This is a genomic window from Psychrobacter sp. AOP7-B1-24 (genome assembly GCF_052376215.1).
Classification (GTDB): Bacteria; Pseudomonadota; Gammaproteobacteria; order Pseudomonadales; family Moraxellaceae; genus Psychrobacter.
In genome coordinates this window covers 1-47,472 of sequence record NZ_JBQSVL010000019.1, presented here as the reverse complement: position 1 = coordinate 47,472, position 47,472 = coordinate 1, and the positions used below count along the sequence as shown (strand labels likewise).

Genomic DNA, 47,472 nt, shown 5'->3' with positions numbered 1-47,472 from the left:
TTGAGCCTGAACCAGTTGTTGAGCCTGAACCAGTTGTTGAGCCTGAACCAGTTGTTGAGCCTGATGCAAATAATTCTCAGTTAACTTCTCAATATGATGACCCTCGTGTTTTACTGCGTTGTCCAGCTCAGGTGTTAACAGGCGAGTGGACACCAGAAAAATGGGACTATTGGTTACAAACGGCCCGCGAAGCAGATATCTTGGCTCCAGATGAGTTAGCGCTTGCTCGACAAGGTATGATGACAGGATTGTGTGACGGTAAAGCCGTCTTTGTGACGAGTGTGGATAGTCGTCATTTGCAGACCACATTTCAACAATTAGCAGCGAAGCTACAACAGCAATTTACTCAAGCAGATATTGACCTGAAAATCGATGGTAGTGTCATGATGGCTGAGGATAAAACACCTGAACGCCGCCAACAAAAACGACTAGTACAAGCCAAAGCGCTAGCAGAATCAAAACTGTTGAGTACGCCTGTGATGCAATATTTGACTGAGCGTGGTGAAGGAACAATGGGTAAAGTACATTTGTATTAAGCAGTCAGAAAAAGTATTGTTAAATTTATTTGAAATTCTATATAGTTGCCTAGTGCAATTTCCTTATAAATATCAAGGTGAGGCTATACTATCATCTTGATATTTTTGGTTTTAGGACTTGTAAAACACAACCAATCCAGTACCTTTGGTTACTATAAGGTAAATTAAAAGTTCGTTATAATGGTTAAGTTATATTAAAAACTGAAATACAGCTTAGGTGAAAGTATGTTAGATAATTTACGCGGTATGGCCGTGTTCGCCAGTGTGGTCGGACACGGTTCTTTTAGTGGCTCAGCTCGTGAGCTAGGTATTACTACCAGTGCAGTCAGTCAGCAAATCCGTTCCTTAGAAAATGATTTGGGTGTGGTATTGCTTCATCGTTCAACCCGAAAACTTAGCCTAACAGAAGCTGGTGAAAGCTTCTATGAAGCAGCCAAGGATGTAGTGAGTGCTGCTGAACAAGGTAGAATTAAAGTGAATCAGTTGCGTGATGAATTAGCGGGTAGTTTGCGTGTGGCGACAACTCCTGAGCTGGGTGTTAATCATATCTTGCCTGCTCTCTCTACGTGGATGGCAGCACATGATGATCTCAGTCTCACTTATCTGGCAGACAACCATTATATTGATATGATTGATGAGCGTATCGATATTGCAATCCGTATGAGTCCTTCTATGAATGACTCTAGCCTGAGTAATCATCCATTGACTGATGTGCGTCAGATGCTCGTCGCCTCACCACAATATCTACGCCAACATGCTAAGCTACAAACACCTAAAGACCTAGCAAATCATCAGCTGATTTGTATTGAAATCATGAAAGATGCTAACCAGATTGATATGGTTCAAACAGAAAGTGGAAAAAAAACGCGCATAAAAATGAACTCGCACATTTATACCAATAATGTCTTTATGGCGACTACTTTGGCCAAAGAAGGTCATGGTTTGGTTAGAATGATGGAAATGGATATCAAAAAAGAGTTGGAAAGTGGTGAGCTAGTTGAGGTTTTGACAGGGTATCAATTACCAAGCTTTGTATTATATGCAGTTACCTTGAATGCTGAACAGCAGCCAGCTAAGATTATTCGTTGCTTAGAAGTCTTAAAAAAGTACTTTCACGCTCATTAGGGCGTGTCTAAAATGAAGATACGCCCTAAGAGGTATATGATAAATAGTCTCTTTATTCAGTTTAACTGACTATCTATCGTTTCTTTAATTTACTCCTCAGCAGTTTCTGCAGCTTGACTGACCACTGTTGTCGCAAAAAAACCTGCTAGTTCATCTATTGGCAGTAATCCTAAGTCCGTACCTTTACTGGTACGGACCCTAACGCTGGATTGTTCCAACTCTTTTTCTCCAATTAGTAAAAGAAATGGTACTTTCTGTAAGGTATGCTTGCGAATTTTGTAGCCAAGTTTGTCCTTACCAAAGTCACATTCTACCCGTAATGATAAATCCTGTAGTCGCTTTAAAACTTGGTTGGCATAAGCTTGTTGATTTTCAGAAATAGTGATTATCATAATTTGGACAGGTGCAAGCCAAAAGGGTAGGTGACCTGCGTAGTGCTCAATCAAAATACCGATAAACCGCTCAAGCGAACCGAATATAGCGCGGTGTAGCATGACTGGTCTCTGTTTCTGATTGTCTTCATTAATATAGCTAAGATCAAAACGCTCTGGTAGGTTCAAATCTACTTGAATGGTGCCACATTGCCACTCTCTGCCGATCGCATCTTTTAGCGTAAATTCAATTTTAGGGCCATAAAACGCGCCTTCTCCTTCACTGACTTCATAAGCGATATCAATGTCTTGCAAAGACTGAATGAGGGTTTGTTCTAAAAAGTCCCATATTTGCTCTGATCCTATTCTATTTTTTGGACGGGTAGACACTTTGATAGCAATATTATCAAACCCAAAATGTTGGTAGATTTTATAAATCAAGCGGATGGTACTGACACACTCTGATAGCAACTGATCCTTGGTACAAAATATATGCGCATCATCTTGAGTAAAATGCCGAACTCGCATCAAGCCGTGCAGCGAGCCTGAGGGCTCATAACGGTGAACCTTACCAAACTCTGCCATTTTGAGAGGCAGTTCTCTATAGCTTTTTAGATCATGACCATAGAGGCAGACAGCACCTGGACAGCTCATGGGTTTTAACGCGTAGGTTTTTTCATCAGGGGTTTCTACCGAAAACATTTGCTGCTTATAGTTTTGCCAATGCCCTGAGATCTCCCATAGTTCGCGATCCATGACATCCGGTGTATTGACTTCAATATATCCTGCTTTTTCCTGCTCGTGGCGTAAATATCCCGTCAGTAATTGAAAGATTTTCCAACCTTTCGCATGCCAAAAAACAGCCCCTGGTGCTCGTTCGTCAAAATGCAATAAATCCAGTTGCTGTGATAGCTTTCTGTGATCTCTTTTTGCCGCCTCTTCTTGCTGTTTCAAATAATCGGTCAGTTGTTTTCGACCAGCCCAGCAGGTGACATAGATTCGTTGCAGCATAGGTTGACTCGCGTCACCTTGCCAATAAGCACCTGATACATGAGTGATTTTGAAGTGTGGCAAAAACGAAGTATTAGCAACCAAAGGAGACAGATAGACATCTTTCACGCTATCACTGTCACGGTCATTATGTGGCTGAAACAAAGTCACTGTCGATTCACTCTGTTCTATACACTGTTGTAGATATTCTGATTTGAGCGGATTTTCTGAGCTGAATAAATCGATAGCATCAGCTAGAGAGACTTCATTACCTACTATTGTCTGCTTTTTTTGAACCATACTTTGCATGGCATTCGATATCTCATTGAGATGTTCTTCGTTGAAATTAGGCGTTTCGGCAAAATCATAATAAAAACCAGTATCTGTGGTTTGATACTGTATGGGCTTGGCATCTGGATATAAATCTACTACCGACTTTACAAGCAAATACGCAAATGAATCGCGTTGCAGTGTTGAAGCTTCATCATCTTGAGCCGTGATAAGCTGGATGTGGCAGTCTTCAGTAATAAGATGTTGTAAATCAACATATCGGCTACCAACTTTAGCCAAAAATACCTTTTTGTAAGCAGGCGGTTTATAGGTTGCTAGTAAAGTTGCAATCGATATAGGGTCGTCAATTGAAAGTTGTTGAGCGTTTTGGTGACTGGTTATTTGGATATTCATAAGTAATCTGTCAATTATTAAATATAATGGTTAACGGTTGATTTCAAGAGATTGACCACGGCAATTTGGGAACAGCTGGTTTTGATGCCATGCAAGCTGTCCTGAGATGATGGTAGTATCTACAGAGTATCGAAACGCTTTATGTGCAAAAGGCGTCCAGTTACAGTGCATATGGTTATGAGTGTCGCTGACCATGACTTTTTCTTTGTTTTCTTTGAGCAATACCAGATCGGCCCAATAGCCTTCACGTATATAGCCTCGGTCTTTGATACGAAATAAATCTGCTACTTGATGCGATGTCTTGCGTACCATGGTTTCGATACTCATCTGTTTGTCTGCAACCAACTCCATCAACGCAGGTAAAGCATGTTGTACAAGAGGCAATCCAGCTGGCGCATTGAAGTAACTTTGCTGCTTTTCCTGCCAAGTATGCGGTGCGTGGTCGGTGCCAATAATATCCAAACGGTTAGACTCTGAGACTGCTTGAATCAGAGCTTGACGATCTTGTGCTGTTTTGATGGCTGGATTACATTTGATTAAATGCCCTAGCATTTCATAATCCGTATCATCAAAACTTAGATGATGCACACAAACCTCAGCGGTAATATGCTTTTTATCAAGTGGTAAGTTTTTAAACAGATACAGCTCTTTTGCTGTGGTGATATGCAATACGTGCAGCTGTGTACCGTATTTTTCAGCCAACGCAACCGCCATGCTTGAGCTGTCAAAGCAGGCTTGTTTGTCACGAATACGCGCATGCATCACGGCAGGAATATCGTCACCATATTTTTCTTTATAGTGCTGCTCACGTTTTTTGATACGAGGCGTTGATTCACAATGCGTCAGTAAGATAGTGGGCACATTCGAAAATAAGCGTTCAAGGGTTTGTGGGTCATCGACCAGCATGTTACCGGTCGACGCTCCCATAAACACTTTAACGCCACTCACGAGCTTAGGGTCTAGGTTTTCAACGATATCGATATTATCGGCACTGACACCGAAGTGAAAAGCGTAATTTGCCATGCTATGTGCTGCGGCATTTAGCTTCTTTTGATGAAGTGCATTCAAATCCAGTGTCGCAGGCTGTGTATTGGGCATGTCCATGTAGCTTGTGATACCACCAACCGCCGCTGCCATCGACTCTGACTTTACAGTACCTTTGTGCGCTGCCCCTGGATCTCTAAAATGCACTTGATCATCAATCATACCCGGGATCAGCCAGCCACCTTCTGCATCGATATTTTTTGCATCAGACACGCCTGTAATACTGGGCTGTATTTTTTCGATACGACCGTTTTCTATCAGTACATCATTCGTTTTTTGAACGCCTTCATTCACGATGACGGCATTACGAATGATGATTTTTGGTAGATTATTAAATGGTAGGTTGCTAAAACTCATTATGTAAGGCCTTATATCCTTGCACCAGCTCGATATTGGTACTCACCACACTTTCAGAAAAATCACTAATAGATATGTCCATAGGCGGAAAGTCACTCAAGTCAGTCGTGGCATGAATATGGCTGATAGCGGGAACATAAAAGCTATCCGGCAAGTCTTGTCCGTCGACAACGGCATTGTGTCTCACGGCACTTCTATTACCGACTTTGCAATTGAACAAAACGCTATTGAAGCCAATAAAGACATGATGTCCAATTTCGCAAGGTCCATGAATGATAGAGCGATGAGCAATAGAAGAGTTCTCTCCTATGGTGACGGCAGCTCCAGCTTTAGAGTGAATAACCACTCCGTCTTGAATGTTTGAATTGGCACCGATGATGATAGGCTCCATTTCACCTTGTGCGTTCACTTCATCAGCACGGATAACGGCATAGGGCCCAATGAACACATTGGCGTGAATAATAACTTTGCCACAAATAATAGCAGTTTGATCGACATAGGCCGTTTGATCGATGATAGGAAGGTCGCCGGATGGGTTTTTACGAATCATAAGAGGTCTTATTGGTATTGGATAAAGGGTTGCTTAAGATTGATACTTGTGTCAATTCTAAGCCTAGATAAAAACAACTGGGTCGAAAGGTGTGACAGGCAGGACCATGCTGCTGAACGGAAAACAAGACCGCGTCTCCATCACAATCTAACTTGGCGTCGATGAGCTGTTGGTGGTGACCGGAGCTTTCTCCTTTGCGCCATAAGGTTTGTCTGGAACGCGACCAGTAGCAGACTCTTTTAGTGGTTAAGGTCTCTATCAGCGCTTCAGCATTGACCCAAGCCATCATTAATACCTCTTTGGTTTGGACATCTTGTGCGATCGCTGCTATCAGTCCTTGATCATTCCAAGGAATATGATCCATAACCGTATCAAAACAATATTGCTGGCCTTTTTTGCCGTGTTCCATGGTCAAAAAAATAGACGTGTTTGTGTTTACCATTGCCATGAGCCTTCTGCGACAGCGTCATGCGCATGCAGGCTTTCTGCATGAATGACTTTGAATTTAAATCCTAAAATATTGGCATAGTCTAAGAATGTGTGATGTAGCCGCCGTACGGCATCTTCGCAAAACATCAAGTTTTGTCCGTTTGCCAGTGCAAAAGCCTGCTCATCGACACGCTTCACGGCTGTTTGTACAGGCGTAGCAAGAGCGTGTTCTGCTTGGTCAATAAGTGCAATGAGTGACAGTTCAGATACATCAGCTGAGAGCTTGAAGCGCAATTGGGCAATGCTGCGCTGGCTATGCGGCGTTGCAACAATGGCCTCGGTAGTTCCCAACCAATCGATAACCTCTGCTGCATTGGTCAGATCAAATCGCTCCTCTGACAAGGCTTTTTGAAACTGCTGTTGAATCAAGCTACGCGATAAGGCTGCTGAACAAGGACAAGTAGATGAGTAAGGGATTTCAACCTGAATCTCAACGAAAAATTGATGGTCAATAAGCTGGCAGGATAACTCAAAAGGGTAGCTTTTCCAGCCAGTTAGCGGACTGACTAACGCTGGACGTTCAACATAGAGCTGACTTTTTATGTGTAATTTTGCGTTGTTAGATAAGCCTTCGTGACTCTTGAGAAAATCCTGCAATGTCTCTTTGAGGTGAGAGATATTAAGGTTTTTTAATTTAGTTAATTCCAGTAATCGAATGTATAGCCGAGACATATGAATTCCCTTGACAGCTGGGTCGTCTAGGCTAACAAAGGCACTCATATGGCTTGGACAAAGTGTATTCTCAATATAAATGGGTAAGGCAATATTTTCCATACCGACCCAGTCTAAACGAGCAGAATAGGGTGGGGCCTTTAGATTAGCAGAAACATCAGGTAGATCATTAATCATTAATATGCAAAACCCAGTTGAATTGTTAAATGTTATGTTATAACATTACTAAATATTTGGCAAGTATAGCGATGCTTGCTGTTTCACCTATGCATTTTTAATGTAGATGGCTTCAAATGAAAAGTAGTGTCTTTATTTTTTGCTCCGTTTTTTACCCTATATGCTTTCTAACAGCTTGTACCCATCAGTCTGTTAAAAGTCAGCACGTACCGACAGTCATACCAAACGATCATTCAAACTATAATCATTCAAATCATAAGCATGCAGAAAAAAATCTGGCCAACCATCCAAACAAGCAATTGTCTTATAGACAATCAAACAATGATTTAGTGCACTCGCACTCAGTACAAAATCCAGTCCTAATGAATCAAAAACAAATTCCAGATACTTACCGTATATGGTTAAACAACAGCGCCAATCAGCAACAAGCTATTGAATACACTTCTTTTCTAGAAAGTAAGGGTTTGGCTGGCTACATACCAGATCATGAGTTTTTTCAAAGTGCTAGAGATTGGAAGAAGTGCGGTGCTGCAGAGTTTGAAATACCACCTACAGAGATATGGTCAAATATTATACCCACACTGCAAATAATGAAAGTACTCGTCGATGATAAAGTGATTAGTGATTTCACGGTTACGTCCGTGTATCGAAACTTCAGTTTAAACCGCTGTGCTAAAGGTGCTGATACCTCACGTCATGTGTTTAATACGGCGATAGACTTTCGGATAGGAAGTGAAAGGCCAGATACACTAGAGACAATACAAATTGTAGACACTAAAAAAAGACTTTGTACCTTCTGGCAGGACAAAGGAGCGGCGTTAAACATGGGGCTTGGGGTTTATAGTTCTGGACAAATTCATATCGATAGTGCTGGTTACCGAACATGGGGCCCTGATCATCGTAGTAAATCTTCCCCTTGTTTGTCTGGCAGTATCTGAGTCAAAAATGCAACCAGCTGATAAGTCAAAAAAATAACCAACAGACATGATGTTCATGATTTTACGTAACAGTATTTTTATGCATTCATATTTTTTAAGTACTTTTTATAACCGCTATAGTCGATTCAATTTAAAAGTAGTACCAGGCAACCGAGCGTCGGTGTCTATGTGATATTTCAAGCAAGGTTAACGCTGTAATACTTTTATAGTGGAATGGCTATATATAAATTGATAGAGAAGAGAAAGCCAATGAGTAATTCTTTAGCCATCGAAAAAAAACTGCCTGTGACAGTGTTGTCCGGGTTTTTGGGCGCAGGTAAAACCACGCTACTCAATCATATTTTAAATAATCGTGAGGGTAGACGAATTGCCGTTATCGTGAATGATATGTCTGAGGTAAATATTGACGCAGCATTGGTCAGAGAAGGTGGTGCTGAGCTATCTCGAACCGACGAAAAGCTAGTGGAAATGAGCAATGGCTGTATTTGTTGTACGTTACGAGAAGATTTATTGATAGAAGTGCGACGTCTGGCAGAAGACAATCGCTTTGATCAATTAGTCATTGAATCAACCGGCATCTCCGAACCGTTACCTGTTGCAGAAACCTTTACTTTCGAAGATGACGATGGTTTCTCTCTTAATGAGTTTGCCCGTTTAGATACCATGGTGACCGTTGTTGATGCCTTTAATTTTTTAAAGGACTACAGCTCTTACGACAGCATACAATCTCGAGGTGAATCGTTAGGTGAGGACGACCAACGTACTGTGGTCGACTTATTGATTGATCAAATTGAATTTTGTGATGTGATTGTGTTAAATAAAGTTGATTTGATTTCGGATGAGGAGAAAGAACGGTTACTAGCAATCATTCATTCGTTAAACCCACGGGCTAAAATTGAAATTTCTCAATTTGGCCAAGTAAATCTAGATAAGTTATTGAATACCAATTTATTTGATTTTGAAGCAGCCTCTGAAGCACCAGGTTGGCTGAAAGAGCTTAGGGGAGAGCATACGCCAGAAACGCAAGAGTATGGCATCAGTAGTTTTGTTTATCGAGCCAGACGTCCCTTTCATCCACAGCGTTTTTATGATTTTATTAACACAGAGTGGAAGGGTGTGGTGCGCTCGAAAGGCTTTTTTTGGCTAGCATCCCATCCTAAATTGGCAGGTTCTTGGTCTCAAGCGGGTGCAATGGCCAGACATGGTTTGGCTGGATATTGGTGGGCAACGATTCCTGAAGAGGAGTGGCCACAAGATCAGCAAAACCGTGAAATTATAGAAAGTAATTGGGACGAGCGCACAGGTGATGCGCGTCAGGAAATTGTGCTGATTGGTATGGAAATGGATGAATCAAATCTTATTGATAAGTTCAATAGTTGTTTGCTTAATGATGAGGAAATGGCTCAAGGTCCTGCAAAGTGGCAGTTGATGGATAATCCATTTAAAGAATGGACTGACTTGATTGCTTAACGTATCATATTTTTGTATTATTCTACTGAGGAATAAGCTTAATAACACTTATGTAAATAAACGTTACATAAAAGAAAAAAGTTTTTCTCAAAGAAAACCTAAATAAATCAGTTTGTTAAATAGCTATCTTATATATAGTGGGCGCTTTGTTTTCAAAAAAAGCGCTCATGATAATATAATTTAACAAACAAATCTTTGTTTTTTTTTAAGTTATGATATGATGAATTTGGTGGTCTAAAGGAGTCGATCATTACTATTCTATTTAGCTAAACGCCAAGTTTTTAATTAGATTAACTTAATAAGGATATTACCATGGCTTTATCACAATTTTTCATACCTTCCAATAACTTAGTCGGTGAAGGTGCTTTAGAAAAAGGTATTGAGCAGCTAGAAAAGCTCAATTGTAAAAAAATATTCATCGTTACCGACAGTATTCTCGAAAAGATCGGTGTCGTAGATCAAGTCACAAAGCCACTTGAATCAAAAGGCATAAAAGTCAAAATTTTCACCGAAGTTCAGCCTAACCCGACAGTAGGTAATGTCAATGCAGGTCTTGCCGATCTCAAATCGTTTGATGCAGATCTGATGATATCGCTTGGTGGTGGATCCGTTCATGACTGTGCTAAGGCAATCGCGTTGGTTGCAACCAATGGTGGCAAGATTGAAGACTATGAAGGCCTGGATCAGTCGAAAAAACCTCAACTTCCATTAGTATCTATCAATACCACCGCAGGCACTGCATCTGAAATGACCCGCTTCTGTATTATTACAGATGAAAACACCCATGTTAAAATGGCGATAGTCGACACCAATGTTACGCCTATTTTGTCGATCAACGATTCTGGTATCATGTCTAATATGCCTGCTGGTCTAACAGCAGCTACTGGTATGGATGCATTAACCCATGCAGTAGAAGCTTATGTTTCTACAGGTGCTAGTCCAATCACCGATGCTTGTGCTGTTAAAGCTATTGAGCTTATAGCAATCTCTTTACCGACCGCAGTCAAAGAACCTAAAAACATGGCTGCTCGAGAAAACATGGCCTATGCTCAATTCTTAGCAGGGATGGCATTTAATAATGCATCATTGGGTTATGTTCACGCAATGGCTCATCAATTAGGTGGCATGTATGACTTGCCGCACGGTGTATGTAACGCATTACTATTACCACATGTTGAAGCATTCAATGAATCAGCAGCGACAGAAAGATTGAATACTGTGGGTGAAATTCTGAGTGATAACAACAGCGACTTAGCAGGTTTAAATACGATTGACGCGATTAAAAAACTGGCAGATATCGTAAATATTCCTAAGTCATTAAAAGAACTTGGCGTTAAGCGTGAAGATTTTGACGAGTTAGCGACAAATGCACTAAAAGACGTCTGTGGTCTAACCAATCCTGTTCAAGCAAGCCACGAACAAATCGTTGGTATCTTTGAGGATGCGTTTGAAGCCCGCTCGTAACTATTTCTCAATAGTTCATATTCTTATTAACCCATAAAAAAAAGACATAAGCCAATAAGCTTATGTCTTTTTTATATTTAACCATTGATAAAGTATGATTGGCATATTTTATCAACTGGCTTTAAATAACGTTCCTTAAAAATCTTCTTTTAAACAGAAAGTTCTAAAAAGAAGGTTTTAATAAGTCAATCAAGCGTTCAGCTACTTGTGTGCTGTCCTCACGATCCATATTAAGCGGCGGTAATAAGCGTATTACATGACCACCTGTGACATTGATTATTAGATTTTGTTCATCACGAGCACGATTTACGAGCTGGCTACAATCCATGTCTTCAGGTAATACAATACCAATCATCATACCGGCACCGCGACTGCTGATGCCATACTGTCCTAGTGTATCAATTATTGTTTCACGTATGAATAGGCCTTCTGTGACTGCATTATTCATAATATCGCTGTTGGCCAATACGTCATACACACTATGTACCACGCGACTGGCTAGTGGCGTGCCACCATAAGTTGAGCCATGGCTACCAGCACCAAATAAGCCATTAGCACGGCCACTTACCATACAAGCGCCAACTGGGAAACCGTTCCCCAATCCTTTAGCCGTCGTTAGTACATCAGGACGTGCATTGCTGTGTTGATAAGCGAAATATTTACCAGTACGACCATTGCCCGTCTGTACCTCATCTATCATAAACAACCAGTTATGAGCGTCACATTCTGCTTGTAAGTCTTCAAGATAAGCAAAGCCATTGGCTGCTGTATTGAGGCCACCTTCACCTTGTATAGGCTCTACAAAAATGGCGCAAATCTCATTGTGATCTTGTGCCGCTTGATGAATGGCCGCAATGTCACCAAATGGCACACGAATAAAGTCTTCATCTAATGTGTAAAAGCCTTCACGTGCCTTTGGATTGGCCGTGGCTGACAATGAGAGTAAGGTGCGACCATGGAATGAATGCTCCATAACGATGACTTTCGGACGTTTGAATCCTTGTTTATGTGCATATAATCGTGCCATTTTTAAAGCTGCTTCATTGGCTTCAGCACCACTATTGGCAAAAAACACACTGTCCATCTGAGCGGCAGTGCATAGGATTTCTCCTGCACGTTCTTGCCAGTCGATACCGAATAAGTTACTGGTATGCACCAAGATGGATGCTTGCTGTTGAATAGCATCAGTCACATGCGGGTGGCAATGTCCCAGCCCACAAACCGCAATACCAGTTAACGCATCTAAATAAGGCGTATCATCTTTTGTGTATAACCAACTGCCTGAACCGCGTGTAAAGCTAATCGGTTGACGGTTGTAAGTGGGCATCAAGTAAGTAGCAGACATGTAAAACATCCTTAGGATGATAAGTGAATAAAAGTTTAAGGGTTATAGCTCGTCAGAGAAAGGCGTGGTTTCCGCAGGCAAAGTGTAATCTTCATTTGCCCAGGCACCTAGATCAATCAGTTTGCATTGCTTACTGCAAAACGGTTTGTATTTATTGTCCTGCCATGCAGTTTGAGTGTTGCAACGTGGGCAAGGATAGGTCTTTGGAGATAGGTTGGGAGTAGATTCGGTCATAATAAGTGTGAGAGTATCCTCGAGGATTTTTATATAATAAACATCGTGAGTAAATATAGCCAGTTCAATGTCATTGGGAAATGATGAAAACCGCTCATATAAGAACTAGGAATAGCCTAAGCAAAAATAAAATCATATCAAATAATAGTGAACCACAGATCCTACTATTAAAATCAATTAACTATATAATAGCATGTGGTCAAATAATGACAAAAGACAAATACTTTAAGGATAGTCGATGACTGAAAATATTGAGCTTACGCATCAGAAATTGCGTGCATTTCAACCGCAGAAACTCTCAGCACCTCGTGGTTTTATTATTCCAAAAATCATTAACGAAAACAAAGATGATATTCCATTGGTATTAGAAATTGGAGCAGGGAAGGGCAAGCATGCGCTTAGTTTTGTAGCACAGAGCCCTGATAAGCATTTAATAGCGATTGAGCGTACACGTAACAAATTTGAGGCATTTGCTAAACTGGCAGCGCTACAAGGTTCAACGAACTTAGATGCTATTCATGCTGATGCCATTGCATGGACAGTACATGCTATCCAACCAAACAGCTTGGCGAAAATTTTTATTCTCTATCCCAATCCTGAACAGCATAACCCCAATCAGCAGTGGCTAAACATGCCGTTCTTTGAGTTCCTATTGTCACGCTTGCAGGTAGGTGGCGAAGTCGTACTAGTCACCAATATTGAAGCTTATATGGATAATGCAGAACAACAGGCAACCAAGGTATGGTGCTTACCAAACACTCGATATAAAGTAGCGGCAGACAGTCAGCGTACACATTTTGAAGTGAAGTATCTAGCACGTGGAGAGACATGCTGGGAGTTGAGCATGTTTAAGCCAAAAGGGTATAAGACAAGGTTTGATGGTTGGAGTATAGAAAATACTGGTGAAGAAAAATAGCCTAAGCAAATAAAAACATAAATAAAAAAACTGCCACTAAAGGGCAGTCCAAAAATCGTTCGTCGTTTAATCTATAAAAAAGGCTTTACCAACTTATCAGAGTAGGTATGTGCGTCCAAAACTGTCAAAAAAGTATACGCGCCAATAAATTTTCGGCTAATGAACATAAATTCTTTTGGTGGGAGATTAAATTCAAAAGACTGCATGGCTTTTGATGCTTGAGTTGATAAACGTGAATGCAGTTTACTGTTGGCCCAAATATAACGACTATCCTGATCTAAGCTGTCGATTGGGATATCTGGGTTTATGCTAGGATCACTAAAGGGTTCTGTCGCCAGCAAAAACAGCGAAGCTACATCCGATCTAACTTTATCGCTCATGCTATCAAAGAAATCATAACCAGTCATCGCTAGTACCATTGCCTGATGGTCATGACGATAACCTGCTTTTAATAGACCATGGGCAATGGTCAATAGATGTTTATCGAACTGACGAATTGCACCAAAGTCTAGTAATATTAGTTTATCAATGTCATCTTGATCATCACTAACACGCACCAAATAATTTCCAAAATTTGGATCGGTTTGCATCTCACCCCAAACAAAAATCTCTTGCATCATGATTTCAATAGCGGCTTGACCAATCGCATTACGGCGTTCATGAGATAATAGCTGTAATTCCTCAGAAACCACGGTAATACCAGGCTCATAAGACATACACAATAGGCGTTTTTTTGAGTAGTTTCGATTGATTTTAGGCACTATATAACGTGAATCATGACTGAGACGATCATAAAAACGCTCTGTGGTCGCCGCTTCCGCTTCGTAATCAACTTCATGATGGAGTAGGTCGCGTATCTCTTCAAACCACGCATCAAGTGAACGGGTTTGCGGCACAATATTACTGACTTTTAATAGCTGTTTAAACAAGGACAGATCTGAGTTAATGGCTTCTGCCACACCAGGGTATTGTATTTTTAGTACCACTTGCTCACCAGTTTCTAATACGGTTGCACGGTGAACTTGAGCAAGTGATGCGGTACCAATAGGAACTGGATCTACTTTTAGGTCATTTAGTTTATCGCCCAACAATTTATGTAATGTTTGTTCAATCGTTGGCCATGATAGTGTGGCGGTATTGTCATTGAGTGTTTGCAGTGCACGTGTGATCTCGGGGGGCAAAATATGCTCGCCATAAATCGCTAACATTTGACCAATTTTTACAACAGACCCTTTTAGTTTACCAAGTTCTGTCGCAAGATAATTGGCTTGTTCTTCCATAAAGGCTTGATTGCGCGCTGTACGTGCTTCTTTATTTAAGAACATACCAGACACGCTATTACCTGCCCAACGACGACCAATATTTAAGGATGTTTTGGCGATCGACATTCGACGCTCAAAGCCTGAAGTTTTTAGAGTGTCGATTGATTGCTTATTGTTAGACGATTTAGACGTATCATTTGCCATAAATATAATCATTCAGTCAGTTGGTACTGATTTGTGGGTAAGGGAACTACAAATCAAGGGAGATACGATATACAGGTACAAAATTGTATCATATAAAGCGTACTTGGTTGATGCCTCTATGATACTAATAGCAGTTACTCTGTACGACGTTGTCTTACAATATATAATTTTGTAGAAACAAGTATTTTCAGAAACAGTTCTTTTTAGAAATCTAAATTTTAGAAATCTAGCACGGTCGTGAATATTATATTTTTAATCTTACAAAATAAGACCTAGCATCATGCTAGGTCAAATAATAGAGTGCAGAATTTTTTATTAATTTAAGACAAACCACTCAATTATTGAGCGTTTTCACGAGTAACAGCATGGTGACCGATATCACGGCGATATTGCGCACCATCAAAACTAATCGCACCTGTTACAACTAGTGCTGCTTGTTGAGCATCAGCAATATTGTCTGCTAATGCCGTTACGCATAGCACACGACCACCGTTGGTAATGACTTCTTTCTCAGAATCTCCAGCATTACTGTCAGAAAATGCAGTGCCCGCATGGAATACTTTCACAGCATTGTCATCATTGCTGCCTAACGCTGGTAAGCCAGTAATAACATCGCCTTTTGAAGACGTTTCTGGATAGCCTTTAGACGCCAAAACAATGCCCAGAGCAGGGCGTTTATCCCATTTAGCCTCACTAGGCAATTGACCAGCCAGTCCTTGTTCGACCAAATCTACCATTGAAGACTGTAGACGCATCAAAATGGGCTGTGTCTCTGGATCACCAAATCGGCAGTTGAATTCGATAACATAAGGATCACCTGCGTCATCAATCATCAGTCCCGCATATAAAAAACCAGTATAAGGATGTCCAGCATTTTTCATGGCATCAACCACCGGCTGAATGACTTGGCTCATGACCTTGTCATGTACATCCTGAGTCACAACTGGTGCAGGAGAGTAGGCACCCATGCCACCAGTGTTCGGTCCTGTATCACCTTCAAAGGCTCGCTTATGATCTTGACTGGTTGCCATCGGTAAGATGTTGTCACCATCAATCATGCAGATAAAGCTGGCTTCTTCGCCTTGTAAAAACTGCTCGATAACCACACGACTGCCCGCATCCCCAAATTTATTGTCTGCTAGCATGTCGTCGATTGCTTCATGTGCTTGCTCGATAGTTTCGGCAACGATGACGCCTTTACCAGCCGCTAAACCATCAGCCTTGATAACAATTGGCGCGCCTTGTTTACTAACATAGGCTTTGGCAGCCGTTGCTTCTGTAAAACCTTGATAAGCAGCCGTTGGAATGTTGTTCTGTGCCATAAACTCTTTGGCGAAAGTTTTTGAGCCTTCTAGTTGTGCACAGTAAGCAGTCGGGCCCCATACTTTGATATTAGCATCACGGCAGGCATCAACGATTCCTGTGACTAAAGGTGCTTCTGGTCCAATGATAACCATGTCGATAGCATTATCTTGGCAAAAACTTATTACAGCACTGTGTTCATCAGCACCAGCGACTGGTTCTAAAGTAATATTCTGACATTTAGGCTCAAGTGCAGTACCAGCGTTACCAGGAGCGACGTAAACATTATCGACTTTATCGTCTTTTGCGCACTGCCATGCTAGCGCATGTTCGCGACCACCTGAGCCAATCACCAAAATATTCATCATACGTCTCGCCCTTAGCGTTAAAATTAATAATGAGTGAGTCACACACTCGTAAATACATCGGCATATTCTAACAAAAAAGTCGTACTGATTGCCATGAGTATCCACCTACTAGTGCGCAGTCACCTATAAATTCGAAAGCTGTTTCATTAGAAAAGGTTATTGATGTCTTGCTAATTCATGAAATGAAGTTGCAAACGTCTGCTAGCGCCTTAGTTACGTTACACTTCAATAAATTAAGGGGGTGAGGGTCACTTGAATATCACTTAGCCCTATGACATTAAAATAGAAACAGGGGAGAAACGTAAAAAAGTAATAAAAAACAGAATAATTTTTATAAATGGATATACTGCATCGCGGCATAAACAACATTCAATATATGCAGGCAGTATTAGTAAGTAAACGCATGACTTAATTTACATAAATAATGGATCAACCAAACCTATAAAAAAGGAAAAAATAAAATGCCAAACTCTCTCAGTATCGCAACAGAGCGCATCAGCCAAATAAGCGATATTGCTACCAGTTACGTACAAAAAGACAAATCGCTATTTGATCACTTTATTCATAGCTACTACCAACCTTTGCATCAAGAAGTGGCAAAAAATATCAATAATGCTGATCTAGCAGGTATGGCGCTGCATCATTTTACCCTGCTTAAAGCTTATGAAGGCAATTACCCGCAATTGACAGTGTTGAACCCCAAAGCGGAAGAGCAGCACTTTCACAGCTCGCACACAGTTATTCAAATTGTGGCTTATGATCGACCTTTCCTAGTCGATACAATTTTGATGAGCTTAGAAGCGGAAGGTATCGATATTCATCGTACTTATAATATTATTATCAATGTTGAACGTGATGATAATGATCAAATTACGCATATTGAAAGTGCCAATGAAAGTGCGACGTCTCATCTGTCTTTGATTCATTGTGAGATTGCTTATCAAGATAACAAAGACTTAGAATCTTTACAGCAGATGCTACGAGCAAAAATTGATACGCTAGATACAGTCGTTGGTGATTGGGCACAGATGCGAGCACAGTTGACTCATATTAAAGATGAGCTGTCTCATAAACAGTTACCAGAAGCATTTTATTCTCATCAAGAAATACAGGCGTTTTTAGATTGGGTATTAGACGATCATTTTATATTTCTCGGATATCGAGAGTATCGCTTAGAAGGTGGACAAGCAGTAGAGGTGGATAAGAATCCTACTGCCTTAGATTTATTTGCTATTGGTAATAGCGGTTTGGGTCTCTTACGTGGTTCTGAAGAAGATAAATTATCACAAAGTTTTAGCCAACTACCTAAAGTATTAAAGCAACTATTGACTGAGCCAAGAGTATTGATGCTGTCTAAATCAAGCCGTGTATCACCTGTGCATCGTCCTGTATATATGGATTTTTTGGGTATTCATAAATTTGATGACAACGGTAAGCTGGTTGGTGAGTATCGATTCATTGGCTTGCTAACCTCACAAGCGTATCAACTGACCGTACAACAAATACCATTATTGCGTGAAAAAGCCAATAAAATAATGGCGATGGCAGAGTTGCCACGTGATGGTCATGCACATCACAAAATGATGCATGTTATTAATACTTTACCGCGTGATGATTTGTTTCAAGCCAGCGTTGAAGAGTTATATCCAATTGTTTCAGGCATTAGTCAATTACAAGATAAAAAAAGCCTGCGTCTATTCAGCCGTATTGATCATTATCAGCGTTTTGTGTCCTGTTTGGTCTATATTCCACGTGACAAGTTCAACACTGAACTGCGTATCAAGGTACAAAACGTACTAAAAGACGCTTATGGTGGAACTTCGTCTGGCTTTACCACTGAATTCAATGAGTCTGAACATGCTCGTGTACATGTTCATGTGCGCACAGTACCAGGTCAAGTAAATGAGGTTGACACACCTGCGCTTGAGGCTAAATTATCTGAGTTGATGCAATCATGGACTGATAACTATCAGAAAGTACTGCTCGATAATGTCGGTGAGCAACAAGCCAATGCTTTAAATCGTCGATTCTTAAATTATATTCCCGCCGCATATCAAGAGCGTTTTGATGCTCGTACTGCCGTTGAAGACACCAAGCGTTTGGCTGTATTAACGACAGAGCAACCAATGATTTGGCACTTGTACCAATCAACGGGTGATGCAAGCAACCAGCTGCACCTAAAGCTTTATGGTCGTGAGCAACCTGTTATTTTGTCCAAAGTACTGCCGATTCTCGAAAACTTCGGTGTATCAGTCATCTCAGCACAAACCTATGAGTTTGACTTACCAGAGCAGCCTATTTGGATGCAAGAGTATGAGCTGACGCTTGAGCATGTTGATGCTGTCAATATGCAAGTGGTACGTGGTCAGTTTGAAGACAGCCTCAAACAAATTTGGGCTGGAAAAGTTGAGAGCGACTCCTTTAATGAGTTGGTATTGACGACCAACTTGGACACCTATGGCGTGGTCTTACTACGAGCATTATCGCGTTATATGTTACAAGCTCGAGCACCATTCTCTAGCAATTACATTCAACAAACTGTGGTCAAGAATAGCGATATCAGTGTGGCACTAGCCAGCCTGTTCAATGCCCGCATGAATCCAAAACACAACGAAGATGAGAGAATACAGAAAGCTGCGCAAATACAAGAAAAAATTATCGCAGCGCTAGCAGATGTGGACAGTCTAGATGAAGACCGTATCTTACGTTGGTATTTAGATTTGATTAACGCCATGGTTCGTACCAACTTTTATCAAACAGATGAAAATGGTCAACGCAAAGACCGTTTGTCATTTAAGTTCTTGGCAGCAGATATACCGAACTTGCCAAAACCAAAACCGATGTTTGAAATATTTGTTTACTCACCGCGCGTAGAAGCCGTGCATTTACGTGGTGGCAAAGTTGCCCGTGGTGGTTTGCGCTGGTCAGATCGTATGGAAGATTTCCGTACGGAAGTGCTTGGCTTAGTCAAAGCACAGATGGTGAAAAACGCAGTCATTGTACCCGTTGGTTCAAAAGGTGGATTTATCGTCAAAACCAAATCCATGGCTGATGGTCGTGAAGCATTTCAAGCAGAAGGTATCGCCTGTTATCAGACGTTCTTGCGCGGCATGCTCGACGTCACGGATAATATTGTCGATGGAAAAATCGTCCCGCCAGCCAATACTGTCAGACATGATGAAGATGATCCGTACTTAGTTGTTGCCGCCGATAAAGGGACAGCGACTTTCTCTGATATCGCCAATGCCTTAGCAGCAGAATATAATTTCTGGCTTGACGATGCCTTCGCTTCAGGTGGTTCAGTAGGTTACGATCACAAAGCAATGGGCATTACGGCACGTGGTGGTTGGGAGTCGGTTAAGCGTCACTTCCGTATGCGCGGTATGGATATCCAAAACCGTGATGACTTTACCGTGGTCGGTATCGGCGATATGAGTGGTGATGTATTCGGTAACGGCATGCTGCTCTCAACACATACCAAGCTGGTCGCTGCCTTTAACCATCTACATATATTTATTGATCCAAATCCAGACACTGCGGCTTCTTATGCCGAGCGCGCACGTTTATTTGAGTTGCCACGCTCATCATGGGCAGATTATGAAGCATCACTAATCAGCCAAGGTGGTGGTATATTCTCACGCCAAGACAAAAAAATTGCCATCAGTGCAGAGATGAAAGCTGTTTTTGATATTAATGAAGACAGTCTTGCACCTAATGATTTAATCAGTGCCTTATTGAAATCACCTGTTGATCTCATTTGGAACGGTGGTATTGGTACGTATGTTAAAAGTGCTAATGAAACCCATGCTGATGTCGGTGACCGTGCCAATGACTCGCTACGGATTGACGGCAATGAGCTGCGCTGTGCGGTGATCGGTGAGGGCGGTAACTTAGGATTCACCCAGCAAGGCCGTATCGAATATGCACAAACGGGCGGCCGTGTCTATACCGATGCTATCGATAACTCAGGCGGGGTTAATTGTTCGGATCATGAAGTCAATATCAAAATATTATTGGGTAAAGTGGTTGCACAAGGTGACATGACCTTAAAGCAGCGTAACGAGCTGTTAGAGAGCATGACCGATAACGTGTCAGAGTTGGTATTACGCCAAAACTACCTGCAACCTCAAGCAATTGAACTAAGCCGTATTCGAGCTTCAGAAAATCTAAGCGATCATCAACGCTTTATTCAGATGCTAGAAGGTGAGGGACGTCTGGATCGTGCGATTGAATACCTACCATCTGATGAAGAAATTGCAAAACGTCAAAAATCCAATACAGGTCTAACCAATCCTGAATTGGCAGTCGTGATGGCTTATGGCAAAATGTGGGTCTATGACAACTTGTTGTCTTCTGACTTACCAGATGATCCGTACTTCATTAATGAATTGCGTAAGTACTTCCCTGATGAGTTGGCCTCACGCTTCTTTGATGAGATGACTCAACATCGCTTGCATCGTGAAATCATCAGTACGTATTTGACCAATAGTGTGGTTAATCGCCTGGGTATCGAAGCATTATTCCGTCTCTATGAGGAAACAGATCAGTCACTCGCAACCATCGTACGTGGTTATGCGATTAGTCGTGATGTTTTTGATGTCTCAAAAGCTTGGAAAACGCTCGAATCATTAGACAATAAAGTCGATGCGACCGTACTGCTAAACCTTGAGCTACGTCTGCGTGATGCACTTGAGAGTGGTGTTGTTTGGTTTATCAATGCCTTTGGCCAAGATTTGCAAGTCTCTGATATGATCAGCCGATTTAATGATAGTGTCGAAAAGCTTACCAAGCCAGATGGTTTCATCGAGCAGAAATTTGCAGAATATTTGCAAAAAGACACCTCCAAATTGATGCAAGACGACCTGTCTAACAGTGATGCGGCATTATTTGCTATGATGCCTTATCATGTGGACGCGCTTGATACAGCCCTCTTAGCAGAATTATATGAGCGTCCTGTTGATGAAATTGCTACGCTATACTTTGAAGCCTATCATGTTTTGCAATTAGATTGGATGGCGGATAACATCGCTACTTTACCGCAGCAAGGTTATTGGGATCGTCGTGCCCGCCATGCATTGATGAATGAGTTGTCACGCAGTTTACGTCTACTGATGGATGCTATGTTATCCAAACCAGATGCGAAACAAGCGTTTGACGAGTGGCGCTCACGTCATTTAGATCATTTGGAGTCTGTCATAGCAGAGATGAGAAAGTTAGATCAACTGCATGCCAATGATGCAGATCGTCAGATCACGCTGTCAACATTGTCAGTGTTGATGAGCGAGCTGAGCGGCTTGGTCACGAAATAGGCAGTAGGTAAATAGGTAGCCAGTTATCTAAACAATAATAATTTACCTGCACAAAAAAACCACTGCTATTAAATAGCGGTGGTTTTTTATGGTCATACACATGGTTATATAGGCGTAATAGACAAAATTTCTCATCAGTCGTTATAGTCCGAAAACTACTTAGACTTCTTTGAATATAGAGGTTATAACCATCGTTATCTACTTAACAGATTTTTCATCTTCAGCAATTACTTTACGACAGCCTTGGCCACTGATTTGGCTAAATCCGCCAGAGATTTTTTCGACCTTAATTTGCGTCAATATACGTTCTTTTAATGCTTGAACGTGAGAGATAATACCAATTATTTTCCCCTCCTGCTGTAAGCTGGTTAACGTATCGAGGGCGATATCAAGCGACTCTTCGTCGAGTGTACCAAACCCTTCATCCAAAAATAACGAGTCTACTCGTATATTTTGACTGGCCATTTGTGACAATCCCAATGCTAAGGCAAGGCTGATAATAAAGCCTTCACCGCCAGAGAGATTTTTGGTACTGCGGATGTCACCGCCTTGATAATCATCGATGACATTGAGCTCTAATGCATTGTCTGCATCATGAATAAGTAAGTAGCGATTGCTCATTTTTGCTAGCTGTTTATTGGCATGGTCAATCATCACCTGAAACGTTAAACCTTGCGCAAAGGTACGGTATTTTTTGCCATCTGCGGAACCAATCAGCTCATATAACTGTTGCCATACTTGCATGGTCTCTTTTTGTGCAGCGATAGCAGTGTGCTGCTCGCTCTGTACGGTCTTTTGCTGTTCATTGGTTGTGAGCTGTTGTTCGATAGCACCCAATGCGCCAAAACGAGTGTCTATCTCTGTCTGTAGCTGATGCTGCTTACCAGCAAGCACGTCTCTTGGCTCATCAGTTAAAGGGTTGGCAAGCTGTTCATCCAATGATTGCTGTGTGGCTTGCAATTGCGCTTTGGTCTGATTTAATGTTTGCTCAATGATAAACTGGCGATTTTTTAAATCATCACGCGTCTCTTTGGGCAATCGTGCCTGCTCAAAATCAGCCTCGCTCGTAAACTGAGATTGTGCTAATAACGCGGTAAAATTCGTTTGCTGCTCATTAAGTGTGGTCATAGCAATATCAAGCTCGTTTGCCAATTGCTGCGCGCGCGATTGTGATTGCTTAAGCAACTGTGCGGCGTTATCTGCCTGCCGTTGTACGATAGCCGTCTTGTTTTTTGCCTCATCTAGCGCTGTGTGTAATCGATTGCTCTCGTGATCAGGATTTTTATCTGAAAATAGCGTCTCTCTCTCTGCCTGTAACTGCTGATGCGTTTTAGTATGAGCAGTAATTAAAGTATCTAATTGCTGAAGTGCGGCTTCTTCACTTGCTAGTTGCTGTTGCTTGGTATCAATTTGTGCGGTGATACTGCTCAAGCTATTATTCAGCTGATGCTGCTGGTCGACTTGCTCATTAAAGATTTGTTTTAGTTCCTTCAGTGCGCTGCTTTTTTGGCGTAGTTGATTGATATGAGTATCACATTCAGTCTTACTTAATACTACCTGCGTTTGAATACTATGATGCAGGTGCGAAAGTGCTGCTTGAATGTCTGCGCTGTTGAGTGCTGTATCCAAATATGCTTTGTATTTATCAATGGGATATTTATCTACTTGCGCGCAGACCGCCGTCATAATAGGCACCAATTCAGCAAAATTAACATTAATATGGTGCTCTATACCTTTAATTTTTTGTGATATCAATTTTATATCAGTCGTTATACTGTTTACCTCATCAATCAGCGCCTGTTGCTGTTTTTCATCGGCCTCAATCGTTCTGTTAAGCGCTATGATCTGTTCTGCTCGAGTATCATATTCAGCTAGTATGGTATGAGTAGACTGTTTTTGTTGATTGAGTTGCTGCTTGGTGTGATTTAATATCGTGGTAAAATGCTTAATATTAGCTGTGTCAAAGGCATTGGCGCTTTTATAAAAGTCACTCATCTTAGTCAGTGGCTGGGTAATCTCAGCAAGCGCTTGGGTATATGTATTTTGAGTGTGCAGAATTGAGACTAAAACAGACTGAGCATCACTGGCTAGAGTGGTTGATCGTTGCTGCAGGTTCGCCAACTGCTGCTGTTCGCTATTGATGGCTGATTGTTTTGTCGCATGCTTGATATTATCGTTAGATAGAGCCTGCTCAATACTTTCGATGAACGTGCCTAGCTCATCTATTTGTTGCTGGGTTTGTTGCGTTTGCGACTGAGGTTTATCACAGTCTACATGCTTATCTAATAATGGATGATCGTTACCATAAGGATGTTCATGCGCGCCGCAAAGCGGGCAGGGCGTACCGTCTTCTAGCTCTATGATGTAATCTTCAAGCTTGGCGACTTTCTGGAGTAATCTTAGATGCTCCTGTTTTTCTTGCTGTTTGGATTTAGCCTCTTGTAAGTCTGACCGGCGTTGGACAATCGAGTCTGCTAACGTAGCCAGCTCTTTATTTAGTGCTGGCAGTGTCAGGTCAATCTGATTGATTTGGTCAGATATTTCAGATAAATGCTGTAGCTTAAAACCTACTTGCTCAATATGAGCGCTTATTTTACCAATCTGTTCTTGCTCGCTGCGCATACTAGCAACAGATTGATTTTTCACAATAGCATCCTGCTGCTGTTGTAAGCTGGCAAGTTGCGTGCGTTGCTGCGAGATTGATGATTTATCTGTCTCTAGTTTTTTCGATAATGTATCCGCCTTGTCTTGTCGCTCACGCATTTTCTGATGCTGTGTGGCTTTGTCTGCTGTTAGGCTGATATTACTTGTTAACAGCGTTTTTAATCGAATACAGCTGTCATTAAAAGTGGGTATGTCGCTATCTAGATTGTTAAGCTCTGGATAGTCGCTGAAGTATTTTTCTATATGGCTAAGCTGATTTTTAATATCACTTTCGGTTTGTTGATGTGTGTCTATTTGTTGACGTAAGTTTTGCATGCTAGTAGCAAGTATATTTTTACGTTGAGTGTCATCTGCTAATAATCGAGTTTGCTGATTAATGTCGTTATCTAGATCCCGCACTTTTGCAATAATGGGTAGGGTGTCATTTAACGCTGTTGTCGCTTTCGTCTCTACGGTGGTTGCAGTGCGTAATTCGCTGTTGGCTTGCTCAAGATGCTGCTGTTGCGTTGGTAGTTCCTGAGTGATAGAGGTGTTTTCTGCCTGTAGGTCTTGCACTTTTTTACGGCTATAAGTCAGTTCTCTAAATGGACTGTCAATCTCTAATGCTTTATTGGCAGCATCCAAACGCATGGATTCTGGCACAAAGGCTTTTTGGGCTTGTACGGCATCTGCCATGCGCCCCTGATACTGGGTCAGGCTTTGCTGTAATTCTGCGACTTTATCTAGCCACTGTAGTTGGTCACTCACTGTTTTAAAGGTTATGCGCTGTGCGGCTTGCTCCTGTTTGAGAGTGGTTAATTCCACGCGTAACTGCGCCTCATCTTCATCACTTAATAGCGGCAAGCTGTCGATACCTGCTTGTAATTTAGCCAACTGGGTTTCTTCGTGTCGTTTTTTCTCAAACACGTTTTTCGATATCTCTGCATAAATAGCCGTACCAGTAATTTTTTCTAGAATGGCGGCTCTGTCAGCAACATCTGACTTTAAAAATGCGGCAAAGCTGCCCTGTGCCAGCATAATGGAGCGGGTAAACTGGTTAAAATCCATACCAATTAAGTCTTGGATACGTGCCTTAGTTTTTTTTATGCCACTTTCCAGCATTTCATCAGTATTAGCATTGGCGATTTCATGAGTAGCATCTTGTAAATTGCCGTTCGCCTTATTACGTGCACGGCGTTGACCCCAATGACAGCGATAACGGTTTTTGCCAATTTCTATTACTACTTCTGAAAAACAATCAGCAGTCTGACGAGTCATGACTTCATTACTACTTTTGCTTATGGAATCAATACGTGGTGTCTGAGCATATAGCGCCAGACAAATCGCATCTAAAATGGTGGTCTTGCCAGCGCCCGTCTGCCCTGTGATGGCAAATATACCCTCATTGATAAAAGCGGCATTCGTAAAGTCGATGTGCCATTCACCTTTTAGCGAGTTTAGGTTTTTTAGTCGTAGTTCAATTAGGCGCATGGTTGGGTCTTATCGTTATTGGAACAGTTGTTATTTTAAAATAGGGTTAATGCTTCAAAGAAGGATACTTAAGGCTTAGTTATTCAGCCTGTGTATCTTTATGATGAATGTCATGAACTATCTGTGCGTAAGCATCACGTAAGGTCAGCTTTTGGGCATCTGTTACCTCATTAGCACTCAAACAACGCTCAAATACTTGCATCTCATTTAAGTCTTGTAAGGTCTCAGAAGCCGCTTCTTGATTCAACACCTTGTTGTAAGTACGAGGGTTTTTGATTTTCAACACCTCACAAGGCAAGCCATCGACCATAACTTGAATCTGCTCACGCAGGTCACTGATGATATCGTCGCCAGTATAAATAATCTCTAGCCAAACTGATTCGGTCGGTGCTAAAGACTTAATGGTGCTGTCGATTGTCTGTTGAATGAGCTGTAAATCACCAGATATTTGTGCCAATTTTTGGAATTTTGGAATAGGTAAGGATAACACTTGCATCTGACGTTCAGCATCATGGTGGAGTAGTTGAGCAGTTAACGCAGAAGTTAAAGGCGTTGACTCTGAAATGCCGATGATACTCTGAGCTATATCTGTTTGGGCGGCCTTTTCTTCAGTATTGTTGTCTTCACTACTATTCTCTGCTTCAATACCGATGTCTTCTTGAGCGCTGTTGTTAGTCTTTCCGCTTAATACCGACTCGTCTGTTATTGCGTCATCAAAACCAAATAAATCATCCATAAAGTCGGTTTGACTGGCTGCCTTTTTGGTCTTGGTTTTTTCTACTGGTGTAGATGTCTCAGTCTTGGCAGCTGTATTGGTCAGTTGAGCCATATCAGAATTCAGGTTCGATGCTGGAGCTTCATTTATACCTTCATGATGGCTTTTATTATCAATATTCTCTTTAATATCGTCTAATGCTGCACCAAATTGTATCAGTAAGACCTGTTTTTGCTGCTTGGCTTCACCAAACCCCATCGCAATGGGTGAGCCGGAATAGCGAATATGTTCGCGTCCACCCACACGCTGTGGTACATGCAAATGACCCAGTGCCACGTAATCAAAGCACTCATCGAACATTTCGGCAGAGATTTTCCCTAAGTTACCAATATATAAGTCACGCACGCCATCATCGGCAGTGGTGCTACCACCTGAGGCAAATAAATGACCAGTAGCAATAATAGGAATATGGCGATTGTGTGTTTCGGCAATGGTCTGTTGATGCGATTTGGCAATGGCTGCCACAGCATCATAATGCGCGCAAATCCCACTAATCACGCTAGCGTCTTTACTATCCATAGACTCGCCAGCACCGCTACTACGAACATCGCGGTCGCGCAGATAAGGTACCGCTGCGACAATACAACTGGGCACGCCTTGAGCACTATTTAATAACAGCACTTCATCGTTGACATCATCACAAGCCGTACCGACCACATGCACGTTCAAAAACTTTAGGACCTGACTGGGTGCGTCTAAAAATGTCGGGGAGTCATGATTGCCTGCCACGATGATGATATGTTGGCAGCAAGAGTTTGATATCTTACCCAAAAATTCATAATACAGTGCTTGGGCTCTATTACTTGGTGTCATGGTGTCGAATATATCACCAGCGACGATTAACACATCGACTTTTTGCGTACTGATGGTCTCTTCAAGCCAGCTTAAAAAAGCTTCAAACTCGTTATAGCGCATATGTCCATAAAGCCGTCGCCCTAGGTGCCAGTCGGATGTATGCAAAATGGTTAGTGGTGAGGCAGCGAGTACGGGCATAGTGGCACTTAATATAATTGGCTGAATGAGGAAGAGTAATGCAGCGATTATTTTAGCAAGAAAATCTCGATTTTTCTGTCTTTGGAGGGGTATTTAACGTCATTTCCTACTGGAGGAATAGTAATAGCTAAACAAAAAAGTATAATCTTTTGTCTACTATAGGCGCTATATAGATTAAAATCGATACGTTAATACGAAGTGAATCAAATATACAGCGTCTATAGACAGTCATTAAAAGATAAATCACAGTGTAAAATAATAATGAAAAAATACATCATCATAATCTTCACTACCATTTACCTGTTAGGTTATATCGAAATCAGACGTAATCACTTACTGGTACATAGCTCAGGTTTTATTTCAAACCATGACGGAGTCAAACTTACTTACGGTCATAAAATTTCACCGGGTAGCGTTGTAGGACTGCTACAGCCGCGTTTACTCTATGTCAGTTTTTTTGCTCATTTAATTTATAGGCCTTTAACTATAATAGAAGAGAGATATTGGTATAGAGTTGAACCACGAGATGACGTTTGGCCCTATACACTTCACACTACTTTATAAACTTCATACTATTTTATGAGTGGTTTTTAACAAAAACCAAAAAAATGAGCTAAAAGCCATGCATCAAAAAGCCACGCTAATGATGATTAGCGTGGCTTTTTAATTGCTCAGATAACCTAAATTAATCAACAATCAGTTGCTCTGGACCATCTTCTGTGGCAAGGCTTGCCACCATCGACAAGGCGTGCGCTTGTTGAGCATGAGGTTGGTTTAGTGCGGTTTCGGATTTTGGCGTGGAAGCTGTACCACCACGTAACCAGTTATTATTGGTGCCTGACATATTTTGCTCATGTTTTTGATTGTACCAAGCCAAACTATCATGCAGGCTAACGACATCACCCATGATAAGTAGGGCAGGCGTTGGTAGTTGCGCTTGCGCTTGTAATTCAACGATAGTAGCAAGTGTGCCGGTTAATACTTGCTGATTGGGCATACTGGCATTGGATACGATGGCAATAGGTGTATCGCTACTACGTCCAGCATCAATCAGTCCCTCGGTCAAACGAGGTAAAGAGTGCAGACCCATATAAAACACAACCGTCTCATCGGTATTCAAAAAGCTCTGAAAGTTGTTGTTTGGCGCGCCAGCCTTTAAAAACCCAGTGACAAAGCGTACCGATTGCGAGTGATCACGATGAGTAAGTGGAATTCCTGCATAGCTAGCCGCGGCATTGGCAGCAGTGATACCCGGTACGACTTGGTAAGGTACATTATGCGCACGCAGGCTTTCAATCTCTTCGCCGCCGCGCCCAAAGATAAACGGGTCACCACCTTTTAAACGAACCACTCGGCGGCCTTCTTTGGCGCTATTGACCAACAGCTCATTGATACCAAGCTGAGCGACTGCATGGTTGCTGCGTTTTTTACCGACAAACACTTTATCTGCATCACGGCGACATAAGTCCAAAACTTGCGGTGAGACCAGCGCATCATAATATACAATGTCTGCTTGCTGCATTAAACGCAGCGCTTTGAACGTCAATAGTTCTGGATCGCCAGGCCCCGCACCCACGATATAGACTTCACCAACTGGAGTGGTAGTATCCGAAGAGGTTGGGTTGTCGATCACAGGAGCAGCCACTACAGTAGTATTAGTGGATACTTCAGTACTGGCAATATCTGCAGCAGTGCTATCTAGGTCGGCTTGTAGCTGCTCAGTGGCTTCAGTTTCGTTACCAGCAAACATGAGCTCACTGACTTTGCCTTCAAATGCCCGCTCCCAAAACTGTCGACGTCCAGTCAGAGTCGGGATTTTTGCTTTGACTTCAGTACGGAACTCACCTGCCAATTTGGCCAATTTTCCATAACCTTGAGGGATCAATGTCTCAAGGCGGGCACGTAACAAACGTGCTAGTACCGGTGCTTTACCGTTAGATGAGATGCCAATCACAATTGGATTACGGTCAACGATAGCGGGAAAGATGAAGTCGCATAAATGCGGCGTATCAACGACGTTAACTGGAATGTTTAGGGCAGTGGCATCAGCATGGATTTGATGGTTTAAGCTTTCATCATCAGTAGCCGCGATAATGACACGCGCACCCGACATATGGCTTTTATTATAATTTTCATAAATCAGTGCATGCTTGCTATTAGATAGTAAGGCTTGAAGTTCAGCACAAATATCAGGTGCCAAAACCGTGATAGACGTGCCAGCACGACTGAGTAAATCGGCTTTGCGTAGTGCTACATCGCCGCCACCAATGATAAGTACTTTACGGTCTTCTAGTTTAAAAAATAGCGGGAAAGTATTCATAGCATTACCAATCATTCATTTAATGTAAGATATATGACTATTATGAGGTATCACGCGAGACGTCTCACGCAGTGAATTGGCATTAGTATATTCGCTTTTGTCATGTTGGTAATGAATTTATATGAGAAAAGGAATAGCATGTAAGCTATAGAATATCTAAAAAAAGCATCTAAAGATCAGGCGATAGGCACTATTCTTTTCACGTTCGTCATCATGTTCATGTTTATGATCGCAGGCCCTATTATGGAAAAAATGGCAGGCAGGCCTGATATCGATGGATTTCAGTTTATTTGGCAGCTGGTATCTAGCTCAGTTCCTGCTATGTTATTTGTCTTATTAGTTATTTCCAATATCCTTGTAGATTTTCTCGTTCTACGTAATATTAATAATGCAAAATATAATGTATGGCTGTTTATACCTAATTTATGTGTCATGTCGTTTATTTTTCTCAAGGCTTCACAAGATTACTTTCTGTTTTTTAACTTTTGTTTACTTACTTTCTTTTGTTATAAAGTTTATAAGTACTATAAATATTACAGCCATTATCGACAGTATGTGAACCAAAAGCATGTATGCTAAGCGGTGGAGTATTCATTCAAACTCACTGAGCATTTTAGTCATACGTGCATCTTTTTGTTGCCAGATATCTTCTAACCAATCAAACATCATTTTTTTCGTGGCTTCATCACGGTCATAACCACCATCCATAATTGCGGCAAATAGCTCATCAGGTATCTTTAAGCGAGTCACATCTACACCCAAGCGACGGATATTACCTTTCCATAAGTCATCATAGTCAGGCGTCCCATCTGGATATACGATCGTGATATCTAAGATTGAATCCAGTTGATCACCTAATGCATTGATTGCCAATGACAGACCACCAGCGCGTGGTTTTAATAGGTGTTGATAAGGTGAGTCTTGCTCATCATGTTTTTCTCTGGTAAAGCGCGTACCTTCCAAATAATTCAGTAGCGCAAAGGGTTTGTCTTTTAGTTGACGACAAGCACGTTTGGCTTCGATTAAATTTTGCTTTTTAAGTTCTGGGTTTTTTGCTATTGCTTTAGAAGAAAAACGCTTCATCATTGGAAAGTCTAAAAAATAAAAAGCTTGACCGATAACAGGAATATAAATCAAATTAAACTTAGTAAAGAACCGCGTCAAAGGCAATCTGCCTTGACTGATGTATTGCACAATACTGGTATCCACCCAAGACTGATGATTGCTCACGAGTAGGTATTGTTTGTCCTCGCTCAGATCGTCAGGCATATTGATACGCCAGTCTTTGTGAGGTAATGCATGATTAATTACAGCGTTATTACTGTTAATCCAGTAGTTAGTAATAGCAATGAGTGCATCATCAGCGTATTTTGACTTGGTTAATACTTTCGTCGCACCCAAAGTCCAGATCGGTATACCAACGAAGATACTATTGGCAGTGAGGACGCTGGCACCAGTCAAAAAAGACGCAGCCTTTCCGATAGGAGGTAACTTATCATGGAGCTTTTCGTAGAGTGAGTTATTTTTTGGTATAGAGGGCATAACTAATATCCATATTAATGAGTACGGTAAAACTATCACCAATCTTGAGCAGTACGGTGAGCGCGACTACTCACAAAGATGGCGTTTTCGTTCATGGTTTGGTTTTAAAGGTAAGACATAGAATAACCCAATGTTATACCATAAGACGTTAAAAAAAATGTTATTTATTCAATTGAATGCACTGTAAGATGTTTCAAGGTGGTTATCATGCAGGTGTGTTTATTGATATCATGCATGGATACAGCAATGAATCTTTCACACGAGTCGGTAGTTGATATGATTGTAGTACTAATCTAGGGTGTTGAACATTATTTTACGTGGCAGCCTACTGAGTTTAGCGTCTGCTTTATTTGGAATCCTTTTATTATTGGCTTTTGTGCTGACTAATTATATGAGTTGGCCCATTTTTGGGATTTATCGCTATGATGTATTGTTGGCATATGCTTTAATTGTTCAGTTTTTTTTAATTTATTTTAAATTAGAAACGCTGCGCGAAGTATGGGTCATTGCTATTTTTCACATTATGGCTATGGCAATGGAGCTGTTTTTAACTCATCCTAAGATTGGCGCTTGGCATTATCCCGAGCAAGCCGTTTTTAGAATTGCTAATGTGCCGCTGTTCGCTGGTTTTATGTATTCGGCAGTAGGCAGCTTTTTAGCACGTGGCTTAAGGCTGTTTAATACTTCCTTTACCAATTTGCCAAGTTTAGTATGGGTGAGTTTATTGGTTGTTTTGTCTTATGCTAACTTTTTCACTAAATTCTTTGTACCTGATATTCGTAATATCTTATTCATAATTTCAGTGATTTTGTTCTGGAAAACCAAAATATTTTTTCAAATTTATACTGAAACTCATTTGCAGTTATATAATGCCAAGCAATATCCACTGCCATTTTTACCCTTATTGTTATGTCTAGCCTTTTTGGTTTGGGTAGCAGAAAATATTGCTACTTTTGCCAATATTTGGCGTTATCCTTCACAAGTGGATTCATGGCATATGGTGGGTTGGGGTAAGCTGGGCTCTTGGTATTTATTATTGATATTAAGCCTAGTGTTGGTGTTAGCGGTCATGGGTAAACGTGAGGCTAGAGGCAGCTGGCAACTCACTTAAATGCTTTTGGATATTAGCGTTTGTCCTTAATTCAGTTGCGGCTATCGGAATCGATTAGGAATAAAAAAACACCTCTTAAACATTAAGAGGTGTTTCTGTTTTAAAACCAATAAAGGTTACAATTACAGCTGAGTATGTAAACCACACTCACGGCTTTCTTCTACTTTCGTTGGATCAAAGTAGTCAAACTCATTTGGCAGATTGTGCTCTTCAAGATAACCATCCAGATCCGCATCTGTTTTTTCAAATAATGGTGCAACTTTTAACACACCATCTTTTGATAGGCTAAGCACGTCAAGACCTTGACGGAATTCTGTTTGATCTTTGCGAATCGCATTGAACCATACATCAGGCTTTAGCTCATCTAAAGCACGGCGGAATGGCTCAAGTTTTACTTGGTCAGTAAATTGATCATGTTGTGGGTTATCAATACCAGGGATGCCATTCATTGTTGCATCACGATGTGCAGCGGTTTGTTTCGGAATGTAGGTAACGACATTTAGGTTGAGGTCACGAATCACTTTATTAGCGAACTGATACGTCGCATCAGTATTGTAGCCTGAGTCTACCCACAGTACGGTGATATCAGGGCGCTGTTTGGCGACTAGATGTAAAATCGCTGACTCATACGGACGAAAGTTAGTGGTAATGATTGGTTTTTTTGCTTGAGTCAGTGCCCATGCCACGATTTCTTCTGGTGATTTACCTTGCAGGTCTTGATTAGCTTGGTCAATATTTAGATTTGGGTGTAATTGGCTCATGATACATTCCTTAAATGGGATTGATTTAATAAAAGGGTAGGGTTTAGCAAGGGCTCTCAATTTAAACAGCAAACTTTGAGTCGGCTGAAAATGAGAGCATGCTTTAGTAGAGGTTTAAGTTAGCTAAGCACCTGCAAACATCGGTAGTGCTGCGGCAACTCGACCGTCATAGCTACTGGCAAGCGCATTGAATGCTTGACGAATATCAGAAATAGATTGCATGTCGTGCTCACTGAGTACAAAGCTGTCGACGCCCACGCGTAATAAATAGGCAATTTGATCACGGCCGAAATCACCAGTGACGCGAATCTCGCCTTGGTAGCCAATTTGGCGTAAGGTTTGCGCGAAGCTAAAGTTACGTCCATCAGCGAATTTTGGCACATGTATGACGATAAGCATCTGCTTTAATAGCAGCTCACTTAATGCTATTAAGGCATCTGTGTCTGTGTCAGCGGTCACCCATAATCCAGTATGACTACTATGCTGGATTATCAGCTCATACACTTCTTTGACTAAGCCAACTCCTAGCGATCCTGAAGCATCTAACAAATCAGCAAGTGGCACTAGCACATCAGGTTTTTCTTGTCGTTGTAGCAGCTCAAGCAAGGTGAGGTCTACAGAGGCGATTCCATCTGGTAGTGTCTCAGTGGTCAATACATGCCAGCTGTCCTGATGACTAATATCGACACCCTGACTATCCAAAATATGGTGATTAGCCATAGACCTTCTCCTTAAATGGATCAATACCGACACGCTCAACCAACTCACCAAAGCTTTCTACGTCGTTATCAGTGGTAGCACGTAGGTCAACATAGACATCAACGATCTTTTGAATCGTGTCAGCAACTGCTTCCGTGGGTACGGATCGACCGAGTATCTTGCCAAGTTTGGCGTTGTCGCTAGAGTTGCCGCCAAGACTAATTTGATACCAGTTCTCTCCCTTTTTATCGACACCCAAAATACCGATATCACCAGTATGATGATGGGCACAGGCATTGATACAGCCCGACATATTGAGACGGATATCGCCAAGATCATAGAGATAGTCAAGGTCGACAAACTGTTTTTCTATTTGTTCAGCGATGTTATGGGTAGTGGCATTGGCAAGTGAGCAATAGTCCCAACCTGGACAAACAATCATATCCGTGAGGGTATTAATATTGGCACGGGCTAAATGCAGCTCTTTTAGTTGTTGCCACAACTCGTACAACTCATTGGTTTGGACATCAGCGAATACTAGGTTTTGTTGGTATGTGCCGCGCAGTTCACCAAAGCTATGTTTGTCTGCAAGGTCAGCCAGCGCATCCATCTGTGACTCGCTGACATCGCCTGATGGTACATATTTACCATCAACCAATCCTGCTTTCAAAGAAACCACTACCGCGCGGTATCCACTGACTTTGTGTGCGACAGTATTTTGGTTATACCAATTGGCAAAGTCTTTATCAGCGCTCAATTGTTGCTGTAAATCAGACTGAACTTGTAGCGCATCGAAGTCCGCATAATCAGGCTCACTGAAAAAGCCCATGGCTGTTTCAAAGTTTGCATCAGTCAGTGTCAATGGTCCGTCTTTGGTATGCGTCTCCCATTCGGCATTGACCAATTTAGCAAATGCAGGTCCACCTAGGGTATCGACCAATATTTTAATACGTGATCTGTATTTACTGCCTTTATCACGGCGACCATGCAGATTATAAACACGTAATATAGCGTCTAAATAGCTGAGTAGATGCTCACGTGGCAAAAACTTATTGATGACTTTGCCAAGCACTGGAATACGACCAAGTCCGCCGCCAACCAATACTTCAAAACCCAGCTCGCCATCCTCACTTTTCTTCAAGTGCAAACCAACATCATGCACTTGCGTCGCTGCGCGATCTGTCTCTGTACCGATAACGGCAATCTTAAATTTACGCGGTAAAAAAGCAAATTCAGGATGAAACGTAGACCACTGACGAATAATTTCGCAGTAAGGGCGTGGATCCGCAATCTCTTCTTGATGAATACCAGCGTAAGGATCGGTAGTCGTGTTGCGAATACAGTTGCCGGAAGTTTGGATAGCGTGCATCTGTACTGATGCCAATTCGGCTAAGATATCTGGCACTTCTTCTAGTTTTGGCCAATTCAACTGGATATTGGTACGGGTCGTGAAGTGTCCATAACCTTTATCGTACTTGCGGGTAATCTCTGCCAATTTACGCAGTTGATAGCTGGCTAGTAGACCGTAAGGAATGGCAATACGTAACATCGGCGCATAACGCTGAATATAAAGACCATTCTGCAAACGCAGTGGCAAAAACTGTTCTTCTGGCAGCTCACCCGCCAAAAACCGTTCGGTTTGGTCGCGAAACTGAGCGACTCGTTCCTCTACTAAGTTTTGGTCAGCGTAGTTATATTGATACATGACGTAATCTCAAATTTGTGTTTAGACTTAAAAGCAGCGACGAAAATGATTTGCGTGTGTAATAGGTTTATTGCCGTTCGCAATGCGCACAATTCAGCTTTACATCATATAAGCTTGCGCTTAAAAACATAAATTCCTTTAAGACATATCCATATCCAAACACAGCATAAATTTTCATAACGAAAGTTAGGTAGCCTATGCTTATCAAATTTAACGCGCAATGCCACAAGCACTCCTTAAGCCATTTCTTACTTTCTCAGCACTATTTTTGAGGTTTTAAAACGACTATGACAGCTTCTATTATTAATAATCAGCCATCAAAACTTGTTCCACCACACGGTAGCAATGAATTAAAGCCATTATTATTAAATGGTGATGCTCGCAGCGAAGCACTAACGCTTGCCAGCACATTGCCGACGATTACCTTAAGCTCTCGTGAGCGTGGCGATTTGATTATGTTTGGTATTGGTGGCTTTACACCACTGAACGGCTTTATGAATCAGGCAAATTGGCAAGGCGTGGTTGACAACATGCGCTTGCAAAGCGGTGCCAACGCTGGCTTGTTTTGGCCAATTCCTATTACCTTATCAGCGCCTAAAGCGACTGCTGACAGTCTAAACCCAGGTGACAAAGTGGCACTGGTTGCCCAAGATGGTGAAGTAATGGGTATCTTAACTGTGGAAGAGACTTACACCATCGACAAAGCGCATGAGTGTCAGCAAGTATTTACCACGACAGATTCAGAGCATCCAGGTGTTCAACAAGTATTGAGTCAAGATGATGTTAATATCGCAGGTAGCGTAGAAGTACTGAGCGAAGGCGAGTTCCCAACGCTGTATCCAGAGATTTATAAAACCCCTGCTGAAACGCGCGAAATATTGGATGCCAAAGGCTGGAAGACCGTTGCGGCATTCCAAACACGCAATCCAATGCACCGTTCACACGAATACCTTGCCAAGATTGCCATCGAAATCTGTGATGGGGTCTTAGTACACTCTTTACTCGGTGCGTTAAAGCCCGGTGACATCCCAGCAGAAGTACGTCAAGAAGCAATTAAGACCTTAATCGATAACTATTTCCAGCAAGACACTGTTATTCAAGCGGGTTATCCACTAGACATGCGTTATGCCGGACCTCGTGAAGCATTGTTACATGCTGTATTCCGTCAAAATTACGGCTGTAGCCATCTGATTGTGGGCCGTGACCATGCTGGTGTTGGTGATTACTATGGCGCCTTTGACGCGCAGACCATCTTTGATAAAGTCGGCAAAGACGACCTCATCACCCAACCATTGAAAATTGGCTGGACCTTTTGGTGTAATGCTTGTAATGCGATGGCTTCTGACAAAACCTGCCCGCATGACGCCTCTGAGCATGTCAAAGTGTCGGGAACTAAGCTGCGTAAAGCACTATCAGAAGATGAAGAAGTGCCAGATAATTTTAGTCGACCAGAAGTGCTACAGATATTGCGTAATTACTATGCTGGTATCGCAAAAGAAGAACGTGCCGAGGTGAAATTAACGGGAGCATCTGCGGTATAAGTATTATAAAAACATTATAAAAAGTTAATAAAAAAGGTGTCGGGCTTATCGTCTGGCACCTTTTTTATGTTTACCGTTTCTTACCTGTTTTAGGTATAGGCTAGGGCGGGTTAAACATTCAAACGTTAAGGCTGTGGATCGCTAAAATCGCTTATGCCAAGTTAAGTACTTGATAAGCGAATTCGTCACTAAGCGACCAACATACAAACTGCTAGCATAGTTATTATTAGCCATTTAGCCATAGGGTGATTTTCAAAATACGTCAGGCTGCAATATTAATAATAAAGAGCCCATTATTTTGCCATGGCCCATTCAACTATTAAGAAGAAACGCATGTACTTAAAACTCTCTAATACCAGTTTAAAAGTGGGTAGTGCACTTGCCATTGCAGTGCTCGTAACAGGCTGTAATCCGATTTCAGTCACAGCCACAGCCACAGACACGCAGCAAGATATTAGTTTATTGAATGTCTCTTATGATATATCGCGTGATTTTTATAAAGACTATAACGCCTTGTTTCGTGCAAACTACCAACAAGAACATCCAGATAGCAAAATTTATATCAATCAATCACATGGTGGCTCAAGCAAACAAGCACTGTCTATTGCCAATGGCCTACAGGCAGATGTGGCAACCTTAAACCAAGAAAGTGATATGAATCTGTTGGTCGAAAAAGGATTGGTGAAGAATGACTGGCAGCAAGCATTCCCGAATAACGCCGTGCCTTATACCAGTACTATGGTGCTACTGGTGCGCAACGGCAATCCAAAAAACATTCAAGATTGGTCGGATTTGGCACGTAACGATATCGATGTCGTTATGCCAAATCCAAAAACCAGTGGCACAGCGCGTTATGCTTTCTTAGGCGCTTATGGTTATGGATTGCATCAATTTAAAGAAAGTGTGGAAGCTCCAGACAAAACCGATGACTTCATCAAAAAACTATTAGCAAATGTGGTCACTTATGACAATGGTGCGCGTGCAGCGACGACTAGCTTTACCCAGCGCGGGCTAGGAGATGTGCTCATCACAACTGAAAATGAAGCGCATTTGGCTGCCAAGCAGTTTGCCAAAGGACAAGTCACTATTGTCTATCCAAGCTATTCTATCGTAATTGCCAATCCAGTGGCAGTCGTGACCGCCGTTACTGAGAAAGGTGGTAATACTGATGCAGCAACTGCTTATCTAAACGGCTTATGGGATCTATCTGCACAAGAACTTTTGGCAGAGATGTACCTGCGCCCTAGCAATGAAAAAGTGCTGGCAGCGCATCAAGACACATTGCGCAACATTGAGACTTTCGACCCAGTGTCTATTTTTGGTGCTTGGACGCAGGTTATGGATACCTTCTTTGTCGATGGTGGCCGTTTTGATCAGCTGGCTCGCGTAGGAAAGTAGCTTTTTAACGTTGATTTAATTAGGGTCTGTTGAATATTCAAATGTGGTGCTGCAAGCGTTTGCGTTTTTGAAAATTCATCAACAATATTTTTACTGACTTCGGAAAATAAATTGACAAGTTTGTAGTTATTGCCTAGTTATTCCGTTTTGGCAATAACATACGCATATTCATCATTAAACATAATAAGATGGCACTGTTAGCATACTTGCATTACTTAACAAATATTTTTGAGGGATTTATGACACACGCAGCTGGCTATCAACAAAAAAGTAAAAAACTGAATGTTTTGAGTATTGCAGGCGTCGCATTGACGTTGGGTCTGGCCGGTTGTAGCAATAGCGATACGACTGCCAATGTGGATGGCGCAGCAGCAACGACAGAAGGGCAAGATATTGAGTTGCTGAATGTCTCTTATGATGTGGCCCGTGATTTTTACAAAGACTACAATCCGTTATTTGTTGAACATTATAAAGCTGAAAACCCAGACAGTAACATCCTAATCAAACAGTCACATGGTGGCTCAAGCAAGCAAGCATTATCTGTTGCTAATGGGTTACAAGCGGATGTGGCCACCATGAATCAAGGCTCCGATATTGAGCTGCTTGAGAAAAAAGGCTTGGTTGAGTCAGATTGGGAAAGTAAGTTCCCTGACAACGCTGTACCTTTTACCAGTACCATCGTGTTCTTAGTACGTAAAGGTAACCCAGAAGGCATTAACGACTGGGAAGATTTGACCAAAGATGGCCTTGAGATTGTTATGGCAAATCCAAAAGTCACGGGTAATGGCCGTTATGCATTCTTAGGTGCTTATGGCTATGGTTTGCATGCCTTTAATCAAGATGAAAAAAAAGCTAAAGGCTATGTCAAAGACATGCTAAAAAATGTCAAAGTCTATGAAAATGGCGGCCGTGCTGCCACAACTACATTCGTTCAGCGTGGTATCGGTGACGTCTTAGTAACCTTTGAAAACGAAGCCAACCTTGCAGCGACCGATTTTGGTGCAGGTCAAGTCGATATCGTTTATCCAAAATACTCTATTAAGTCAGAAAGCCCAGTGGCTGTTGTCAAAGCTGTGACAGACAAAAAAGGTACTTCGGATGCAGCAAAAGCATATCTTGATTACCTGTGGAGCGAGCCTGCTCAGCAGTTGGCTGCCGATCTTTATCTACGTCCTAGTGTACAAAGCGTACTAGAGCAAAACGGTGACAAATTACCACCAGTTGAAACCTTCCGTCCGAATGACGCCTTTGGGTCATGGGATGAAATCATGGGTACTTACTTCAGTGATGGCGGCGTGTTCGATCAATTGGCTATCAATGCACCGCAGTAGCAAATAACTAAGATAAGAATGAATGATCGCTGAGCAACCATTTAGTAAAGATGATTGCTTTGCGATGAATCAAGTGACGTAGTCATTCATAAGAAATTCCATAAAGGACATGGTCGTATGCACTGTGTCCTTTATACCGTAAGCATCTTAATAATAAGTTCGATATAACATGGTCTTACGATAAGTACCATCAGTTAGGCAACAGGACATCACTATGAGTGCAACATCTTCTTCTGCCAGTAAAGCCCCTGCTAAGAAAGGTTGGCTAACACGCTTGCGTCAACGCAATGTACTGCCAGGTTTCGGTCTGAGCATGGGCATTACTGTTTTTAGCTTATCGCTATTGGTGGTGTTGCCGTTTGCGATGATGGCTTATACGACAACGCAAATGGGTTGGACTGGATTTTGGGAGACCATCAGTCAGCCGCAAGTGACGGCTGCTATCAAGCTGAGCTTATGGATGTCTTTTTTAGCCATGCTGACCAACATGATATTTGGTACCCTGGTTGCTTGGGTGCTCGTACGTTATGAGTTTTGGGGTAAGTCCTTAATTAATGCCTTGGTTGACTTACCATTTGCCTTACCAACAGCAGTTACCGGTATCTCGCTTGCTACGCTGTATGCACCGAATGGACTGATGGGTCAATGGTTTGCCAAATTTGATATTCAAGTGGCGTTTACGCCATTGGGTATTTGGTTGGCATTGGTCGTGGTCAGCTTTCCCTTTATCGTACGTGCTGTGCAGCCGGTACTCGCTGAGCTATCGGTTGAGTTTGAGGAAGCGGCTGCCGTGCTAGGCGCCAATCGGTTAACCACCTTTCGTAAAGTAATTTTACCGGAGTTGTTACCAGCATTATTAATGGGTGCAGGTATGATGTTTGCTCGTGCCACTGGTGAATATGGCTCGGTGATTTTTATCGCAGGTAATATTCCTATGCAGTCTGAGATTTTACCGTTAATCATCATCAGCAAGCTTGAGCAGTTTGATATTCAAGGCGCCTCTGCTGTTGCACTATTTATGCTACTTATCTCATTTGTGATTCTATTAACCATTAATATCGTACAGTGGAAGCTGTCACGCCGTGTAGGAGCACGCTAATATGCAAATATCTAATAGCTACGACTACCAGAGCAACGCAGCCACCAAAGATGCACCATGGATACGTCGTATCTTTATCGTTATTGCCGTACTATTTATGGTAGTGATGTTAGTAATACCTTTGTTAGCGGTATTTTATGAAGCCTTTAAGGGTGGTTGGCAATTGTATATAGCCTCACTTGTCGATCCAGAGGCACTGCAAGCCATTAAGCTAACATTGATTACTGCGGCCATTGTTTTGCCGATTAATATGGTGATGGGCATCGCGATTGCATGGTTGGTCACTCGCTATCAGTTTAAAGGTAAGCAGTTGGTCACTACGTTACTTGATTTGCCATTTTCTGTTTCACCAGTGGTTGCAGGTTTGATGTTTATATTACTATTTGGACTCAATTCTACGGTTGGTGGCTGGCTAGAGAGTATGGGGTTCCAAGTCATTTACGCGGTTCCTGGTATTGTATTAGCGACATTATTCGTCACCTTTCCGTTTGTGGCACGTGAGCTGATACCACTGATGCAAACTCAAGGTGATAGTGAAGAGCAGGCAGCACTTACATTAGGTGCTTCTGGTTGGCAGACTTTTTGGCATGTAACCTTACCCAATATCAAATGGGCACTGCTATATGGCCTAATTTTGACCAATGCGCGGGCGATGGGTGAGTTTGGTGCAGTCAGTGTCGTATCAGGTCATATTCGGGGCGAGACCAACACCATGCCGCTATTAGTCGAAATTGCTTACAATGATTATAATTTTACCGCAGCTTTCGCTTTATCTAGTTTACTTGCTGCATTAGCATTGATTACTCTACTTATCCAGCAAATCATGACTAAACTACAAGAGCGTAAGTTTGCCAAATCTGGGCGATTGGATAATATACCTGAGCTATCATTAAGTACTGAGACAACGGTTACAGATAAGGTATAAGTGAGACATTACTGTTTATTGGTAACGCATGACTGACATAAATGGTCACTAAAATATATATAAGAGACATCATTATGAGCATCGAAATTCGCAACATCAATAAAAAATTTGGTGATTTTACAGCCTTAGATAATATCAATATCACCGTACCAACTGGCAAACTAACGACATTACTAGGACCGTCGGGCTGTGGCAAAACCACTTTGCTGCGTATCATTGCAGGTCTTGAGTATGCTGACTCTGGGCAGGTATTGTTTGACGAATTAGACGTGACTAATACGCCTGTACAAAAACGTCACATCGGCTTTATGTTTCAACATTATGCGCTATTTCGTCACAAAAATATCGCTGACAATGTCGCGTTTGGTCTCACTTTGCTGCCAAAAAATGAGCGACCAAGCAAAGCTGACATTAATAAGCGTGTGGCAGAGTTATTAGACTTAGTACAGCTGCCACAAATTGCCAATGCGTATCCGCATCAATTATCTGGCGGTCAGCGTCAACGCATTGCACTGGCACGTGCATTGGCAGTCAAACCAAAGCTATTACTATTAGATGAGCCTTTTGGTGCTTTAGACGCCAAAGTTCGTAAGGAGCTACGTACTTGGTTAAAAAACATTCACCATGAGCTGGGTATTACTAGCATTATGGTTACTCATGATCAAGAAGAGGCGCGTGCAGTATCTGATGAGATTGTCGTTATGAATCAAGGGCGAGTAGAGCAGGTAGGAACATCAGAGGAATTGATACATCAACCAGCTAGCACCTTTATTAGTGAGTTTTTAGACTTGGTTTAAATAGTCGGCATACTCCATTAGAAACAAAAAAAGACCTATGATAAATAGGTCTTTTTTTGTAGGGTATGTCTGAATAGCCTTGATACGAACCATATTTAACCAGGCTTTGGCATGGCAATGTCTTTAGTAGATATTTGCTCATAAGTGATATCTAAAATCTCTTGACACCATTCTGGCAAGTCATCAGAAACTTCATACCACATCCATGTACCATCTCGTACACAGCTTAAAATACCCAGTTTTTTCAAATGATTTAAATGACGTGATATGGTTGGTTGTGGCTGATCTAGTATCTCTACTAGCTCTCCCACGCAGCGAGATTCTTTTTTAAATAAAATTTGAAATATTTTTAAGCGGGTCGGGTCAGATAAGACTTTAAACAGCTCAATAGGTCGTAACGTAAAATTATTATCAGACATAGTATGATCCCTATAGGGCTTTTGTTAATAGAAGTTAAATATAACAGTAGTTGTCTACAAAATCGATTAAAAAGTGAGCTAAATTACAGTTTATCGTTAATTTACTACCTTTCATCTATATCATAACATACATATTTATATTCGTTTAGATAGATTAAAGCATGCAATATCCTTGCCAGTTTATGCAGAGGTCCTTAAAAAAAATATTTAAATACTATTGAAAATGATAATGGTTATCGTTATGATAGGTCAATCAATAAAGCTGATTGATTAGTCTTCAGTGACGGAAAGTAAGTTATATAAGATGATGATTATTATCAACTCTTTAAATTGACTGACAGTAAAATAGTTATTGAATAGTGATGTTCATAGGAGCCAGTTCATGTACGTATGTATTTGCAATGACGTAAAAGAAAAGCAAATTCAGGCAGCGATTGCATCAGGCATCGATACGCTTGATGGTCTAAAAGATACGCTGGATGTGGCAACTTGTTGCGGCTGCTGTGAGCCTATGGTCAATGACTACTTAGATGTACACCATGCCAAATTGGATGACTTAGCGTACGCTGTTTAAGCATGAATAATCCATCTCATCTTTATTCTATTTTTACCATTCTCAATATAGAAACTGCCTAAACTTATATTGACATAAACACCAATAATTACGTACTCTATCTGCCATGGATAGGGTAAAGTCCTCAGCGTTGACGCGCCTATTTTTTATGATATAGATATTATCAGGGCGTATTGAATATTCGACCATGACACTGACAGCGATTATTTGTGAATGTTTAACACGACCTAGTAGCAGCCACTCGGGTGCCATTAATTGACACATTTATATATTTAATAGCGACAAAACATCCAAATATTGTCACAAGAATAGGGCATGTATTCAATTCAAACGATAGCCCTCTACATGGGCTAAAAATGGTTTATGTTGTCATTTTAAGTTACACAATATACAGTCAAAGTACTCTAAAATGAATACAAGGCATCTATCCGCAGATTGTACAAGTAGTACATCTTGTGAGAGTAACGCTGTGGCCATTTAATAATTATCTGACTATACACAATGATATGATCTAGCCAGTTATTATTCTCAACTAGCATCTTGTTCTCAACTAGCATCTTATTCTTAGTTCATAATGTTACAAGCTGGATAACAGCCTGTATGCTATTATGTGTCTCTAATATTGCAATAAATTCTGTTGATTTTGATACTAAGCGATTGGTTTGTTGATCAGACTGTCCTGATGTAGGTCATTTTGATTGTAAGACGATATGCAAGGTAGATATAGAGGAGTACACGTTATGATAGGCAGCCAAAAAGTCATTGATTATTTAAACTTTTTGTTAGGTGGTGAGCTTGCAGCTCGCGATCAATATTTTATACATTCTGAAATGTATGCTGAATGGCATTACGGTAAACTTTATGAGCGTATTCATCATGAAATGGCAGATGAGACACTACATGCCCAAGCCATTATTCGCCGTATTTTAATGCTGAGTGGCACGCCAAAAATGACTGTTGATACCATCAATATTGGCTCTACTGTCCCTGAAATGCTACAGCTAGATTTGGACTTAGAGTACAAGGTACAACAACACCTAAAAGACGGCATCGCTATCTGCGAAGCAGAGCATGACTACGTCACACGTGAAATGCTGGTTGAGCAGTTAAAAGACACTGAAGAAGATCACGCTCATTGGCTTGAACAGCAATTGCGCCTTATTAACATGATTAGTCTGCCTAATTATCTACAAAGCCAAATGGCTGAAGTGACTCCTAATCTTATTTAACATTACGCTAGATGTGTAGATAAATAAGAGTTAGCTCAAACAACACATATGGAGAAAGATAATGAAAGGTAATAAAGAGGTTATTCGTGCTTTAAATAAAGTGCTTGGACAGTCGTTGATCGCTATCAACCAGTATTTTTTACATGCCCGCATCGCACGTCATTGGGGATTAGAAGCTCTCAACGAAAGTTTCTATAAACAGTCTATTGCTGAGATGAAATGGTCTGATAATTTGATTGCACGGATTTTATTGCTAGGCGGTTTACCGAATTTGCAAGATTATGGCAAAATATTTATCGGTGAAGATGTGGCTGAAACGATTGACTGCAACTTACGTTTAGAAAAACAGAAGTTTGCTATTCTTACTGATGCTATCACGTTATGTGAGACAGAGTCTGACTATGTTTCTCGCCAGCTATTGGTTACCTTAAAAGATGGTAATGAAGAGTATGAAGACTGGTTAGATACGCAAGAAGATTTGATTGAAAGCGTTGGGATAGAACGATATATCCAATCACAAATGAATGATGATGACGCGCCTTAAGTTGATGTGATTAATAAACAGATCATATTTTCTAAACTTGCCAGCTTGTGATTGGTTATATACCAAAACATAAGCTGGCATTTTTTTGCCCAATGTTTTTGCACCTAACATTTGAGAGGCTTTATTTGATCATGCTCTACTTAATACAAACCACGACCGTCTTCAGGTTTTAAGCGTAAAAAATACAATCCTGAAAGAATGGTTAGGATACCAAGTATCCAGTAAGTGGTTTGAAAGGCAACTAACGTATCCAGCCCAAATCGGTCGCGTAATAAGTTAAGTACGGCTGCACCGAAAGCAATACCGAAACTAATCGCTAGCTGTTGATTGACCGCCATTAAACTGTTACCACTGCTGGTCTGTGTACCATGAAGATCGCCAATAGTAATGGTATTCATCGCGCTGAACTGCATCGAGTTACAAGCGCCCATAATCGTCAATATAGGTATAAACCAAAGCCACTGCGAGGGATTATCAAACTGTGCCAATACGATGATTAGTATGCCTATAAAGAAGGTGTTATAAACCAAAACAGTGCGATAGCTATAACGTTGAATAATTTTACTGACCCAAGGCTTGATACCCATAGCCCCAACTGCAATTGGAGCAAGTAACCAACCCGCCCGTGAAGGTGAGTATTCAAATACCACTTGTAATAGTAACGGCAGTAAAAAGGGAACAGCACTGATACCGAGGCGTGTGAATAAATTGCCTGTAATACCAATTCGGAAAGTGCGAATATCAAACAGAGTTAATGGGAATAGTGGTGCAGATTTTCGTTTGGCGTGCCATACATAAGCAGCTATCAGCATACTCGCGCCCAAAGCAAGTAATAACCCATAAATGCCTCGGCCTGTTTGTGAGCCAAACTCTACTGCAAGCGTAAATCCACAAGCCGCTGCTGCGAATAATGCAAACCCCGCCCAATCCAGTCGCTTGGTGTCCTCAAATAATGCAGGTACCAGTTTTTTACCCATGATAAAACCGATAATACCCATCGGAATATTGATTAAAAATATCCAGTGCCAACTGGTATATTGTACGATATAACCACCCAATACTGGCCCTACTAAAGGGGCAACCAATGCTGGTATTACCGCAAAGTTCATGACTGTTAGGAGCTTATTGCGTGGATAGGACTTAACCAATATCAACCGAGCAACGGGGGTCATCATCGCACCGCCAATACCTTGTACAATTCGTGAGCCAATCAAAAAATCTAACGTCGACGATGCAGCACACAGTAATGAGCCAATACAGAACAGAATAATTGCATATAAAAATACGCGGCGAGTGCCATATTTATCGGCTAGAAAACCACTGATAGGAATAAATATCGCCAAAGTGAGTGCATAACTGATGACCGCCCATTGCATCTTTAATGGCGACTCACCTAACGCCTGTGCCATTTGCGGTAATGACGTATTTAAAATAGTGGCGTCCAAAATTTGCATGAATAGTGCGACCGCTAGCACATAGGGTAGGTACTTTTCTTGTATTGGAGTCAGGGTGGTTTTAGACTCATTTTTATTAAGTATAGTAGACATAAATCATATTTTAGTCGATTTGGTCGATTGTTAGTCGAAAGCGTTATGGGGCATGTGGAGTAAATTATTTTTAGTTAATTATGTTCGATTAACTATGTTTAATTAAGAGTATTTGAGTAGTGTAGAAACCAGATTGGCTAAAATGAATGCCAATCATCCACAAAAAAATGACTAATGGTAAGATTAAGGTCTGCTGAACATTCAAATTTGAATGTTCAACA

Annotated in this window: 34 protein-coding genes and 1 pseudogene; 17 read left to right on the top strand and 18 right to left on the bottom strand. The window is 41.4% G+C overall.

The genetic code is table 11. From position 1 onward, the window contains the following. Together ACT3QP_RS06230 and ACT3QP_RS06225 are read left to right on the top strand one after the other, a co-directional pair. Positions 1 to 536: pseudogene (locus ACT3QP_RS06230) on the top strand (DNA polymerase III subunit gamma/tau); the annotation flags it as partial. A gap of 225 nt (positions 537 to 761) precedes the next feature. Further along, a complete protein-coding gene (locus ACT3QP_RS06225) occupies positions 762 to 1,661 on the top strand; it encodes a LysR family transcriptional regulator (protein WP_444524872.1) in 900 nt (299 codons plus the stop codon). Positions 1,662 to 1,750: 89 nt separating this feature from the next. Here ACT3QP_RS06225 and thrS read toward each other — a convergent pair whose 3' ends face one another. Genes thrS through folE2 form a run of 5 tightly spaced genes read right to left on the bottom strand, consistent with a single transcriptional unit; the run spans position 1,751 to position 6,995 of the window. Beyond that, positions 1,751 to 3,706 (bottom strand): threonine--tRNA ligase, encoded by a 1,956-nt coding sequence (gene thrS, locus ACT3QP_RS06220; RefSeq protein ID WP_444524871.1) that lies wholly within the window; start codon positions 3,704 to 3,706, stop codon positions 1,751 to 1,753. Positions 3,707 to 3,736: 30 nt separating this feature from the next. Then, a complete protein-coding gene (locus ACT3QP_RS06215; protein ID WP_444524870.1) occupies positions 3,737 to 5,107 on the bottom strand; it encodes a dihydroorotase in 1,371 nt (456 codons plus the stop codon). Next, the gene (locus tag ACT3QP_RS06210; protein WP_444524869.1) at positions 5,097 to 5,657 is read right to left on the bottom strand and encodes a gamma carbonic anhydrase family protein; all 561 of its coding nucleotides are present in this window, start codon (positions 5,655 to 5,657) and stop codon (positions 5,097 to 5,099) included. The genes ACT3QP_RS06215 and ACT3QP_RS06210 overlap by 11 nt, the downstream gene beginning before the upstream one ends. Beyond that, the gene (hisI, locus tag ACT3QP_RS06205) at positions 5,647 to 6,105 is read right to left on the bottom strand and encodes a phosphoribosyl-AMP cyclohydrolase (protein WP_444524868.1); all 459 of its coding nucleotides are present in this window, start codon (positions 6,103 to 6,105) and stop codon (positions 5,647 to 5,649) included. Before hisI ends, ACT3QP_RS06210 begins: the two co-directional genes overlap by 11 nt. Continuing rightward, a complete protein-coding gene (folE2, locus tag ACT3QP_RS06200) occupies positions 6,093 to 6,995 on the bottom strand; it encodes a GTP cyclohydrolase FolE2 (RefSeq protein ID WP_444524867.1) in 903 nt (300 codons plus the stop codon). Before folE2 ends, hisI begins: the two co-directional genes overlap by 13 nt. 116 nt (positions 6,996 to 7,111) lie before the next feature. On the opposite strand from folE2, the gene ACT3QP_RS06195 reads away from it, so the two are divergent. The 3 genes from ACT3QP_RS06195 to ACT3QP_RS06185 all read left to right on the top strand — a co-directional run bounded on the left by ACT3QP_RS06195 (position 7,112) and on the right by ACT3QP_RS06185 (position 10,867). Next, a complete protein-coding gene (locus tag ACT3QP_RS06195; RefSeq protein WP_444524866.1) occupies positions 7,112 to 7,933 on the top strand; it encodes a D-Ala-D-Ala carboxypeptidase family metallohydrolase in 822 nt (273 codons plus the stop codon). Between the two features lie 249 nt (positions 7,934 to 8,182). Beyond that, positions 8,183 to 9,403 (top strand): zinc metallochaperone GTPase ZigA, encoded by a 1,221-nt coding sequence (zigA, locus tag ACT3QP_RS06190; RefSeq protein ID WP_444524865.1) that lies wholly within the window; start codon positions 8,183 to 8,185, stop codon positions 9,401 to 9,403. 312 nt (positions 9,404 to 9,715) lie between these two features. Then, complete coding sequence (locus tag ACT3QP_RS06185; RefSeq protein WP_444524864.1) at positions 9,716 to 10,867, top strand: iron-containing alcohol dehydrogenase; 1,152 nt, start codon at positions 9,716 to 9,718, stop codon at positions 10,865 to 10,867. Positions 10,868 to 11,030: 163 nt separating this feature from the next. Here the strand turns inward: ACT3QP_RS06185 and ACT3QP_RS06180 are convergent, their stop codons facing one another. Beyond that, on the bottom strand, positions 11,031 to 12,212 hold the full coding sequence (locus ACT3QP_RS06180; RefSeq protein WP_444524863.1) for an aspartate aminotransferase family protein: 1,182 nt from the start codon (positions 12,210 to 12,212) through the stop codon (positions 11,031 to 11,033). A 42-nt stretch (positions 12,213 to 12,254) separates the two neighbouring features. Continuing rightward, on the bottom strand, positions 12,255 to 12,446 hold the full coding sequence (locus tag ACT3QP_RS06175; RefSeq protein WP_444524862.1) for a DNA gyrase inhibitor YacG: 192 nt from the start codon (positions 12,444 to 12,446) through the stop codon (positions 12,255 to 12,257). A 238-nt stretch (positions 12,447 to 12,684) separates the two neighbouring features. On the opposite strand from ACT3QP_RS06175, the gene ACT3QP_RS06170 reads away from it, so the two are divergent. Continuing rightward, the gene (locus ACT3QP_RS06170; protein WP_444524861.1) at positions 12,685 to 13,362 is read left to right on the top strand and encodes an SAM-dependent methyltransferase; all 678 of its coding nucleotides are present in this window, start codon (positions 12,685 to 12,687) and stop codon (positions 13,360 to 13,362) included. A 71-nt stretch (positions 13,363 to 13,433) separates the two neighbouring features. Here the strand turns inward: ACT3QP_RS06170 and ACT3QP_RS06165 are convergent, their stop codons facing one another. Then, positions 13,434 to 14,828: an ABC1 kinase family protein gene (locus tag ACT3QP_RS06165; RefSeq protein ID WP_444524860.1), complete on the bottom strand. Its 1,395-nt coding sequence runs from the start codon at positions 14,826 to 14,828 to the stop codon at positions 13,434 to 13,436. A 338-nt stretch (positions 14,829 to 15,166) separates the two neighbouring features. After that, entirely contained in the window at positions 15,167 to 16,495 is a 1,329-nt protein-coding gene (gene purD, locus ACT3QP_RS06160) for a phosphoribosylamine--glycine ligase (RefSeq protein WP_192519184.1), read from the bottom strand. Positions 16,496 to 16,959: 464 nt separating this feature from the next. Between purD and ACT3QP_RS06155 the strand changes: the two genes are divergently transcribed. After that, the gene (locus ACT3QP_RS06155; protein ID WP_444524859.1) at positions 16,960 to 21,807 is read left to right on the top strand and encodes an NAD-glutamate dehydrogenase; all 4,848 of its coding nucleotides are present in this window, start codon (positions 16,960 to 16,962) and stop codon (positions 21,805 to 21,807) included. A gap of 198 nt (positions 21,808 to 22,005) precedes the next feature. Here the strand turns inward: ACT3QP_RS06155 and ACT3QP_RS06150 are convergent, their stop codons facing one another. From ACT3QP_RS06150 to ACT3QP_RS06135, 4 genes are all read right to left on the bottom strand, one after another. Continuing rightward, the gene (locus ACT3QP_RS06150) at positions 22,006 to 25,941 is read right to left on the bottom strand and encodes an AAA family ATPase (RefSeq protein WP_444524858.1); all 3,936 of its coding nucleotides are present in this window, start codon (positions 25,939 to 25,941) and stop codon (positions 22,006 to 22,008) included. Between the two features lie 79 nt (positions 25,942 to 26,020). Then, on the bottom strand, positions 26,021 to 27,709 hold the full coding sequence (locus ACT3QP_RS06145; RefSeq protein WP_444524857.1) for an exonuclease SbcCD subunit D C-terminal domain-containing protein: 1,689 nt from the start codon (positions 27,707 to 27,709) through the stop codon (positions 26,021 to 26,023). Positions 27,710 to 28,394: 685 nt separating this feature from the next. After that, positions 28,395 to 30,029 carry a siroheme synthase CysG gene (gene cysG / locus ACT3QP_RS06140; RefSeq protein WP_444524856.1) on the bottom strand — a complete coding sequence of 545 codons (1,635 nt, stop codon included), beginning with the start codon at positions 30,027 to 30,029 and terminating at the stop codon, positions 28,395 to 28,397. 591 nt (positions 30,030 to 30,620) lie between these two features. Continuing rightward, positions 30,621 to 31,571 (bottom strand): acetyltransferase, encoded by a 951-nt coding sequence (locus ACT3QP_RS06135; protein WP_444524855.1) that lies wholly within the window; start codon positions 31,569 to 31,571, stop codon positions 30,621 to 30,623. A gap of 298 nt (positions 31,572 to 31,869) precedes the next feature. Between ACT3QP_RS06135 and ACT3QP_RS06130 the strand changes: the two genes are divergently transcribed. Then, on the top strand, positions 31,870 to 32,682 hold the full coding sequence (locus tag ACT3QP_RS06130; RefSeq protein ID WP_444524854.1) for a DUF817 family protein: 813 nt from the start codon (positions 31,870 to 31,872) through the stop codon (positions 32,680 to 32,682). 122 nt (positions 32,683 to 32,804) lie between these two features. Here the strand turns inward: ACT3QP_RS06130 and ACT3QP_RS06125 are convergent, their stop codons facing one another. The 3 genes from ACT3QP_RS06125 to ACT3QP_RS06115 all read right to left on the bottom strand — a co-directional run bounded on the left by ACT3QP_RS06125 (position 32,805) and on the right by ACT3QP_RS06115 (position 35,847). Beyond that, complete coding sequence (locus ACT3QP_RS06125; protein WP_444524853.1) at positions 32,805 to 33,443, bottom strand: phosphoadenosine phosphosulfate reductase domain-containing protein; 639 nt, start codon at positions 33,441 to 33,443, stop codon at positions 32,805 to 32,807. Positions 33,444 to 33,566: 123 nt separating this feature from the next. After that, a complete protein-coding gene (locus ACT3QP_RS06120) occupies positions 33,567 to 34,163 on the bottom strand; it encodes a DUF934 domain-containing protein (protein ID WP_444524852.1) in 597 nt (198 codons plus the stop codon). After that, the gene (locus ACT3QP_RS06115) at positions 34,156 to 35,847 is read right to left on the bottom strand and encodes a nitrite/sulfite reductase (RefSeq protein WP_444524851.1); all 1,692 of its coding nucleotides are present in this window, start codon (positions 35,845 to 35,847) and stop codon (positions 34,156 to 34,158) included. Before ACT3QP_RS06115 ends, ACT3QP_RS06120 begins: the two co-directional genes overlap by 8 nt. A 287-nt stretch (positions 35,848 to 36,134) precedes the next feature. Here ACT3QP_RS06115 and sat point away from each other — a divergent pair, with 287 nt between their 5' ends. The 6 genes from sat (at position 36,135) to ACT3QP_RS06085 (ending at position 42,938) form a co-directional block, all read left to right on the top strand. Next, complete coding sequence (gene sat, locus ACT3QP_RS06110; RefSeq protein ID WP_444524850.1) at positions 36,135 to 37,388, top strand: sulfate adenylyltransferase; 1,254 nt, start codon at positions 36,135 to 36,137, stop codon at positions 37,386 to 37,388. Positions 37,389 to 37,721: 333 nt separating this feature from the next. After that, positions 37,722 to 38,786, top strand: coding sequence for a sulfate ABC transporter substrate-binding protein (locus tag ACT3QP_RS06105; protein WP_444524873.1), 1,065 nt, complete (start codon positions 37,722 to 37,724; stop codon positions 38,784 to 38,786). A gap of 239 nt (positions 38,787 to 39,025) precedes the next feature. Beyond that, on the top strand, positions 39,026 to 40,117 hold the full coding sequence (locus tag ACT3QP_RS06100) for a sulfate ABC transporter substrate-binding protein (protein ID WP_444524849.1): 1,092 nt from the start codon (positions 39,026 to 39,028) through the stop codon (positions 40,115 to 40,117). Between the two features lie 214 nt (positions 40,118 to 40,331). Then, entirely contained in the window at positions 40,332 to 41,216 is an 885-nt protein-coding gene (gene cysT / locus ACT3QP_RS06095) for a sulfate ABC transporter permease subunit CysT (RefSeq protein ID WP_444524848.1), read from the top strand. A gap of 1 nt (position 41,217) precedes the next feature. Beyond that, positions 41,218 to 42,141 carry a sulfate ABC transporter permease subunit CysW gene (gene cysW / locus ACT3QP_RS06090; protein ID WP_444524847.1) on the top strand — a complete coding sequence of 308 codons (924 nt, stop codon included), beginning with the start codon at positions 41,218 to 41,220 and terminating at the stop codon, positions 42,139 to 42,141. A 74-nt stretch (positions 42,142 to 42,215) separates the two neighbouring features. Next, the gene (locus ACT3QP_RS06085; protein WP_444524846.1) at positions 42,216 to 42,938 is read left to right on the top strand and encodes a sulfate/molybdate ABC transporter ATP-binding protein; all 723 of its coding nucleotides are present in this window, start codon (positions 42,216 to 42,218) and stop codon (positions 42,936 to 42,938) included. A gap of 95 nt (positions 42,939 to 43,033) precedes the next feature. On the opposite strand, the gene ACT3QP_RS06080 is transcribed toward ACT3QP_RS06085, so the two are convergent. Next, on the bottom strand, positions 43,034 to 43,357 hold the full coding sequence (locus ACT3QP_RS06080; protein ID WP_444524845.1) for an ArsR/SmtB family transcription factor: 324 nt from the start codon (positions 43,355 to 43,357) through the stop codon (positions 43,034 to 43,036). Positions 43,358 to 43,739: 382 nt separating this feature from the next. On the opposite strand from ACT3QP_RS06080, the gene ACT3QP_RS06075 reads away from it, so the two are divergent. From ACT3QP_RS06075 to bfr (ACT3QP_RS06065), 3 genes are all read left to right on the top strand, one after another. Further along, positions 43,740 to 43,931 carry a (2Fe-2S)-binding protein gene (locus tag ACT3QP_RS06075; RefSeq protein ID WP_444524844.1) on the top strand — a complete coding sequence of 64 codons (192 nt, stop codon included), beginning with the start codon at positions 43,740 to 43,742 and terminating at the stop codon, positions 43,929 to 43,931. A 740-nt stretch (positions 43,932 to 44,671) separates the two neighbouring features. Continuing rightward, positions 44,672 to 45,160, top strand: a complete 489-nt coding sequence (gene bfr, locus ACT3QP_RS06070) for a bacterioferritin (protein ID WP_192519227.1) — start codon at positions 44,672 to 44,674, stop codon at positions 45,158 to 45,160. A 61-nt stretch (positions 45,161 to 45,221) separates the two neighbouring features. Further along, positions 45,222 to 45,704 (top strand): bacterioferritin, encoded by a 483-nt coding sequence (gene bfr, locus ACT3QP_RS06065; RefSeq protein WP_444524843.1) that lies wholly within the window; start codon positions 45,222 to 45,224, stop codon positions 45,702 to 45,704. Positions 45,705 to 45,844: 140 nt separating this feature from the next. On the opposite strand, the gene ACT3QP_RS06060 is transcribed toward bfr (ACT3QP_RS06065), so the two are convergent. Continuing rightward, complete coding sequence (locus ACT3QP_RS06060; RefSeq protein WP_444524842.1) at positions 45,845 to 47,251, bottom strand: DHA2 family efflux MFS transporter permease subunit; 1,407 nt, start codon at positions 47,249 to 47,251, stop codon at positions 45,845 to 45,847. Positions 47,252 to 47,472 lie beyond the last annotated feature (221 nt).

Bases quoted from the DNA above. Each gene is read 5' to 3' on its own strand.
- ACT3QP_RS06225 (WP_444524872.1), top strand. From the start codon at position 762: ATGTTAGATAATTTACGCGGTATGGCCGTGTTCGCCAGTGTGGTCGGA.
- thrS (WP_444524871.1), bottom strand. From the start codon at position 3,706: ATGAATATCCAAATAACCAGTCACCAAAACGCTCAACAACTTTCAATT.
- ACT3QP_RS06215 (WP_444524870.1), bottom strand. From the start codon at position 5,107: ATGAGTTTTAGCAACCTACCATTTAATAATCTACCAAAAATCATCATT.
- ACT3QP_RS06210 (WP_444524869.1), bottom strand. From the start codon at position 5,657: ATGATTCGTAAAAACCCATCCGGCGACCTTCCTATCATCGATCAAACG.
- hisI (WP_444524868.1), bottom strand. From the start codon at position 6,105: ATGGCAATGGTAAACACAAACACGTCTATTTTTTTGACCATGGAACAC.
- folE2 (WP_444524867.1), bottom strand. From the start codon at position 6,995: ATGATTAATGATCTACCTGATGTTTCTGCTAATCTAAAGGCCCCACCC.
- ACT3QP_RS06195 (WP_444524866.1), top strand. From the start codon at position 7,112: ATGAAAAGTAGTGTCTTTATTTTTTGCTCCGTTTTTTACCCTATATGC.
- zigA (WP_444524865.1), top strand. From the start codon at position 8,183: ATGAGTAATTCTTTAGCCATCGAAAAAAAACTGCCTGTGACAGTGTTG.
- ACT3QP_RS06185 (WP_444524864.1), top strand. From the start codon at position 9,716: ATGGCTTTATCACAATTTTTCATACCTTCCAATAACTTAGTCGGTGAA.
- ACT3QP_RS06180 (WP_444524863.1), bottom strand. From the start codon at position 12,212: ATGTCTGCTACTTACTTGATGCCCACTTACAACCGTCAACCGATTAGC.
- ACT3QP_RS06175 (WP_444524862.1), bottom strand. From the start codon at position 12,446: ATGACCGAATCTACTCCCAACCTATCTCCAAAGACCTATCCTTGCCCA.
- ACT3QP_RS06170 (WP_444524861.1), top strand. From the start codon at position 12,685: ATGACTGAAAATATTGAGCTTACGCATCAGAAATTGCGTGCATTTCAA.
- ACT3QP_RS06165 (WP_444524860.1), bottom strand. From the start codon at position 14,828: ATGGCAAATGATACGTCTAAATCGTCTAACAATAAGCAATCAATCGAC.
- purD (WP_192519184.1), bottom strand. From the start codon at position 16,495: ATGAATATTTTGGTGATTGGCTCAGGTGGTCGCGAACATGCGCTAGCA.
- ACT3QP_RS06155 (WP_444524859.1), top strand. From the start codon at position 16,960: ATGCCAAACTCTCTCAGTATCGCAACAGAGCGCATCAGCCAAATAAGC.
- ACT3QP_RS06150 (WP_444524858.1), bottom strand. From the start codon at position 25,941: ATGCGCCTAATTGAACTACGACTAAAAAACCTAAACTCGCTAAAAGGT.
- ACT3QP_RS06145 (WP_444524857.1), bottom strand. From the start codon at position 27,709: ATGCCCGTACTCGCTGCCTCACCACTAACCATTTTGCATACATCCGAC.
- cysG (WP_444524856.1), bottom strand. From the start codon at position 30,029: ATGAATACTTTCCCGCTATTTTTTAAACTAGAAGACCGTAAAGTACTT.
- ACT3QP_RS06135 (WP_444524855.1), bottom strand. From the start codon at position 31,571: ATGCCCTCTATACCAAAAAATAACTCACTCTACGAAAAGCTCCATGAT.
- ACT3QP_RS06125 (WP_444524853.1), bottom strand. From the start codon at position 33,443: ATGAGCCAATTACACCCAAATCTAAATATTGACCAAGCTAATCAAGAC.
- ACT3QP_RS06120 (WP_444524852.1), bottom strand. From the start codon at position 34,163: ATGGCTAATCACCATATTTTGGATAGTCAGGGTGTCGATATTAGTCAT.
- ACT3QP_RS06115 (WP_444524851.1), bottom strand. From the start codon at position 35,847: ATGTATCAATATAACTACGCTGACCAAAACTTAGTAGAGGAACGAGTC.
- sat (WP_444524850.1), top strand. From the start codon at position 36,135: ATGACAGCTTCTATTATTAATAATCAGCCATCAAAACTTGTTCCACCA.
- ACT3QP_RS06105 (WP_444524873.1), top strand. From the start codon at position 37,722: ATGTACTTAAAACTCTCTAATACCAGTTTAAAAGTGGGTAGTGCACTT.
- ACT3QP_RS06100 (WP_444524849.1), top strand. From the start codon at position 39,026: ATGACACACGCAGCTGGCTATCAACAAAAAAGTAAAAAACTGAATGTT.
- cysT (WP_444524848.1), top strand. From the start codon at position 40,332: ATGAGTGCAACATCTTCTTCTGCCAGTAAAGCCCCTGCTAAGAAAGGT.
- cysW (WP_444524847.1), top strand. From the start codon at position 41,218: ATGCAAATATCTAATAGCTACGACTACCAGAGCAACGCAGCCACCAAA.
- ACT3QP_RS06085 (WP_444524846.1), top strand. From the start codon at position 42,216: ATGAGCATCGAAATTCGCAACATCAATAAAAAATTTGGTGATTTTACA.
- ACT3QP_RS06080 (WP_444524845.1), bottom strand. From the start codon at position 43,357: ATGTCTGATAATAATTTTACGTTACGACCTATTGAGCTGTTTAAAGTC.
- ACT3QP_RS06075 (WP_444524844.1), top strand. From the start codon at position 43,740: ATGTACGTATGTATTTGCAATGACGTAAAAGAAAAGCAAATTCAGGCA.
- bfr (WP_192519227.1), top strand. From the start codon at position 44,672: ATGATAGGCAGCCAAAAAGTCATTGATTATTTAAACTTTTTGTTAGGT.
- bfr (WP_444524843.1), top strand. From the start codon at position 45,222: ATGAAAGGTAATAAAGAGGTTATTCGTGCTTTAAATAAAGTGCTTGGA.
- ACT3QP_RS06060 (WP_444524842.1), bottom strand. From the start codon at position 47,251: ATGTCTACTATACTTAATAAAAATGAGTCTAAAACCACCCTGACTCCA.